The sequence below is a fragment of the Mesorhizobium sp. WSM4850 genome (assembly GCF_055811735.1).
On sequence record NZ_JBVVPV010000047.1, the window covers coordinates 1 to 47925 of the forward strand.

The 47925-nt window shown below is 59.4% G+C and carries 38 protein-coding genes and 5 pseudogenes; 16 read left to right on the forward strand and 27 right to left on the reverse strand.

Annotation, left to right across the window (positions count from 1 at the left end; translation table 11 throughout):
- Window positions 1-1047 precede the first annotated feature (1047 nt).
- Entirely contained in the window at window positions 1048-1533 is a 486-nt protein-coding gene (locus AC0L2Z_RS29445; RefSeq protein ID WP_473630000.1) for a hypothetical protein, read from the forward strand.
- A 48-nt stretch (window positions 1534-1581) separates the two neighbouring features.
- Here AC0L2Z_RS29445 and AC0L2Z_RS29450 read toward each other — a convergent pair whose 3' ends face one another.
- Window positions 1582-1770, reverse strand: coding sequence for a hypothetical protein (locus AC0L2Z_RS29450; protein ID WP_473630001.1), 189 nt, complete (start codon window positions 1768-1770; stop codon window positions 1582-1584).
- Window positions 1771-2033: 263 nt separating this feature from the next.
- Between AC0L2Z_RS29450 and AC0L2Z_RS29455 the strand changes: the two genes are divergently transcribed.
- Together AC0L2Z_RS29455 and AC0L2Z_RS29460 are read left to right on the forward strand one after the other, a co-directional pair.
- Window positions 2034-2276, forward strand: a complete 243-nt coding sequence (locus AC0L2Z_RS29455; protein WP_473630002.1) for a hypothetical protein — start codon at window positions 2034-2036, stop codon at window positions 2274-2276.
- A gap of 214 nt (window positions 2277-2490) precedes the next feature.
- Window positions 2491-2808 (forward strand): hypothetical protein, encoded by a 318-nt coding sequence (locus AC0L2Z_RS29460; RefSeq protein WP_473630003.1) that lies wholly within the window; start codon window positions 2491-2493, stop codon window positions 2806-2808.
- Between the two features lie 16 nt (window positions 2809-2824).
- On the opposite strand, the gene AC0L2Z_RS29465 is transcribed toward AC0L2Z_RS29460, so the two are convergent.
- The gene (locus AC0L2Z_RS29465; RefSeq protein ID WP_473630004.1) at window positions 2825-3058 is read right to left on the reverse strand and encodes a hypothetical protein; all 234 of its coding nucleotides are present in this window, start codon (window positions 3056-3058) and stop codon (window positions 2825-2827) included.
- A gap of 1949 nt (window positions 3059-5007) precedes the next feature.
- Here AC0L2Z_RS29465 and AC0L2Z_RS29470 point away from each other — a divergent pair.
- Window positions 5008-5295, forward strand: a pseudogene (locus AC0L2Z_RS29470) (alcohol dehydrogenase catalytic domain-containing protein); the annotation flags it as partial.
- 44 nt (window positions 5296-5339) lie between these two features.
- Here AC0L2Z_RS29470 and arcC read toward each other — a convergent pair.
- The 14 genes and pseudogenes from arcC to AC0L2Z_RS29540 form a co-directional block, all read right to left on the reverse strand.
- Window positions 5340-6275 carry a carbamate kinase gene (arcC, locus tag AC0L2Z_RS29475; protein WP_128245724.1) on the reverse strand — a complete coding sequence of 312 codons (936 nt, stop codon included), beginning with the start codon at window positions 6273-6275 and terminating at the stop codon, window positions 5340-5342.
- A gap of 3 nt (window positions 6276-6278) precedes the next feature.
- On the reverse strand, window positions 6279-7280 hold the full coding sequence (locus AC0L2Z_RS29480; RefSeq protein WP_128245725.1) for an ornithine carbamoyltransferase: 1002 nt from the start codon (window positions 7278-7280) through the stop codon (window positions 6279-6281).
- Window positions 7281-7312: 32 nt separating this feature from the next.
- Entirely contained in the window at window positions 7313-8539 is a 1227-nt protein-coding gene (gene arcA, locus AC0L2Z_RS29485; RefSeq protein WP_473630030.1) for an arginine deiminase, read from the reverse strand.
- 66 nt (window positions 8540-8605) lie between these two features.
- A complete protein-coding gene (locus AC0L2Z_RS29490) occupies window positions 8606-8914 on the reverse strand; it encodes a hypothetical protein (RefSeq protein WP_473630005.1) in 309 nt (102 codons plus the stop codon).
- Window positions 8915-8974: 60 nt separating this feature from the next.
- On the reverse strand, window positions 8975-10258 hold the full coding sequence (locus AC0L2Z_RS29495; RefSeq protein WP_473522782.1) for an amino acid permease: 1284 nt from the start codon (window positions 10256-10258) through the stop codon (window positions 8975-8977).
- Between the two features lie 302 nt (window positions 10259-10560).
- Window positions 10561-11418 (reverse strand): TorF family putative porin, encoded by an 858-nt coding sequence (locus AC0L2Z_RS29500; RefSeq protein ID WP_473630006.1) that lies wholly within the window; start codon window positions 11416-11418, stop codon window positions 10561-10563.
- Between the two features lie 144 nt (window positions 11419-11562).
- Complete coding sequence (locus AC0L2Z_RS29505) at window positions 11563-12504, reverse strand: amino acid ABC transporter substrate-binding protein (RefSeq protein ID WP_473630007.1); 942 nt, start codon at window positions 12502-12504, stop codon at window positions 11563-11565.
- Between the two features lie 36 nt (window positions 12505-12540).
- Complete coding sequence (gene potE, locus AC0L2Z_RS29510; RefSeq protein ID WP_473630008.1) at window positions 12541-13881, reverse strand: putrescine-ornithine antiporter; 1341 nt, start codon at window positions 13879-13881, stop codon at window positions 12541-12543.
- A 32-nt stretch (window positions 13882-13913) separates the two neighbouring features.
- On the reverse strand, window positions 13914-16277 hold the full coding sequence (speC, locus tag AC0L2Z_RS29515) for an ornithine decarboxylase (RefSeq protein WP_419694552.1): 2364 nt from the start codon (window positions 16275-16277) through the stop codon (window positions 13914-13916).
- A complete protein-coding gene (locus AC0L2Z_RS29520; protein ID WP_473630009.1) occupies window positions 16274-18535 on the reverse strand; it encodes an Orn/Lys/Arg family decarboxylase in 2262 nt (753 codons plus the stop codon). The genes speC and AC0L2Z_RS29520 overlap by 4 nt, the downstream gene beginning before the upstream one ends.
- Window positions 18536-18885: 350 nt before the next feature.
- A complete protein-coding gene (locus AC0L2Z_RS29525; protein WP_473630010.1) occupies window positions 18886-19179 on the reverse strand; it encodes a VIT1/CCC1 transporter family protein in 294 nt (97 codons plus the stop codon).
- Entirely contained in the window at window positions 19176-19550 is a 375-nt protein-coding gene (locus AC0L2Z_RS29530; RefSeq protein ID WP_473630011.1) for a hypothetical protein, read from the reverse strand. Before AC0L2Z_RS29530 ends, AC0L2Z_RS29525 begins: the two co-directional genes overlap by 4 nt.
- Window positions 19551-19839: 289 nt before the next feature.
- Window positions 19840-20379, reverse strand: a pseudogene (locus AC0L2Z_RS29535) (cation transporter); the annotation flags it as partial.
- Window positions 20380-20813: 434 nt separating this feature from the next.
- Window positions 20814-21527, reverse strand: a pseudogene (locus AC0L2Z_RS29540) (recombinase family protein); the annotation flags it as partial.
- 338 nt (window positions 21528-21865) lie between these two features.
- Here AC0L2Z_RS29540 and AC0L2Z_RS29545 point away from each other — a divergent pair.
- On the forward strand, window positions 21866-23125 hold the full coding sequence (locus tag AC0L2Z_RS29545; RefSeq protein ID WP_473630012.1) for an MFS transporter: 1260 nt from the start codon (window positions 21866-21868) through the stop codon (window positions 23123-23125).
- 552 nt (window positions 23126-23677) lie between these two features.
- On the opposite strand, the gene AC0L2Z_RS29550 is transcribed toward AC0L2Z_RS29545, so the two are convergent.
- The gene (locus tag AC0L2Z_RS29550; protein ID WP_473630031.1) at window positions 23678-24031 is read right to left on the reverse strand and encodes a hypothetical protein; all 354 of its coding nucleotides are present in this window, start codon (window positions 24029-24031) and stop codon (window positions 23678-23680) included.
- Between the two features lie 267 nt (window positions 24032-24298).
- On the opposite strand from AC0L2Z_RS29550, the gene AC0L2Z_RS29555 reads away from it, so the two are divergent.
- The 3 genes from AC0L2Z_RS29555 to AC0L2Z_RS29565 all read left to right on the forward strand — a co-directional run bounded on the left by AC0L2Z_RS29555 (window position 24299) and on the right by AC0L2Z_RS29565 (window position 28318).
- A complete protein-coding gene (locus tag AC0L2Z_RS29555; RefSeq protein WP_473630013.1) occupies window positions 24299-25252 on the forward strand; it encodes a polyphosphate kinase 2 family protein in 954 nt (317 codons plus the stop codon).
- A gap of 1493 nt (window positions 25253-26745) precedes the next feature.
- Complete coding sequence (locus AC0L2Z_RS29560; RefSeq protein ID WP_473630014.1) at window positions 26746-27048, forward strand: DUF1236 domain-containing protein; 303 nt, start codon at window positions 26746-26748, stop codon at window positions 27046-27048.
- Window positions 27049-27592: 544 nt separating this feature from the next.
- A complete protein-coding gene (locus AC0L2Z_RS29565; protein ID WP_473630015.1) occupies window positions 27593-28318 on the forward strand; it encodes a glutathione S-transferase family protein in 726 nt (241 codons plus the stop codon).
- A 1153-nt stretch (window positions 28319-29471) separates the two neighbouring features.
- Here the strand turns inward: AC0L2Z_RS29565 and AC0L2Z_RS29570 are convergent.
- The 8 genes from AC0L2Z_RS29570 to AC0L2Z_RS29605 form a co-directional block, all read right to left on the reverse strand.
- Complete coding sequence (locus AC0L2Z_RS29570; RefSeq protein ID WP_473630016.1) at window positions 29472-29999, reverse strand: hypothetical protein; 528 nt, start codon at window positions 29997-29999, stop codon at window positions 29472-29474.
- Window positions 30000-30062: 63 nt separating this feature from the next.
- Window positions 30063-30365 carry a nickel-binding protein gene (locus AC0L2Z_RS29575; protein ID WP_287175809.1) on the reverse strand — a complete coding sequence of 101 codons (303 nt, stop codon included), beginning with the start codon at window positions 30363-30365 and terminating at the stop codon, window positions 30063-30065.
- A 163-nt stretch (window positions 30366-30528) separates the two neighbouring features.
- The gene (locus AC0L2Z_RS29580; protein ID WP_473630017.1) at window positions 30529-32373 is read right to left on the reverse strand and encodes a winged helix-turn-helix domain-containing protein; all 1845 of its coding nucleotides are present in this window, start codon (window positions 32371-32373) and stop codon (window positions 30529-30531) included.
- Window positions 32374-32791: 418 nt separating this feature from the next.
- Window positions 32792-33607, reverse strand: coding sequence for a class I SAM-dependent methyltransferase (locus tag AC0L2Z_RS29585; RefSeq protein WP_473630018.1), 816 nt, complete (start codon window positions 33605-33607; stop codon window positions 32792-32794).
- A 445-nt stretch (window positions 33608-34052) separates the two neighbouring features.
- A complete protein-coding gene (locus AC0L2Z_RS29590; protein WP_287245893.1) occupies window positions 34053-35147 on the reverse strand; it encodes a sensor histidine kinase in 1095 nt (364 codons plus the stop codon).
- An 85-nt stretch (window positions 35148-35232) separates the two neighbouring features.
- Window positions 35233-36273 (reverse strand): sensor histidine kinase, encoded by a 1041-nt coding sequence (locus AC0L2Z_RS29595; protein WP_473630019.1) that lies wholly within the window; start codon window positions 36271-36273, stop codon window positions 35233-35235.
- Window positions 36273-37760 carry an ATPase domain-containing protein gene (locus AC0L2Z_RS29600; protein WP_473630020.1) on the reverse strand — a complete coding sequence of 496 codons (1488 nt, stop codon included), beginning with the start codon at window positions 37758-37760 and terminating at the stop codon, window positions 36273-36275. The genes AC0L2Z_RS29595 and AC0L2Z_RS29600 overlap by 1 nt, the downstream gene beginning before the upstream one ends.
- 457 nt (window positions 37761-38217) lie before the next feature.
- A complete protein-coding gene (locus AC0L2Z_RS29605) occupies window positions 38218-38802 on the reverse strand; it encodes a helix-turn-helix domain-containing protein (protein WP_473630021.1) in 585 nt (194 codons plus the stop codon).
- Between the two features lie 162 nt (window positions 38803-38964).
- On the opposite strand from AC0L2Z_RS29605, the gene AC0L2Z_RS29610 reads away from it, so the two are divergent.
- The 5 genes and pseudogenes from AC0L2Z_RS29610 (at window position 38965) to AC0L2Z_RS29630 (ending at window position 42103) form a co-directional block, all read left to right on the forward strand.
- On the forward strand, window positions 38965-39450 hold the full coding sequence (locus tag AC0L2Z_RS29610) for a fasciclin domain-containing protein (protein ID WP_473630022.1): 486 nt from the start codon (window positions 38965-38967) through the stop codon (window positions 39448-39450).
- A gap of 29 nt (window positions 39451-39479) precedes the next feature.
- On the forward strand, window positions 39480-39704 hold the full coding sequence (locus tag AC0L2Z_RS29615; RefSeq protein ID WP_473630023.1) for a DUF378 domain-containing protein: 225 nt from the start codon (window positions 39480-39482) through the stop codon (window positions 39702-39704).
- A gap of 60 nt (window positions 39705-39764) precedes the next feature.
- A pseudogene (locus AC0L2Z_RS29620) lies at window positions 39765-40190 on the forward strand (TspO/MBR family protein); the annotation flags it as partial.
- Window position 40191: 1 nt separating this feature from the next.
- A pseudogene (locus tag AC0L2Z_RS29625) lies at window positions 40192-40608 on the forward strand (hypothetical protein); the annotation flags it as partial.
- 325 nt (window positions 40609-40933) lie between these two features.
- Window positions 40934-42103: an MFS transporter gene (locus tag AC0L2Z_RS29630; RefSeq protein WP_473630024.1), complete on the forward strand. Its 1170-nt coding sequence runs from the start codon at window positions 40934-40936 to the stop codon at window positions 42101-42103.
- A 249-nt stretch (window positions 42104-42352) separates the two neighbouring features.
- On the opposite strand, the gene AC0L2Z_RS29635 is transcribed toward AC0L2Z_RS29630, so the two are convergent.
- Window positions 42353-44140 (reverse strand): adenylate/guanylate cyclase domain-containing protein, encoded by a 1788-nt coding sequence (locus AC0L2Z_RS29635; protein WP_473630025.1) that lies wholly within the window; start codon window positions 44138-44140, stop codon window positions 42353-42355.
- Window positions 44141-44344: 204 nt separating this feature from the next.
- On the opposite strand from AC0L2Z_RS29635, the gene AC0L2Z_RS29640 reads away from it, so the two are divergent.
- The 3 genes from AC0L2Z_RS29640 (at window position 44345) to AC0L2Z_RS29650 (ending at window position 47039) form a co-directional block, all read left to right on the forward strand.
- On the forward strand, window positions 44345-45103 hold the full coding sequence (locus AC0L2Z_RS29640) for a DUF5131 family protein (RefSeq protein ID WP_473630026.1): 759 nt from the start codon (window positions 44345-44347) through the stop codon (window positions 45101-45103).
- Between the two features lie 12 nt (window positions 45104-45115).
- Window positions 45116-46309 carry a three-Cys-motif partner protein TcmP gene (gene tcmP, locus AC0L2Z_RS29645; protein WP_473630027.1) on the forward strand — a complete coding sequence of 398 codons (1194 nt, stop codon included), beginning with the start codon at window positions 45116-45118 and terminating at the stop codon, window positions 46307-46309.
- 250 nt (window positions 46310-46559) lie between these two features.
- The gene (locus tag AC0L2Z_RS29650) at window positions 46560-47039 is read left to right on the forward strand and encodes a hypothetical protein (RefSeq protein ID WP_473630028.1); all 480 of its coding nucleotides are present in this window, start codon (window positions 46560-46562) and stop codon (window positions 47037-47039) included.
- Window positions 47040-47115: 76 nt separating this feature from the next.
- On the opposite strand, the gene AC0L2Z_RS29655 is transcribed toward AC0L2Z_RS29650, so the two are convergent.
- Window positions 47116-47808, reverse strand: a complete 693-nt coding sequence (locus tag AC0L2Z_RS29655) for a BBE domain-containing protein (protein ID WP_473630029.1) — start codon at window positions 47806-47808, stop codon at window positions 47116-47118.
- Window positions 47809-47925 lie beyond the last annotated feature (117 nt).

A 47925-nucleotide genomic window follows, 5' to 3' on the forward strand; every position in this document is an offset into this window, starting at 1 on the left:
GTCGTTGACCCAGGCACACGCAAGATCATCAAGATCATCGAATGACGTAAGCGACTGGGAGGACAGCCCGCCGTGCCGAAAGGTGCGGCGGGCTTTTTTATTTTTGGAACAAAGCCGCGATGGCGAGGCCTGCCGTAGCAATCAATGTGCTGAAGCTTGTCATGTCATTATGTCGAGAACGGGATCGTATGCCCTTGAGACGAGCGGGGACGACCATCTGCTTTCGACTGCGGTTAATCGGCGGCATCAACAAGCTCGTTGACGAGAACGGGCCGAGACGGAAGGACTGGGGCTATGGAACCCTGAACAGGCGCATGTTGTTGATGGTCATTGCCGGCCCGCCTATCCGGGCCGCAAAATCCAAACATAAGGAGTAACGAGTGTTGGCCAGTCAACGAGGAAGGCGCGTCCGCGCTGAGATTGCTCTTGCCCAGAACCTGATGCTCGCGCCCTGGGTCGTGGGGTTGCGGTTGCCGATCCTGGCTGCCGAGGCAACCAGTTCGCTGGTTTCAGGTCGGCCGGAAACCGTCAAGGCGGTGAGCGAAAAAGTTTCGGCCCTTGCGCAGGGGATTCTTGCGGCACAGGTGGCTTGGACGCGGGGCGCATTGACATTGCCGCTCGTCATAGCCGACGCGTCATCGCCGCTGGCCGATATCGGGCGATCAATGGCCCTTGCTGCTCTTGAGCCTGCGGGGCGGCAGGTTCGCCTAAATCACCGCCGACTTTCCAGGCGCCGCAAACGGTGAAGCCGCAAGAGGCGAAAACACCCGCAGCAAGGCTGCAACTGCCGCAGTCCATCGATGAATGTGCGATGGACGTGTAAAACTTGGCGGAATTTCAATGAAAACCTCTTCCGGGGCGGCGGCGGAGAAAATGATTTCTACCACCGTATACCCGGGCGGTCGCAATCACCTGATAGACGCGAAAAGAACGCGCCGTCGGCGGATTGACACTTCAGTCGGGATACAGCTCTTTGCCGTTAATGGAGGTGTCGGGAACTGAGCTTCGGTTCGGCGGTTGAGAAGAGGGAGAGTTACGGAGGTTAAGGTGAACGGCTTGCTGAAGACTGGACTTTTGACAGGCGTGACCGGCACGGTCGCAAGTGTTGTGACGGCGGCGTTCCTCGTCCTTCTGGCCAAAGCCGAAGGAAAGTCGGCGTTGCAGCCGACCAACGCCACCAGCCACTGGCTCCACGGCGACAAGGCTGGTGCGGTTAGGAAGGCCGACCTCGCGCACACGGCGGTCGGCTTCGGCACCCATCATGCTTCGGCCATATTCTGGGCCGCTCCTTTCGAGGCTTGGCTCGCCAGAAATTCTCCGCGGTCGCCGCTACTGATGCTGCGCGATGCCTCCGCGGTAGCCGCGATCGCTGCGGCTGTGGACTATCTCGTTGTGCCGAAGCGGCTGACCCCGGGCTGGGAGACAGTGCTTTCTAAGCGCTCCATCGCAGCTGCGTATGTAGCGCTCGCTGTGGGTTTGGCTGCCGGTGGACTAGTCGCGCAGGAGATGCGAAAAGGCGAGGTAGGGCCATAGCGCCGGGCATTTCGTGGCCATTGAACTCCTGGTGCAAAAGCTTCTGTACTACGGCACGAAGTGGAGAACCGTACGGCAGCGACCGCGGGTGTATCGATTCAGTTCGTGAACACAAACCCGGACGGCCTCTTGCTCGAACTGCTGAGCCAAGACGGCAATGCTCACGCCGCTTTCGGCAGGAAGATTGCCGACGTTCTCGTGTAGCCAGTTTTCGAAGAACTCTTTTGTAGGGCTCATGCGCATCTCCTTCGGGAGATGAACGCCCTCCGGCCCGAGGTGACGGCTTTACTCCCCTTCAGCACGTCCAGGCACTCCTTAATTTGAAGCACGCTGCTGCACGACCATCTGTCGACGATCGAGGGTGGAGAGAGATTCGCGCCGGCAAAAGTTGGCCGCCTTACAGGGGGCTGCCAGGCGGCCAGACCGCTATCTACTTTGTTTGAGCAGTTCCAAGGGACCAACGGGTTTTCCCGCAGTTTTGTCAGTGAATGGAGGAAATTATGAACAACGAAAACACGGATCGGATTTCCGCGCCCAAGACACCAGATGACAGTGCCAAAGAAGGACGTTGGGGCAACAGTGAGCGGCGCGTTCTCCAGGCATTCGATTTGGCTCAAGAGGCAGCCGATACGGTCAAGCAGTCGGCCGCTGATGGTGCGTCAACAGTCGCCAGCCAAGTAAAGGAAATGCTGGATCGTCAGGTCGGCAGCGGTGCCGAGGTGATGGGTCGGCTATGCGCGTGACCTCTCCGGTAAGCTCGATCTGCTGCCCCTTCTTCACCCTGGTATGATCGATGATCGAATGCGGGAAATTGTAGGAGGGGATTGAGACGCTGACGCGGTCCTCAGTGACCCGCCTGCGGACGGTGGCCGTGTCGCCACCAGGTTTCCAATCCCAATTCCCCGCGCCATTCCATGAGTCTGGAGCGGCCGGCGTCTCAGTCAAGAGATTGCTAATATGGGTGACCGCTTCATCCAAACGATGGACGAAGCCCATCAATGGCCGGTGCTATTTGGATGTATGTCGCGACCTTACTTGCCCCCGAGCCACCTTGCTATCGCTGTGATCGCGATCAGCATCAGCTATGCCGAAGCTGCGGACCGTAAGGTCGAAACCGCGAAGCTCGATACGTACGCCAATTCGAAGAACCTGCCGGTTTGCACCGCGTCAAGCTCCCTCTCCGAAGTCCTCGGTAACAAGTGTTTTCTCGTCAAAGGTTCGATGATCTATGGCGACATCGCCGATCTGTCCCAGATAGTCACTTTTAGTCGGTAGCCGGCGAAGGTCATGGTTATTCTGCCAGATGGTCCTGATCGATCTTGGCAATTACCCCCTCAAGGGCCTGGACTGCACGCCTCGATATCTCAACATGAGCGGCCGTGGTGTCGACTTTTCCCTTGCCCGGCTGAACGCTCCAAATGCCGGTTTTCCCTGCTTCGGCATTGGCGATAAACCGGCGCTCATCTTCAAGCTGCTGGCTAAGTTCTTCTCGGAAAGCCTTCCACTGGTCTTTCGTTGCGGGCATCGGTTTCCGTCCTATCTAACAGCGCACGTTGGGAACTGACATGCGGCCCGATCCGCAAGAGCTTTCGTTACCTCGGATTTGGAGGCGCACGCCCTGGCAAGTTTGACGCCGAATCCTTGGCCCTCCAGGCAGCGAACAATGTAGCGGTCTCGCAGTTCGGAATTCACGTCATAGGTCGTGCTCGAAGCGGGGATGTTTATGGCTCCGACCCGGTTGCAGGTCGTCATAGTGCCATACGTGTTGCATTGGATCGTGCCGGGATTGTTGTAGCCGGGGTTAATGTCGGTCGCCAGCGACTGCGGGATCTCTCTGAACGAGTTGATTTTGCATTTGATCGGTCGCGGTCTGGGTTGAGTTGAGATCAACCCCAGGCTTGAAGACCACATAAGCCGGTGTGGACTGACATCCAGCAACAGCCAGTACCACGAAAGCATAGCGCTTATGCATGTTTGTTCCCCCGCCGGAACTGAACGCTAAAAGGGTCGTCTCCGCAAGGGCTTGCCGCCGTTAGCCTCCGCTGTCTATGCCGCCGCGCCCCTGAGCCTCACGCCAGCGCGGACGCAATCTGACAGGCGGCGGGCATGATCTGACCGGCAGCTTTGCGCCAATCTCGGACGCTTAGATCGGTTTGGCCGCTTCCTGAAAGCCGACGTCCCAGCGACCACAATGACAACCGCGGTGTGCCCAATTGTGGACCTTGGCAAATTCGCCGCCTTGAAGATCAGCCTAACCATCATCGGAGCGTTGTCATGATGAGCCCGGACCAGAAACCAGCGTCAGCCTAGCGAACTGCCCCCTCCATGCGCAATTTCAGGCGCCTTTACGCTTAGTCGGAAGCCGTCTACTATTCAGCCGAAGGCAGGGTCCGGAGACATGGTCCGCAAGCTTGCTGGCCATTCTGGCTGCTGATGTGGTCGGCTATTCCGCTCAAATGGAGCTATGTGACCGTCGAGGGTCAACGCGCCGGGGATCAGCGCCGCCGAGCGCGAGCGCTACTTGGAAACGTTGCTGCCGGCCGGCTTCCCGCCATGCGCCTCCGACGAGCAACTGGCTAAGATGACCAATCCAAAACGTCTTCCCGAGTGCCCCAAGTAGCCTTCCCGCGAGCTTCCGTGATCACGCAAGTAGCCTTTATAGCAGCGCGCGAAAATTCAGATACATCTGCTCAATCGCTACTTCGGTATCCGTCAGGTCAGTCCAAGGTCCGATTCTGAGCCTCCGAGCCTCGAAGTTGCCCGTCCGCTCCGGCCCATTCCAGACATTGAAGTTCGGCACCGGAGCCCCGCTCCTAGGCCGAAGAGGCTGACCAATTTGGTCGCCGGTTGGTTTGCTTTCTGTGTTCTCCGCATAGCGGCCTTTCACCAAACGACCCCCAGCTTTTGAGCCGGAAAACCCTGTGATTTCAATGGGGGAAAGCTAGGGAGTAAAAAGGCGCACTCCCCAGCTTTGGAGAATATGGGCTGACAGAGAGCAAAAAGGCACCTTCACTACCAGCAACAGTCCCCCAGCTTTCGGCCGAAAGCCAGCAGTTCTGCGGGGTTTCTGAGCCGCCAAGTCTACGCAGAGAACGTTCTGGGAGAATTGAGTGGTAGACGGAGAGCACCTGAAATCCAACCTTCTCCACCCCGACTCGCAACCTGCCCCATCACGTTGCCGCCATGCACCACCGCCCACGGCGAAGCCGGGAACGTTGCACGCTTCCTTGACCTTCTCAACGATGTCCGGCAGGGCGCCACCGCCTTCTCGACGCTCCAACACTGCCAACAGCCCCACCTACAAAAGCCGGCCTAAGTTTTTTAACGGAGACGGGGAACATGGATGCTGCCTCGCGGTTGGACCTCAGAAAGCCAATTCCAGTCTGAAGGAAAGCGGCCGAGCTCGCTCTCACGACGCCGCGAACCGGGCCTACGGGGGATTACGCATGCGAGCGCTGGTTTGGAAAAGAAGACATACGTTGCGACGAGGTTACCGACCCCGAAATCGAGGACCCGCGCGATGTCATCGTCAAGGTGACGAGCTGCGCGATCTGCGGCTCGGACCTGCATCTCTATCACAACCTCATTCCGGCAATTCTGCCCGGCGACATTATGGGCCACGAAATGATGGGTGAGGTGGTGGAAGTTGGATCCGGGGTAAACGGCGCGCTTGGGAAGGGAGACCGCATCGTCGTTCCCTTCACCATTTGCGGGGAATGTGACCAGTGCAAGCGCAAGAACTTTTCGGTCTGCGAACGTACATGGTCGTGCCGCCGATGTACCCCGTGGCGGCGGCACTGCCCGCTTCAGCCGAAGACAATGTCTCCAGCATCGACTGAGATGGTAGTACCTTTTTCACCTCGCACCGCGGCGGGCACATCCGGCAGGGCACAGATGATGGCGCGTCCACCGGTTACCCGGGCGAAGTCCTGCGCCGCCTCGACTTTCGGCCCCATCGAGCCCGCAGGAAAGGTGTAGGCGTCGAGCGCGTCGGGCGTAGCCGAGCGAATCGCGCGCTGTCCAGGCTTGCCCCAATCGAGATAAACAGCATCCGTGTCGGTCGCGACGACGAAAAAATCCGCCCCAATTTCCTTAGCGAGCAGGGCCGAGGCACGATCCTTGTCGATCACGCATTCGACGCCGATCAGATGCCTCTCCTTGCCCGGTTCATACATCGTCGGGATGCCGCCCCCGCCGGCGGCGATCACCACCGCGTCCTTTTCAAGCAGCCACTTGATCGGGCGGAGCTGGAAAATGCGCTGTGGCAGCGGAGAGGCCACGACCCGGCGCCAATACTTGCCGTCGGGCTTGACTTGCCAACCTTTCGCCGCCGCCTCCGATTTCGCCTCCTCTTCGGTGTAAACCTTTCCAATGAACTTGGTCGGGTCCTTGAACGCAGGATCATCAGGGTTGACCTCGACCATGGTCAGAATCGTAGCGATCGGCTTTTCGAACGGCAGGATGTTGCCGAGTTCCTGTTCGACCATGTAGCCGATCATGCCCTCGGTCTCTGCCCCGAGCACATCCAACGGAGAGTCTTCGCCCTCGTAAGCGATCTCCTGGAGGGCTAACAGTCCGACCTGCGGGCCGTTTCCGTGAGTGATGACGGTCTCGTGCTCCAGGCATAGCGGCGCCAAGGCTTCGGCTGCGACCTTCGCATTCTTGCGTTGATTCGTGGCGGTCATGTCCTCGCCGCGTTTCAAAAGCGCGTTGCCGCCGAGTGCTACCACCACGCGTCCCATGGCTCAGGCCCCCAGCGTGGCGACAAGGATCGCCTTGATCGTATGCATGCGGTTTTCCGCCTGCTCGAAGGCGATGTTCATCGGGCTCTCGAATACTTCCTCAGTTACCTCCATTTCGGTGATGCCGAACTTCTCGGCCATTTCTTTGCCGACCTTGGTGTCGGTGTTGTGGAAGGCCGGCAGGCAGTGCATGAACTTCGCGTTCGCGTTGCCGGTCGCCTTCATCACCTTCATGTTGACCTGGTAGGGCGTCAGCAGCTCGATCCGACTCTTCCAGACTTCCTTTGCCTCTCCCATCGACACCCAGACGTCGGTGTGCACAAAGTCGACCCCCTTAACGCCTTTCGCCACGTCGTCGGTGATGGTGATGCGTGCGCCGGTCTCGGCGGCGCGCTTGGCCGCCATCTCGCGCACATCCTCATGCGGTTGGTTCTCCTTCGGAGCCACCATGCGCACGTCGCAGCCCATGATCGCGCCCAACATCAGCAGCGAATTGCCCATATTGTTGCGTGCGTCGCCTAGGAAAGCATACGAGATCTGGGTACGCGGCTTGTCGGCATGCTCGACCATGGTCAGCATATCGGCGAGCATCTGGGTGGGGTGCCAGTCGTCGGTCAGGCCGTTATAGACCGGCACGCCGGCGTATTGGGCAAGCTCCTCGACCAATCCCTGACCGGAGCCGCGGTACTCGATGGCATCGAACATGCGCCCGAGGACGCGGGCGGTGTCCTTCATGGATTCTTTGTGGCCAATCTGGCTGCCGCCCGGATCGAGATAGGTGATGTGGGCGCCCTGGTCGTGGGCGGCGACTTCGAACGCGCAGCGGGTGCGCGTCGAGGTTTTCTCGAAAATCAGGCAGATGTTCTTGTCCTTCAGCGCCTGCTGCTCGGAACGGGCGTACTTCGCACGCTTGAGATCGCGCGAAAGGTCGAGCAGGTAGAGCATCTCGCGCTGGGTGAAATCCGCAATCTTGAGGTAGCTGCGGCCCTTGAGATTGAATGCCATGATGTTTCTCCCTGAAATTGGTTGGCGAAGGCTCAGTAGGCAGGGTCGCGCAGGATCGGGCAGGTCATGCAGTGACCACCGCCGCGGCCGCGGCCGAGTTCCTGGCTTCCGATGGTGATGACCTCGACGCCTGCGCGGCGCAGCAGCGTGTTGGTGTGGGTGTTGCGGTCGTAGCCGATGATGACCCCGGGCTCGAGCGCGACGACGTTGTTGCCGTCGTCCCATTGCTCCCGCTCCTGCTCGAACGCGTTGCCTCCGGTGCCGATGACGTGCAGGTCGTCGAGCCCGAGCGCCTCCTTATAGACATCGAACAGGTGCTTGTTCTCCTTATGGATCTCGAGACCGGCATCGCCGCCTGGACGCAGCGAGAAGCAGTTGATCTCATCGACTACCTCGCGGAAGGCGGTTACCTTGTCGTGATCGAGGCAGGTGAACACCGTGTCGAGATGCATCGCCGCCCGCGATTTCGGCATGACGCAGGCGATAACGCGTTCGGCGGCTTGCTTGGCGAACAGCCGTTTGGCGACCTGGTTCACCGCCTGCCGTGTGGTGCGCTCGCCCATGCCGATCAGCACCACCCTCTTGCCGATCGGCATGACGTCGCCGCCCTCCATGCTGGTATTGCCCCAGTCCTCGTCGCTGTCGCCCCACCAGATCTCGAATTCGTTCTTCGTAAAAAGGGGATGGAACTTATAGACGGCCCGCTGATAAAGCGTCTCGGGCTGGCGCGCCGGCCAGAACATCGGATTGCAGGTCACTCCGCCATAGATCCAGCAGGACGGGTCGCGCTGGAACAGCGCGTTCGGGACAGGCCGGACCATAAACTCGCTCGCTGACAGCACCTCTTGCATGATGGGCGTCACCATGTCGGCCGGTAGGTCATCGCGCACAATTCCGCCGAGCAGGTGCCGCGCGAGGGCATGACCGTCCAGTTCGTCGAGCCATGGTCGCAGGATTCGCGAGAGCGTGGGACCGACCTGATTGTCCGTTATTCTCCGGTCCAGAACGAACTTACGACCCTCCGGCACCGTGTCGAAGACTTCCGTCAGCAGGTCCTGGATGTCGTAAACCTCGATGCCGCGGTCCTTCATTTTGAGTACGAAGTCGGCATGATCGGATCGTGCCTTCTGCACCCAGATCACGTCGTCGAACAAGAGATCGTGGCAGTTACCCGGCGTCAGCCTTTCGTGCGCCAGCGACGGGCGCGACACCATCACTTTGCGGAGCTTGCCGATTTCCGAATGAACACCGAGTTGCATAGTCGAACCTCCCTTACTTGAGACCGGCGGCCCCGTGGGCTCCGGCGCGGGCATTGCGCCATTTGATCAGGACGTGAATGGGAATTCCCACGAGAACGAGCAGGAACCGAGAAAGACTGTTTGGGCCCCCCCGCCGTGGATCGCCCAGACCGAATAGGTGAAGCCAACGCCGCCCAGTATCGCGACCTTGGTGACGCCGGCGCCAGCCACTGTCCGGCCAGTCCGAATCAGGATCATAAGCTCGGCGAGCGAGCAGAGCGCGTAGGGCAGGAAGCTCGACATCACCGCAAGCAGGATGATGGTGTTGAACGCGCCCACCAGCCCTTGTGCAAAATTCATCGCGACGAGGATCGAGGCCAGAACGTTCGAAAACACCAGCGCGTTCGCCGTTGAAGAAAAGATGTCTCGCAAGCTCATACATTCTACAATCTGTTCCTACATGGCAATCGCGCCTGTGCGCCGTCGTTGCCAGACAAACACAGGAATGCCCAACAGCAAGAGCACCAGTCCGTAAAGAACGGGCTCTGCCCCGCAGCCGTAGAGCGTGAATATGGCGAATAGGAAGGCTACGATCTCGACGATCGTCACACGGGGAACATGCACGCCGCCGCTGACGCGAGCTGAAACCAGGCTGCCGGCTAGTGCGCAGAACGCGTAAGGGACGACTGCAGCCATCGTGCTCAAGCCGACGACCAGATTGTAGAACGCCGAGAAGCCCTCCGCGCCTATGGCCTGAACGAGAATGAGCAGCGTCGCCAACACGGCCGAGACCACGATTCCGATCGCCGGCACGTTTTGCTGCGAAAGGTTGCCGAACAAGGGTGGGAATAGCCCATCGCGCGCTGCCGCCATCGGCACCTGCCCCATCAGCAAGGTCCAGCCATTAAGGGCGCCGATAGATGACAGGATCACGGCGATGGAGATCGAAATCTCGCCTGCAGGCCCCCACATCGCTCGGGCTGCATCGGAGAACGGCGAGAGCGAATGGACGAGTTCGTGCCGCGGCAACACGCCCATCACCACAATCGTTCCGAACACGTAGAGGGTCGCCGCGATCACAATTCCCAGCACCGTCGAACGAGGAATCGTGCGCTCGGGATTGCGAACGTCGCCAGCCGGGACGGTCGCAGATTCAAGCCCAAGGAAGGCGAACATGGTCAGCGGCGCCAGCGCGGCAGTGGCTTGCAGCAACGGCTGGCCGCTCGGATTGAACTCGCTGAAATGCGACGTGTCTATGTAGAGCAGACCAATAACAGCTACTGCACCGAACGGCACCAGCTTGGCGTAAGTCATTACCTGAGACACGAGGCCGGCAGCTTTGACACCTCGCAGATTGATCAGGACCACAACCCAGATCGCACCGAGGGTAAAGACAACGATCATCGTCCTCCCCCGCAGAATCGGGAACAGGTCGACGACCGAACCGGCAAGGGCAATGGCGATTACTGGCAGTGACGCCCAGATCGATATCCAATAACCCCAAGCAACCAGAAAGCCAGGGAAGTCGCCGTAAGCCAAGCGGGTGTAAGCGTAGGGTCCGCCGGTTGCGGGCGCCAATCGCGCCAGTTTCGCGAAGGTCAGGCCGAGGCAGATCGCTCCTGCACCCATCACGATCCAGATGACAATGGCGAGGTTGCCATAGGGAGCGAGGGCCGCGGGCGACAGATAGAAGCCCGACCCGACCATGTTGCCGACCACGATAGCCGTACACGCCGCCATACCAAGGCTTTTTCCGGTCGTGAGACCGTGCTCCGCCACAGCAACTGCAGGCCCTGCGGCAGGTGCACTTTTGGTCGGATCCGGTGCTTGCGTTGTCAAGGAAGCGCTCAATCCCTGCTAGCAGTGGTCACAGTGCCGGTTCAAAGACCTTGAAATACGATGATCGCCCTTCGCTCGGGCCTGCCTGGAACCTCGAAGTTCCGCTCATCCAACCGCGTTGACTGTTTCGACGTGTTGTCGATTCCGCTTACCCAGATCCCGCCAAAACTGCGACTTGCTAGGCCTCTGTCAAAGCAGACAGGCTACTTGTCAGATAACCAGTCCCTCACCGCCGACCAGCTCGTATCGAAGGAAATGGTCGCCACCACCCTGTCATCGCAACCATCGGAGAAGCCGCTACGAACCGTGCAGCCCTCGTCGGAAAGATCGGTACCCCAGTAACGAACATCGAGGGTCAGCGATTTCCAGCTGTACGAGATGCCGGCCATCCATGCGAGTTGCTCGAATGCGTCGGGATCATCGATGAACTGGTAGCCGATGCCAGCATACGCCGAGAAGTCATGCGGCAAAGGTACCCTCACGCCGCCGGCAACCCAGGTAGCGGTATTTCCACTTTGGTTGAAGTCAGGAGCAAAAAATACGCGGCCGCCAATAGTGAACATGTCTTCGACGTTGTAGTCGGCCTTAGCGAAAATTTCCCCATAATCGGGGCTAACATGCTCCGGTGTATAGAAGTAGTGAACATAACCAAGATCGAGCGACAGCGGACCGAATTCCGGCCTGATACCCGCGGCGACATCGATCTCTGCTCCTTCAAAACCTTCGCCATAGTCGACGTTGGACGACCACACATTCACATATGCCGTGCCTATCGTCGGTAGTTCGATACTCGGCTCGACATAGCCTTGGATTGCAGGTTCGCTGTTGGAGTTGGTTATACCGCGCGAAACATAGTCGGTCGTCAAGGCGATGCCAAACGCAACGTCGAAGGGGACCCCCGGAGTGGCAGCGAGAGGCGGCGGAGGGGGAGCTGTGGGCGCGATTTCCTGCTCAACTGCCTGCGTGTTTGCTGACAGCAGTATGAAAGGAATTGCAACCATTGATGGTGAGAATATTGTGGCATAGACAGTACGGGAAATGTTACGAACAAATGCGGCCATGTCGTTCCCCTGTAATCGTGTTTTCAAGCCACCCCATTCCAGAATACGCCCCTACACGTTGGTGTAAACACGGCAGCCATACCGCATTACCGCATTCGCGTATCCTTGTGTTATTATTGTACCAGATCATGTCTCCGAGCGCCATCAATCCGGCAATGCGCTTTGAAGGAAGAAAGTCAGGACCGCCTCGTCCGGCGCGCCGAACCATTTCGCGTAGGTGTCTTGGAACTCACTGGACCTGAAGTGCCGGCTGAGCGAACGATCGACAGACAGCCGAAAATCGTCATCGTTCCTTGCCAGCGTGAGGGCGACGGGCTCATGGGTGAAGAACCTCTGCAAAATCATCAAGCTGTCCTTCTCTTCAATTTCCGCTGTGGTCTCCACCAGGATCGGCCGGGGCCCGAAGAAGACATCCGTGGCGCCTTCCAGAAGGCCACGCACGCCGGCTTCGAAGCTCTCGACTGGAACGACCTCCGCGGGAATCTGAAAGTGTTTGAGGCGCTCTGAGAGCCAGGTTTCCGCGCTCGTGCCGGCCACGACGGAAAAGGTCTGCTCCTCGAGAATATGAGCCGGCGAGGCGCGCCAGATCGGTCCCGACGGAGGGCGGCCCTCCAGCACATCCCTCAGAGCCGGGGGAGCATCCGCCCTGAGCATCGCGGCTACTCCGGACGGATAGATCGGAATCGAGAACGAGACAGTCTTTCGTCTCTCAAGAGTGACCGCGTCCGGTCCGCACAGCAGATCGACCTTGCCCTGCACGACTGGATCGAAACCCTCCCCGACAGTCACAGGCACCCATTCGATCTCCAGGTCAGAAAGATTGAGCTCGGCTCTGATCTCTTCGGCAATCTTTTGGCACAACGAAACCGAATAGCCGGCGGGACCACCCGATTGCTCCGCGAACGAGAACGGTCGCACGTCCGGCCGGTAGCCGAGCAAGAGCTTGTGCGCCTCGCGGATGCGGTCCAGCGTGGCGGCCGGGGATGGAACCGTATACAAAAGCCCCAACACAAACGCGACTGCCAGGACTAGCAAGGTCTGCCGGTGGCTATGATGCCGCAATGAAAACTGTTGGGCGCATTGCATGTTTAGTCTCCTCTCGAGGGCCTTGCTCCCCGGCAGTCAAGGGGCGGTGGTTGGTTCGACCGCCTCGCGCTGCCTGGTCGCGAAGCGAGGCGCGATAAAGCCCCAAATGATAAAGGTAAGCGCCGTCACCAGCATGCCGCCCATGACAGCCTCGTGCCCTGATGCGTAGAGAGCATAGGTGCTGTAAAGCATGGCCACTAAAGCAACAGCGACATTTGCCCGGTACTTTATCCCGGCAATGTTCGCGGTCTTCATCATCATTATGAGCGCAGACAGAGCGATGATGTAAGGAATCACGTTCGTCACGACCGCGAGATTCACTAGAGCCGAGAACTGCTCGCTCAGCGTAGGCGAGATCGTCATCAGTGCCAGCAGCGATTGCACGACGCCGAGAACGATCATTCCTGTGACCGGCGCACCCATGCTGTTTACTCGGGAAAAGAATGCGGGGAACATGCGTTCGTCGGCAGCCGACTTTCCGGTCTGGGCGATCGTGAACTGCCAGCCGAGCAGCGAGCCGAGGCAGGCAAGAATTGCGAGCGCCATGACAATGTTTCCGATAAACGGATTGAACATCTGCGCATATGCCAGCGCGAACGGGCCGGTTGACTGGGCTAGGTCGGCGTTTGGCACGATGCCCTGGATCACGGTCGTGGATAAAATATAGATCACCGCCGCGCCCAAGGTCCCGAACAGGCATGCCAACGGGACGTCGCGCTTCGGGTTCTCCACCGCAGCCGAATTCTGCGCGGCCGATTCCATGCCCAGAAAGGCCCATAGCGTCAGGGCAATGCTCGATCCCATGCCTTCCGCGAGCGAAAGCCCGTTCGGATTCCATGCCTGCGCGAAGGTCTCTGAGCTGAACCAGAACCAGCCTATGATGGATATTCCGGCAACTGGAATGATCACGCCCCAGACCGTAATCGCGCCAAGCCTTCCTGTGATGCTCGGGCCGCCGAAGTTTGCAACGGTAGTCAACCAAAGCAGTGCGATAAGTCCGATGCAGGTTGCTATCGGGGTCGACGAAAGCACCGGGAAGAAGCCGGCCAGGTAGCCGACGGCGGAGATGCCAATCGCCACGTTTCCAATGGCCAGCGAAAGGAAGTAGAGCAGGAACACCAAAAAGTAGCCTGGCTTCCCGTAAGCATCTTCGGCATAGGCCGACATGCCGCCAGGACGCTGATTAAACAGGCCCGCCTGCGCGAACCCGTACGCGATCGCCATCGATCCCACTGCTGTCACAATCCAGGACAGCAGCGATATCGCACCAACCTTTGCCATGTTCGTCGGCAGCATAATGATGCCGGACCCCATCATATTCACAGCGACGATGAAGGTCAGCTGGACCAAGTTCATTCGTTTCGGCTGTTCAGGCATAGCCAGTCCTCCCCAGTTCCTCGCCCTGGCCGTTATTCACGGACTACGTAAGTGTGAAACTTAATACGGCCGTCGATCTTTTCCTGGAAAACGCCCTGAACCTCGTAGTTGAATCCAGGAAACCGATTGAACGATTCTTCGAAAGCAAGGAAGTAGTCGAGCATCGGACGGGCTCTCTCGTCCCAGCGTTCGCCGGGCACGACGACGCCGATGCCAGGCGGGTAAATCAGCGCAAGCGTGGCCGATATCCGGTCTTTGATGTTGGCCAGAGGTATATAGTCGACATCGTTCGCGACGAGCGCCTCGTAAGCCTTCTTGGAAGGCATCGCGAGTTCAGGGAAGCTGGACGCCCTGAAGCATTGCAGTTGAAGTCCCTTGACGTTGGCCGCACGATAGAAGTCGTGCATCTCATTGCAGATCTTGCGGATCGTATAGCCGGCATAGCGTTGGCTGTTCGCCGCGCACACGGTCGGCAGGACCTCGGGCAACGGCGCATCGCGATCCCATAGGTTCTTGAACTTGACCAGTTTCGCAATCAGCGTGTTGAGCTTGCTCTCGTCCTCCGCCGGTGTCATGAGAAAGAGTATGCTGTTGAGATCGCACTTTTCCGGCACGACACGCTGTTCACGCAGATAGTTGGCCACAACCGTCGCGGGCACGCCGAAGTTCAAATAGTCGCCGGTCCTCCGATCAATCCCAGGCGTCACCAGCGCCAGCTTGTTTGGATCGACCATCGCATAGCCGTCCACATAGCCTGAGTAGCCGTGCCACGTGGCCTCCGGATGGAAATTCCAGCATTGCTGCTCGCGCTTAAGCACGTCCGTGGGAAGGCTCTCCCATGGAGCAGCCTCAACGTCCGGGGTTATGGCGGAGCCGCGGATCGTCACCTTGTCGGGTACGAACGGGTCGAAGAACCATTTCTCTTCGTCGCCCTCGCCGTTATCCTCGTAGAATCGGCAGAATTCGCGCAGCTTTTTGCGGCAGTCGATCCCGAGCGCGATGCAACGATCCCAAAGCATCTCGCCGGCCTTGCCTTCGTGCACCTTCGCGTTTACCTCCAGCGAGGCGAACAGCGGATAGAACGGCGACGTCGACACGTTCATCAGGAAGGATTCGTTGAACCGCTTGTGCTCGATGAATCGGCGCTGGCCGCTGATATGCTGGTCGCGCTTGTGGATTTGCGATGCCTGCGAGAAGCCCGCGCCCTGCTTGTGAACGGATTGCGTGGAGAAAAGGCCCGCCATCTGCGGCCCAAGGTCCTCCAGGCGCATGGGGCTATGGTCTTCGAAAAGGGGGTGGAAGGCATTGTAGCCGATCCACGCTTCGTCCCAGAGGATGTAGTCGCAGAGATGACCGATTTTCTCCATGACTTTGCGGACATTGTAGACGGTGCCATCGTAGGTTGCGAGTTGAATGCACGCGAGCCGGAAGGGGCGTTCCGCCCTGTGCCGGTCAGGATCCTTTACGAGAGGATTGGTGCGGATTTGCTCGCGGAGATAGTCTTCGTCCCAAGCATTCCAGTCGACGGCGCCGATCATGCCGAAGGAATTGCGGGCGGTCGGCAGGAAGATGGGGATCGCGCCGGCCTGGACCAGTGCGCCCTGGTGTAGCGATTTGTGATTGTTGCGATCGAACAAAACAAGATCATCGTGCTTGAGAGCGGCGTTTGCCACGATCTTGTTGGAGGTGCTCGTGCCATTGAGGACGAAGTAGGTCTTGTCGGCGCCGAATACCCGTGCGGCGTAGCGCTGTGCTTCTACGGCCGGGCCCTCGTGAATGAGGAGATCTCCGAGATCAACATCAGCGTTGCACAAGTCGTTGCGAAAGATGTTCTCGCCGAAATGCTTGAAGAACAGCTGGCCGGTTGGGGACTTCTGGTAGAACTGACCGCCCTGATGTCCCGGGCAGTCGAAGGCTATGTTGGCCTCGCCGTCATAAGCCATCAACCCCCCGAAGAATGGGGGCAACAGCGTCTTTCCGTACATCAGCAGGCTGGCGACCACCTGCTTGGCGTAGAAGGCCGGGGTCTGCTGACCGAGGTAGATATAGCCGTCAACCTCGCCCGTCTGGATGAGTACCGCCATGTCAGCGAGCTGGTGCGCATCGGCCAGCGCCCACAGCGGCGTACGGAACCCAATTGCCCTCACCGCCCTCGCCAGGCTGCGCGCACCTTCGAGTCGATCGCCGTCGATGGATGCAATGTAGGCCCCGACGGAGGCATCCTCGGAAACGTCGCGGTTGGGACTGTCAGCGATCTCGATCTCGAAGCCATCGGCCGCGATCTGCTCGAGCAAATTCTTCGTCAGGGGATTGCTGTCGTCAACGATCGCGACGATCTTGAGTAGTTTGTGGAATGGGATCGCGGCAGTCGGGGATCTGACGTCACGAGGGATCATTTGGCTACCCCTTTCGCAATGCAGTCAATCAGGTAGCGTCTTCCCTCCGTAGTAGGCTCGAAGCGCAGCCCGTGAATGTCGGTTTCAAAGCCTGGAAACTTCTTGTCGAAGTCCCGAGCGTAGAGCAGATAGTCGTAGATCGACTTGGTTGCCTCGGTGATACGTTCACCAGGCATGATCAAAGGTATGCCTGGCGGGTACGGCACCACCATTACGCCAAGCGTTCGTCCCATCAGCGCGTCGATCTCAACGCTTTCCACACGGCCGCGCACGAGGCTTTCATAGGCATCGCAGGGCCGCATCGCCATCTCGGGCAACGTCGTGTACATCTCGCGCTGCGCCTTGGGTAGATTGTCTTCGCGATAGATCTTGTGAACCTGATCGCACAGGTCCTTGAGGCCCATTTTTCCATAAGCCCCCGGATGCGCGTCGACGAGCGCCGGTAGCACACCCTTCAGAGGCGCATTGGCATCGTATAGTTCCTTGAAATTGAGCAGCTCCGTCACCAGCGTGCTCCACTTGCCCTTGGTGATTCCCATCGAGAACAGCACCAGGAAAGAATAGAGTCCTGTCTTTTCGATCTCGATGCGTCGCGCCGACAAGAACTTGACGACCACGGCAGCAGGGATGCCATGTTCCTGCATGTAGCCATTCGCCGACAGGCCCGGGCTGAGGATGGTGACCTTGATCGGGTCCACGAGTACATGATTGTCAGCCAGACCCTCGAAGCCGTGCCAAGGATCACCTGGTTTCAGGACCCACTCGAACCTTGTCCCGGCAGGCAGCTCAGCGATGGCATCAGGCTGCCAGACGTCGAACCACCATGAACCGTGGACCTGCTTTCTGACGGCCGCCATTGCGCGGCGGAAGCTGAGCGCCTCCTCAATGGTTTCCTGCACGAGAGCCCGGCCTGCAGGTTGTTCCATCATCGCCGCGGCGACATCGCAGGAAGCAATGATGCCGTATTGCGGCGAGGTCGAGGTGTGCATCATGAACGCGTCGTTGAAGCGGGCCATGTCCAGCCGCTTCTTCTCGGCATGCTGTACGTGGATCATGGACGCCTGCGACCAGGCAGCCAGCAGCTTGTGTGTCGAGTGGGTTGCGAAGGTGATCGCGTTGGCCGAACGCGCAGGACTGGCCGACGAGATGCCGTGATAACCATCGTAAAATTCGTGGAAATTGGCGTAAGCGTACCAAGCCTCGTCGAAATGAAGTATCTCGACAGAATTGCCGATGGTCTGCTTTACCGCATCGATATTGTAGCAAAGACCGTCATAGGTTGAGTTGGTCATCACCATCAGGCGGACCTTGCCGTCGGTCTCCTTGGCAAACTCACTCGCCGCGATCTTCTTCTTGATCGACTGTGGCGTGAACTGGTCCCTGGATATCGGACCAATGATGCCCAAGCCGTTACGGGACGGCACAAGATAGATCGGCGTTGCACCCGTCATGATCAATGAGTGCAGTATCGACTTGTGACAGTTACGGTCGCACAAAACCAGATCGCCACGGCTAACGGTTCCGTGCCAGACGATTTTGTTGGCCGTGGATGTACCGCCCACGACGAACAATGTCTCGTCCGCTCCGAAGATTCGCGCAGCGTTACGCTCGCCCTCCGCGATGGGACCGGTGTGGTCCAGGAGCGATCCAAGCTTGCCGACCGATACGGAGATATCGGACCGCAAGGTGTTTTCGCCGAAGAACTCGTAGAAGAGCAGACCGACCGGACTCTTGCGGAAAGCCACACCACCGCCGTGACCGGGCGTGTGCCAGGAGTAGCTGGCCTGCAAAGTGTATTCCATGAGCGCCTTGAACATCGGCGGTGGAAGGCGCTCGAGGTAGAGCTGCGCCGCGCGCACGATGACCCGCGCAATGAACTCAGGCGAGTCCTCGAACAGCCGCATGAAGGCATTGGCGTGCTTCAGGACCCTGGTCGGAACCATCTCGGCGGTGAGTTCGTCGCCGAAGAGGAAGATTGGCAGTCGATCGTTGCGACTGCGCTTGGACGCCAACACCTCCTCGAGGACCTGCCACCGCGTCTCGCCGTTCTCCGAGCCGTCTACGGAGATCAACCAGCACGATTCGTTATTGAAGATTTTGACGAGCCGCCGGGCATCCTCGTACGATACGCCAGCGACCACGCGGAATCCCTCTTTCTCGATCGCGGCAGCAAGCTGTTGCATCCCGCGACCGGCAGCGTTCTTGCCTTCATAGTCTTCATCGATGATGGCAATGGGGAATGCCTGGACCTCATGCATGGCTTACTCTCATTGCTTTGAGTTTCGCGGCGCGTCATAAGACGCGACCCAGGTAGCCCTACGTCTTCCAGATCAAACGAGAGTTGTGGCGGCGGCGGCGTTCGCTGCTGACGATCCGTCAACGCTATGTGGCGAATGGCAGCTTTGGTCGCGGGTCGCCCAGTATCTGCGCCCTCATGCCGCTAAGTTTCGCACGAATTGGTTGACCTGACAAGGAACGAGGCGAAAGTTACTGCAATCGAGGAAACAGGCCATGGCACGGTGTTGATGCCGCAGGTTGGAGCGTCGGGTTAGCCCGCTGCGATCTGTCCGACAGAACAGCACGTGTGCAGCCGACCAGCCGGGGTCCCTCAACCGCCTAACGCGATGGTCAGCGCAACCAACAGGCAACCGAGCAAAACCATGGAACCGGCCGTCCACCACGGCCGGTATTCTACCAGGTGTCCGAACGCGTAACCAGCGATCAGCATTATCGCAATGGCGATTGAGTTTGAGATCCGAAGCGCAGTTCGGGCATCCTGCACAAGCAGGAACGGAACAAGGATGGGCATCGTAGAGCCGAACACCAGAACAAAAACAGCCGCGGCGCCTAGCCAGTCCTCTCTCTTGAGTCCTGCTCGCGTTTTCGCCGTCGTGACCTTCAACAGCGTGGAATGCACCCTCTGTCGAGATCGGCAGGCGTCAATACCGACGCCACCAGCAAAGGCAGCCTGTCAGCTATTGCCGCCCGTGTCTCTTCGGGTGTGGCAGCCTGGTGCACCTTGGCAATGGTGCGCTGGTCTGCTGCCTGATCGGCAAGACACCCCATGAGATACATGATTGCATCGATGAGAGCCCAAGCCAGATTGCAGCCGATCGCGCCGACCAGCATTGTACGCACTTCCAGTCGGCCCACCCCTGCAACGCTCATCGAGCCGGTAAAGGTAAGCGCCATTATAAGGCCGAAAAGCACTTCGGAAATCCGCTCGATAGGTTCGAGCACTCGCATCGATGCACCCAGATGCCCAGCGCCCATTGTCTACCCCGAAGAACAAGTCGTGGCCCGCGATGTGCGTCATCACTGTGCCATGGGACGGATTTTACGATGCCGGCTGCGTCATTATCCATCTGGAACGCAAGGCGACACCATGAGGATAGCGACACCATGAGGATAGCATTGTGATCTTCTCCTCGCCAGCGTGACTTCCTCGTCATCAGACACTCTTCTTGAAACGCGTCTCCCGCAAGATCGACCTCGGTCGCGCGATGCGGGTCTGCGTAAATTGCGCTAGCGGATTGAGAACGGATACCTCATGACGGTATCGCTATTCGGCCCAGCCGACGTCCGCAGTAAAGGCTATTGTTAACCAGCGATTGTGTCCTTCATCGCCAATTGCTGTATCTATCTGGTCGCGGATGCGATCCCACTCCTCGATGCTCTTTGGAGGCAGGTTCGCCGGCACGATAAAGTAGAGTTCTATTTGCGTGGCCCGTCCAACTTTTGCGGCGTAAGCTCTATGGGACAGAAATCCTTCCCGCTGTACTGTCTCGGTGGCAATTCGGTCAACGTGAGCTTTGACATCGACAGGTGTTATGAGCAAGATCTCGGACAGAGCTCGGCGCACCGTGCCGATGGGCAACGGGATAATCACTACGCAAACCAACGCCAGAACGACAGGATCGACGTATGGCGAAATCCAGGCAAGTGGTGTTCCGCCTACCGCCTGACCGATTAGGAAAGCGATCAAGAGGGCCGACGTAATGCCGGCGGACATTATCCATGCCTTGACCGCGAGGGTGACAACGGCATAGACAATCGCGATGCCAAAGCGCAGTTCGTTGCCCCCGTGTAAAATGGTGGTTACCCGGCGGCGGCGCGCCCTCGTTGAAGCGGATACGCGCAATCTGAGTGGCCTGACGGTCGCGCCCGAACTGCGGCTGCCGGCCAGCGCAGAGACCTTGCCGCCCGCAAAACTGTGCTCGACGGCATCCACAGAACAAATTCGAGTCGGAGAGTGATTGCACTATTTCGAACATGCTAGCACCGCGATGCAGGAGTCAGCTAAGCACAAATATGAAGAAGCCACGAGGTGGCGGCGCTTTCAATTCACTCAGCGTGCTTAACGGATGAGCAATCGCAAGAGCCCGGCCACATTGCGAACCTGCCCGCTCAGCCCGAATGACGCCGGTCGTTGGCAGAACTGTGGGCGCGTCGATCAGTCATTACCGGCACCGCATAGTGTTATTGACGTACCGCAATGCCAATCAGCCGAGTTTCTCTTGTCGAGGATATTAGTAGTTAACCGGCGTCGATCCCGTTTGTTCCGGCCGCGCCGGTGGCTATTTCCCGCTTATAAAGAGTAGGGGATTGCCGCGCGAGACCGTTGCGCAAGTTCGACACCTGCCATTGGCAATTGCGCGCTGTGGGAACGCCGCGGTTGTTTAGAGCGATTGCCAGTCCACGGAGGCTGGTGATGCCCGACCGCTGAATGGAAGCGATGATTGGCAGTACGGTCTGGGCAAACCGGTCGGCTTCTTCGATCGACATCTTCCGACCCTTCGCCGCAGCTTCCGCTGTGTTAGTCGGATTACCGAGTTTTATGCCAGTGGTCTTGCGCGAGGCGAGGGCCATTTTGGTCCGTTCCGAGATTAACCGCCGTTCTTTCTCTGCCGACGCGGCGTAAAGGTGCAACATGAACGGATCGGCATCGGCGCCAAGTTCGGCGACGATAAACGGGACCCGCTGGACCATCAGGCCGGCTATGAAGGCGACATCTCGCGACAGGCGGTCGAGCTTGGCCACGATCACCGGGCATTTGAACTGCCGGGCAAGGGCGAGGGCAGCTGTCAGTTGCGGACGTCGATCAAAAGCATCCACGCCCTTTCCGGTTACGATCTCGGTGAACTCCTGGAGGATGATCATTCCCTCCGCCTCGGCAAAGCGGGCGACCGCGGCACGTTGGGCCTCGATGCCCAAGCCTGAACGTCCTTGCCTCTGAGTGGAGACTTGATAGTAGGCGACCGCGCGCGCATGTTGCTAATCCCTGGGGTGTGCTCACAGGAGAATGAGAAGCTACTTCTAAGTGGTTGTTTATGAAATCTTCCGGTCACCGACGAGCGTAGCAGGGCGCACCAGCCGGTTTCCTCCATCAGACGCACTCCCGAGCGATCGGGATGAGAAGCCATCACAAGCGTTCTACGACGTAAATTGACCCCAAGTGGACCTTCTTATCGCGAGGCGGCAGTGACCGCTCAAGGGGGAAAGCGGACCGATGTAGGCATCATGCGTTGACATTAGGCGGGCGCGGCCAGTTTAGTGGGGGCACCAAAGCTGTTGTGCCCTATCGGAAGATGCTAGGTTACCTCTTACCTCTCGGCTACCGCCCCATCCTGTCGCTTCTTCGCGGCACGGGTTTCCTGCTTGCAGCAACAGGGTTGCATGGCTTGCTCTTGCCGCTGCGCGGGCAGGCGGAGGGGTTCTCGACTGCGTCCCTTGGGTTACTCGGAACCGCCTGGGCGGGCGGTTTCGTCGCCGGCTGCATCTTGGCACCTCGGCTTGTCCGCCAGATCGGGCACGTCCGCGCATTCGGCACCTTTGCGGCTTCTGGCGCAATCGTCGCGCTGCTCACCGGCCTGATGGTTGACCAGTACGTATGGATTGTTCTGCGCGCCTTCACTGGCTTCGTGATGGCCGGCGCTTACATGATCGTCGAGAGCTGGTTAAACGAGAAGGCGACCAATGAGAGCCGGGGCACCGTCTTCGGCCTTTACATGATTGTCTCATATGCCTCGCTCGTGGCCGGCCAGATGATCGTCGTCTTGGGAGACGTGAGGAACGCGTCGCTGTTCATGGTCGCCGGGATCTTCTTCTGCCTCGCCCTAATCCCGACGGCAGTGTCATCGGCAGCGACGCCAAAACCGCTAGAGGATGTCGCCCTCGATCTGAAAGGTATCTATGCCACTTCACCGCTCGCCCTGATCGGCTGTTTCCTGACCGGCGTTGCCAACGGAGCCTGGGGAACGCTCGGAGCCGTCTATGGTGCCCGCATCGGTATCAGCAACACGGGTATTGCAGTGATGGCAAGCGCAGTTGTTCTCGCCGGTGCCGCTCTCCAGTTTCCGGTGGGCCGGCTGTCCGATATCACCGACCGCCGCCATGTGCTGGCCGGTGCGGCGGTCGGAGCGGCCGTCTTCGCGCTCCTCGTCTTCGTCCTCCAGCCGCGGTCGGCCGCATTGGTCATAGTTACCACCGCGGCCTACGGTGCCCTGGCCTACACCCTCTATTCGGTCGCAGTGGCACATGCCAACGACCGCGCCCGTCCAGAGGAGTTCGTCAAGGTGTCGAGCGGTCTGCTGCTGTTCTATGGCTTCGGCACGATGGTCGGGCCGGTGCTGGGGGCCGTGCTGATGGCCGGGATGCGGCCCGAGAGCTTGTTCCTCGCTACCGCTCTCGCGCACACTCTGCTCGCCGTATACGCGCTGGTCAGCATCAGGAGCCGCGCTCCGGTATCGCAGGCTGCCAAGGAGGCGTTCAGGACACTGCCGGTCGAGCAGGCTGGGACGCCTGAATCGCTGCGGCTGGATCCACGAACCGGCCCGGCCGCAGAGTGAAACCAGGCGGCAAGTCTGACAATCCCGTCGGGAATGCGTCGCTGTGTCGCTTGCCGCCGTCTGTAGATTGTGCGCTTTGCACAGCCGCTCCCTACAGTGGAGTGTCCTATCTCGGCCGATATTGTTGAAAGGTCCGGCGCCCCGAACGCTTCCAGGCGTTCGATAATCGTGGTCTGAGTCAACCCGTCCTTGTGGAGGCGATTCCCTTGCTTCGTCCTTCCAGAAGAGATCGCTGTGCGGCGGCCGCTTCGCGTTCAGATCCCTGACTGTCCGGACGGCCTTCTTGGCCCATTTCTGAAAATCATCGACAGACCAGTAAAGCACCTTCTCTTCAGTGCGGGCTTCGCACCAATCCCAGCCTTAACGCACGGCGTGATGAGAACAGCGGTCATGCTCAATTCATCCGCTCCCGCCACGTTTTTCCTTGATCCAGTCGGGGTGCATCGCAGCCTGTTTCGCCTTTTCGGTCCCAAACACCGACGTGGCGCTGCATTTAGGATGATCCTCGAACACGATGCCTTTGGTTTGTCGAATACATTGTCGGCAGTGTTTTCAATCGCCATTGTCATACCCATCGGGATCGTCGTCGTGATCATTTTCGTCATCATCGAACTTGGAAGGATCGACGACCGGGACCAGGAAGACGCGCCAGTCAATGCCATCACTAGGACTGTCCGCGTCCCCAGCCATCACGCGGCTAGCCTTCCAGGTTTCGGCCTCATTGGGGCGCGCCCTGCGCAAATGGATTTCGGAGACGCCATCCCAGAGCGAACGACCTTCATTCTGGAATACATGCAGGTCCCGCTGGAATGCCCTGTCCGCCAGCCGCGCCCTTGCCTCATCATCGCCTGTCGCGTCAAAAGCGAAGATAGCTCGTCCCGATATCTCGGCCACATATATGGTCATCTTCGATCCCTTTCCCGGAGCTGTTTGAGCGGCTCTCGAAAGCTGAGATCGTGCCTCGACGAGCGGCATGTTCACTCGCTCGGGTTTCGACCCGACCACAGCGTCTTGGCCGAGGCTCCATTGCATTCGACATCCGTCCAGTCCTTGTCAATATACCGCAAGTTTGGCTTAGTTCGCCGCTCGCTCCGCGGCCTGGTTGATCGTCTTCATGGTTTGCGGCGCGGCACAACAGAACGTCGACTGCGGTCGCCCAAATAGGAGCATGTCATGGCGGAGGATAAGATGAAACTGGATGTGGATTTTGACAAGAAGCGTGAGATCCCCGTGGGGGACAGCGGCCGGGTACGCTTCCGTTTCCGGGATATTGCAGTGGAGCCCGGAAAGGCGGTTTCGCTAAAGAAGGATTTCGACCCGGATTTCACCGGCGGCTATGACGACAAGGCCGGGGCGCTCGAGAAAGTGGCGGCAAACGTCGAGCGACTGTCGGCGATGCAGGAAGTCCTCTATGCCCAGGATAACTACGCTTTGTTGATCATCTTTCAAGCCATGGATGCGGCGGGCAAGGATGGCGCGATCCGCCATGTCATGTCCGGGATCAATCCGCAGGGCTGCCAGGTTACCAGCTTCAAGGCGCCATCGGCGGAAGATCTAGATTATGGCTACCTTTGGCGCGCATCAAAAGCGCTGCCGGGGCGCGGCATGATCGGCATTTTTAACCGATCCTACTACGAGGATGTTCTGGTCGTCAGGGTTCACCCGGAACTGCTTGAAAAGCAAAAGCTTCCGCCGAGCGCTCGCAAAGGAGAAATATGGCAACGCCGGTTCAAGGAAATAAACAATTTTGAAAAATATTTGCGGCAAAACGGCACAATCGTTTTGAAGTTTTTTCTTAATGTCTCCAAGGAGGAGCAAAAGAAGCGCTTCTTGGCGCGGATAGACGAGCCCGAAAAGAACTGGAAGTTTTCACCGGCGGATTATGCAGAACGAAAATACTGGGACGACTACCAAAAGGCATTCGAGGATATGCTGGAAAATACTAGCACGGAGTGGGCTCCCTGGTTCGTCATTCCTGCCGACAACAAATGGTTCGCCCGGCTTGCTGTCTCGCTGGTGATCGCGGGGGCTTTTGAGAGGCTCGATCTACAGATGCCGGCGGTCAGCGAAGCGCGAAAAAAAGAGCTGATGCACATACGAAGCCAGCTTCTCGATGAGAAGGACTGATGGCGCGCGATGGCGGACGGCGCCCCCTTGGCCTTCAGGTGTCGCCTTCCGTGCGGGCAGCTCTTCTTGGACAGCAGGTGTGGTTTTTCGAGCGGCAATTCGCGGGACCCAAACAGCCGAGCTGCGATTAGCGAGGGTCCCATTGGCTTTACCTAGCCGCTGAGGTCGCGGACCAGCCGCTTTGGGCGGCACGATCGCTGGGGCGCTTTGATAGGTCAGCTGTGCGGGCCACTCCAGACCTTTGAGCTGGACGCGCTGATGGTCGCGATTGGGTCAGGTCACGACCATGCCCACACCAACCTGAATGGCCGCTCTTGAATATTCGCAGCCCGAAGCTGCCGGTCTGCTATCGGCCCCTTTCGGTCTTTTAATGCCACTCGCTCTGACGGCCGCTACTGGCGGTCAGTTCGCGTCATGCGACGCTTACGACATACAGGTTGGAACTCAATTGCATTCGCCTAGCGAGCGATCCGCTCAACTTCGCACGATCACGAAACCGGTAACCTGTTGAGACTATTGGTATCGAAATCTGTGAGCCAAAAGAGCGAGGTTGCCAGGTTCGGAGAATATCGGCCGAGAGAGCGCTCATTCAACGTGGAATAGCCGGCGGTGCGGCTGCCAGCTTTTCTTCGAAAAACCCGCAGTTCTGCGGGATCCGTGCACCGGCAAATGTAAGCAGAGAATGTCGGGCAGGGTGCATTGGCGGAGGGAGAGGACCTGAAATCCAACCTTCTCCACGGATCTGCGATCACCCTTCGTGGGTGGGGTGTTCGGCTGATGCTGTTCAGTCGACCTGTTCAATCTGCGGACCTGGTTCGACCGGCGGAGCCGGCGTGCAATCTTGCCCCTTGCATTCCTCGACAGGGTTATCGGCTGGTGGAAGGCAGTTTTGGCCCTCGCAATGAACTGCCGGCTCTGGCGCTTCTACATGGTCAGGCGGAACAAGCTGATCCTCAGCGCGAATGGCCGGCATTGCTACGCTGATCATGCCCGCGCACAAGATCGCAATCCCAAGGAATTTCATTTTCGCCTCCGTGCCTGGCAGCGAGCTGACCCTACACTTTCAAGCTGCGGCCGCATCCTCTCACCCGCGAACGACGTTAACACGGGGTTTCAGTGCTGGCCGGAAGGGCGGGCCGAATGATCAGCGTTTCGCACGTTGGACGCAGGCCGGATAGGCGGCCGCGGTCGATGCGGTGGGTTGGGCGCCTCGATGGCACATCGGCGAGCTACGCTTGGATTGCCTGATTGGCACCGGTAACGATCATGGATGATCTAGTCCGTGCGAAAGACGGTCCACCTATCCATCGAGTTTCAACGGCTCATGGTCGCGGGGATAATGGTTCAGCACCTCGCGGGCTTGAGCGAGCGCGCGTTTGTGTAAGGGGATTCGCGCACTGTAAGTGGAACAACAATTGCTCCGCACCGTTCAAGCTAAGCAAACCCGTCGCGGGAGCAATGAAGCGCCGGAGCGGAGTTTACTTGGAGGCAATATGAGAAAGCAACTTTCCTCGGCCACGGCAGGACTCCTTCTGCTCGTTGGTGTCAGCGCCGCCCCCGCTCAGGACGTCGTGGTCATTCAACCCGAGCAGGATACTGTGATCCGGGAATACGTGAAAAAGAAACCGATGGCATCCGTCAGCCTTCTCGGCGTGGAGCTCAACATCGGCACAGCACTGCCCGATACAGTCGAGCTTTACGAGGTGCCGGACGTTCAGTACCGCTACGTAGTCGTCGATGGCCGAACCGTCCTGGTCGACCCATCTACCCGCAAGATTGTGAAGGTCTACGACTGACACGAACTCTTCCGACTGACGCCCGCCGTGCCGAAAGGTGCGGCGGGCTTTTTTGCTGTCCGGGTGGAACCCGATCTGGCCACAATGTTCGGTGCGGCAACAAAGCGCCGTGCGTCAAAGTGGGAGGAACAATGCGGGAAAGGCAAGGCTTCACCGATAAAGAAGACACGACAGGCAGGAGCGCGCGTCGGATGCTGCAAGGGCATTCACAGACTTCGAGCGTGTGGCAGGAGAAGCAAAGAGGGCTCGGCTGCGGCAGCAACGACTAAAGGCCGAAACCGCTCTTCCTGCTGAATTGGCAGCGAAACCGAAGAGGTACCGAAAAGACAAAAAGGTCTAGTAGGCAAGCGGGTTAGGCTTCTGCAGCATGTTCTCGCAGTTCGTGTGCAATGAGCGCCTTGCCGAGACTTCCGTCCCGCCCCCCTTCAACCCAAGCGCCCCGCCGGCCCGGCAGCCTAGGCGTTGACCCAAGTGGTCGGCGAGCGCATGAATGAGCTCGTGACGTGCGCATACGTGCGTAGCGTCCCGATCCGGGGACCACCCCATGTACATTCTCTACGGAGGCGACTTTACCCGCGCGGCGCTGGTGCAATGGGTGCTGGACGAAGGCGAGCTCGACTACGAATTCAGAAGAATAGACATATTGAAAGGCGAGCACCGGGCCGCCGAGTTCCTAGCCACAAACCCCGCCGGACCGGTGCCGGTACTGATCACCCCCGAAGCCGACGCGCTGTATGAGGTCGCCGCTTTGATGGTGTACCTGGCTGATCGGCACAATATCACGGAGCTGGCTCCCGCCGTGACCGATCCGCTCAGGGGGCTGTTTCTCTCGACGATCTTCCACATCGCCAGCGACATACAGGCGGAGATGAAACGCTTCCACTTTCCGCATCGCTTCTCACTGAGAAAAGAAGACAACACAGCAGTTCAGGATTCAGCGAAAGATCTTGTTCTCAGCCGCCTGGCAGTCATGAACACGAGGCTGTCAAAAGGCGGACCTTACATCCTGGGCAGCCGCTTCTCTCTCGCCGACTTCTATCTGAGTTTCTGGATCGCCTATCTCGACCGTGAGACCGTGTGCAGGCAGTTTCCCTCCGTCGCCAGGCTGTACGAGCTGGTCCCGGTCTCGTCCGGGCGTCACGCCCTACCTCGAAGAGACCGAACAGATGACGGGCGCCTATACGGCAATGATGAAGGAGAATCCCGCGGGCGTAATCAGCTAGAGCCAAGCATCGTCCGCGGCCCCCTTCACTACGCCGTGTCGCAATAAGCCTCCAGCCGATAGCTGGCCGAATCCGGTATTGATCTTACGGATGTGGCCGTCAGGCCCGACGCCCGAACAGGTCGGCGTACCGCTGCAGGTAGAGCGGCCAGCCTTGATCGGCGGAATTCCACAGCAGCGACCGGGATCGCCCCGGACGGCTATACCTCGGCCGGCAGCGTTTGACGTGCAGTGGGAACGACAGTGGGAAATCGAGAGGTTTTTGCGCCAGAAACGGCTGTGGACGCCTTGCCGGTCGGGTCCGACAAAAAGAACGGGCGTTCAAACGCTTGCTTCCCTGCGAAGCTGCGATCTCCGTAAGTGCGCCAAGAAGGCGCCACAACGGAAGCCACAGGAGATCAGATCATGTCTCGTTCATTTGGGATGGATACCCGCCCGTCTTCAACCGACTGGGCAGTCATAGTTCGCGGGCCAAGCAAGGCCGAGGTGCTTGCCCATACAGCGAAGATTAACACATACGCGAGCACACTGAAGCGGCCCGGCCGCGAGAAAAGGATGTGAGGTTGCGGCGGCGGTGCCGATCAGCCCCGTCTGAAATCTTGCCGGAACGATGTTTCTCGGTTGACTTCCAACCGGGCAAAACAGGCAGCGGTCGAAGAACGTCCGACGAAGTCGGAGATTTTCGGTCTCGCCCAACGCCCGCTTCGAGGAGCTTATTCCGCACTCGGGAATGCCCGCCTTGGGGTCAACTTGCGTCGTCCCGGGTCCCGCCCAAAATCCCTGGAGATGCTCGGCGCCCAGCCTGAGCTTCCCGCCTCTGTCCGGCTTTAACTCCACCACCCGGGTGGAGGCGGCTGCCCCAAACGCCGAGGTCGTTGACCGACAGTCTTCCCCAAGACTCGATGTTGCCGCTCAGGATGACGCCGAATACATGGCGGCGGAGCTGTCTGGTAAGCCGCTGCCAACCTGAGCAGCAGCTGCGACTAGCCTAGTCGACGAGGTGAATGCTCTTCAGAGAGGAGCGGATGATGGGAGTGCTGATTGTTCTGTTACGGCGTGACATATACGGCGGTCCACTCAAGGGTTTGCCTCGCCCGTCGAGAAAATCTAACCAAGAGCGGTGAAAGGGCGTCTGCCTCTGCCGATAGCTTGTTCAGGCAAGGTATGCATCGGCCCGCACTTGCGGGCCGATACCAGCGCATCAGCCGCTGTGAGCGCAGCTAACACTGCGGTTGTTGTCCGCCATCATGCCGCTGGGATTGGAGCGCCAGTGCCAGACGTGGAGCTCATAGTATGGGTCCACCGGGTGAACACCGACCTTGGATTTGAGCTTCATCTCCTGACCTAAGAAACTCGGTGCCTTCGCACCCTGCCACTGTGCCTTGAACACGATGTACTCGAGCGCTACCAGATGCATCGATCCGTCGGCCTGCGGCTCGTACATAATCACATCCGGCTGATCCAGAACCAGCTTTCCGTCCATGGCGTAGCCCTTATTGATGTAATGCTGGCCCATGGCCCCCTCGGCGCCCGCGTCGGTGCAGTCGAAGAGCGGCTCGTAGCCGGCTGCAGTCGCGTCGGCGAGGTCATAGTAGGCTTCTGCGGCGGCACGCGATTGGGCAATAGCCGTGGGGTCGCCACGTGAACCCAGTTCGTGAGCCTTAACGGGCTGGCAAACGCAACCGGCCGCGAGGGTGGCGACCAGCAAGGTCGTCTGTAGGAAACTCATTATGTTTCTCCATCTGAGGGGTTGAGGAGCACCCGCGGAGCTATGGCCCCGCGGGCTAATGGGTCACGCTGCCGCGGCTTCTACAGCCGGGTCAGCCCGCACGATCACGGTAGTGGCGACCGGATAGAATTCCTCGCCGGGCATGCCCACGCGACGGGCATGTTCGCGGATCGCCGCACCGTCCTGCGCCTGGTAGATGCAGAAGGTGCCGATGCGACCGTCGGGCTCATGCACGACGTAGCTGCGGATCCACCTGACCCTGTCAGGCATTTCTTCGTTTCCGATCCGTGCTGACTTGGCGCCGGCGGTTTCCAGTTCGGCGAGCGACGCCCAGGCGCTCGGCCGACGAATAACGTAAAGTTGCATTTTCAATTTCTCCTGATTTCGGGCGCCCAGGTTCGACGCCCCGATTGCAATGGCCATGCGGGTTGCATGACTGGGCCAGAGATAGCGCCGGCTGCCGCAGACCGTCCTTACCGTCGACCTATCCTGCGCTTATCTTTTGCCGATCAAGGGATAGCGAAAGCTGTTAAGTGGCGCTTGAAGCGATCATGAGGTGTTCGCTCTCGCCACGCTGCTTGCCGTGAGCCGGGATCGATGATGGAGCCAGACTTGCAGCCATGCTCATGAGCCGAGGCGATCCGATACGCGCGGCGGTGCGCTCGGCAGCTGCCAGTTCCGAGGTGCCGCCGCTAACGTCACCCATGTCGAAGAAGCGACGGGCCAAGTCGATCCGGAGACGTGCCGCGTGATACTCTACGCCGGCACTTGTCCAAAGCTGACGGGCGAGGAGACGAAGCTGCATCGCCTGGGGGTCATCGGCGGGGAGGAGAGCGGCGCGGGTTTCGGCGATCATCGCCCGCACCGCGGGCTGAGGCCAGCGCTCCGGGGAGGCGTCGATTTCCGCGAGGAAACCGGCAGCCAATTCCGGCCGACCGCCCAGGGCGGCTAGGCGAGCGGCGTTGACCAAGAGCAGTCCGCGACGCTGCAGGTGAAACCATGAGAGCCCCTGTAAAGCACGGTTAAGCGCAGCGAGCGCAGCCTCCACGTCGCCTGTCTCAAAGAGCAGAACGGCATTGCCCGGTTCAGCGTCCCATCCAATCGAATACGCCATTGCATAGTCCGACTTCGCCTGGGAGAGGTCGCCAATCATTGCGTGAATGTCCCCTCGGACGCGGTAGCCCTCGCCCAGAGACCAGGCCTCTTCGTCCGCCAGCTTCGGAATCGCAGCCTCAATGTTAGCCAGGGCCTCGCCGAGCGTTCGCTGCGCTCCAACTATTTCCGCCCGATGCAAACCGCAGGCGCCAGGGCTCTCGGCGAAACTGGCTTCACACCAGCTCTCGAAGCCTTCACTCCATTGCCTTGCACGGGGCCAATCGGCGAAAGTGCGACAGCTCCAAAGGATATTGCAGTAGACCAAGCTGCCGGTGATCGGGTCGACCTGACTGGAGAGTGCGATGGCGGCGGCGTGGTTCTGCTGCTCACTGCCCTCGTTCACCCTGCCGAGAGAGAGGTTGTAGAAGCCTTTGTAAACCAGCGTCAGTGCCCGAAGTCCCTGATCGTCGGTCTGCTCGGCCAGCTCGAATGCCTTCGATGCGAGCTCAAGAGCTTCCTTCGGTCGGCCTCCGAAAGTGGCAAGGCGCGACTTCATCCACAAAAGATAACCCATCGCGCCGCTGTCGCTCAAGCCGGTCAGCAGCTGGCCGCCCCGTTCCAGCCAGCCGATGGCTGCGTCCACCGCCCCGCGTTCGAGATGGATTTTTGCCAATGTGATGGCTGCTCGTGCGGCCCGCACCGACTGACCTATCCGCATATGAGCCGCGACCGCACGAGAAAGTATTGGGATCGCCGCGACGGGACGGCCGCAACACTCGACCGCCAGAGCCCAGAGATCAAGATCGCCTGGGTCCAGTTCCCGCGTCCGGGAGATGGCATCGAACTGCTCTGCCGCGCCCGCCCAGTCCCGCTGGATCGCCAAGTCTCGTGCGGAAGAAATCTCCAGATCGTCGCCAGCCTCAGTCGGCGCAATCTGGCCGAGACCGGGATCGTCGACCCCAAAGCGATAGCCATGCTTGACGAAGCTGCGGATGGAATTCGCCAACCCGCCGGCCGCAAGCGCGCGACGGGCCAAGCTCACAGCGCGCTGCAGGGAAGCTTCGGTGACCGTCAGGTCCGGCCAAAGAGCATCCATGAGCTCGTCCTTCGGCACCACCCGACCTGCATTCCTTACCAAGTAGGCCAAAAGGTCAAAGACGCGCGGCTGAATCTTCTGTGCCGCTCCACGCAGCCTCAGCGAGCGCGCCTCCTCATCGAGCTGGAATGGTCCAAAGTTTTGCAACATCGCGGCTCTGGGGGAAATCGAAACGGCGACCATAAGCGAAAGATCAGCAGATGGTAAGGACCAGCCTAGTGCAGGGCCATATTACGAAGCGATCCCGGCTACAGCCGCGGGGACAGCGCGGCACCCTAAGGGCTGCACTCACAGCTATAGCAGAAGGACCAGTGCCTGCCATGCCCGCCACAAACAAGGCAAGCTCAACGCCCTGACCCGCGTGCTCGCGGCAGAGCGCATCGTCTGAGCCGAGACCTTGCCGAACTATGGCCCGACCGGCGGCTTCTTCCGCGACGGCCAACGGCTTGCGTGGTGACAACGGCTGCTCGACTCTGCATTTCTGGCCGCTTCGCGCCTAATCTCGGTCGTTCCGCCCGAGGGCAGAGGCAACCGAAAGCGGACGCGCTGTTCAGAAATCTATCTCTTGGTTACGGCAAAACGAACCACAAGAGCCCATCGACTAGACCGGTCGAACGGCTTCAGCCCAAGACATTCCAAACCAGACGGCCGAGTCCGGCTCCTTGCTCCAATCAATCAGGGCGTCGAGCGTCGCAGTGACGGATTGGGGAGGCAATCCGATAGCGACGATATCGTCCATCGCTTCATCGATGATGCTCGCAATGTTCCGGACAACTGCCTCAAAGTCAGGCTCGCCGGCGCATCCGCCAAAAAAGACAAATGTGATACGTCGCGGACGCAGGTCGGCCTGATGCAACAATTGGACAAGGCGACGTCCGATGATTGGATCATTGCCGTGTCGGTCGTAGGTTCGCTGATAGGCATGCCATAGTGAGGCAAATCCCGGTGGCTCGGGCCAGAGCCGCAGCCCATCATAGTCGTCATCTGACAATATCACCCGTCCGCCCGGTCGCACTGCGCCGGCCATGTTGCGAACAAGCAGCAACGGGTCAGGTAGGTGCTCTAGAACGAACCGCGCATGAGCAACGTCGAACTGTCCAATCTCGTTATCGGTAAGAAGTGGAGCAAGCACGTCACCTTGCCCCATCTCCAGAAATCCCAAATCCCCATCGGCGTCAGCCTGTCGTAGCGCCTCCGCTATCTGCTCCGGGCTTCGCTCCAAAGCCAAGACCGGAACACCGGTGGCCCGCGCCATCATTCTCGAAAACTGCCCTAACCCAGCACCGAAATCGACGACCCGCTCGCCAACAACCAGCTGTGCAGCGTCGAGACATCGTTGATTAAGACGCTTGTTTAAAGCCGTCAGCCGTTGCTGCTCGGCTTCACTTGATCCATGCGTATAATGCGATGACGACATTCACTGCCCCCAGATCGAATGACCCTATCAGCTTCGCATAAGGCCGGACGGCGTCAAGATCAGCGGCTGTGAATTGAACCGTGGCGACCCCTGCGCCCGGCACATCAATTACCGCTTCGCGCCTAATCTCGAACTGTTGAGATGAACCTTGCTTTTCCTGAAAGCCGACGTCTCAAGCGTCCATGTGTTCATGTCACTGGTTTTTTTTGGCCCTTTCCGTCATTGAGATCGTAGAAATAACGGAGGAGACAGGCGTTAATTGGCCGCTATATAATCCGCATGAAGTTAGAATGAATTGATAAATGAGAAACGCGATTTCAGCGATGTCGCAGCCTTCATTGCCGTCGCAGAGGCAGGAAGCTTCACGCGCGCTGCGGCTAAGCGCCTTGATCCCGTAGGTCGAGCCGAACTAGCCCTGCAGCGTACACTGTCGAGCAGCAGCACTTCAGATGGATTTCAGAGCGGAGCTTTCTGCCTCGGATCGCCTAAAGATGATAGTGACCGCAGTCCCTTCGCCAGCACTCGACTTTACGTCGAACTGCGCCTTGGCATTCTCGGCTAACGAGCGGGCGATCAGCGCGCCAAGCTTGCCGGTCTTGGGCCATGACTCGCCCTCCGGCAGGCCGATACCATCGTCAGCAACGATGACCCGGCAGCCGTCGCCATCGACGATGCTGTGCAGCGTTATCGTGCCGCCTTCGCGCCCCTGGAAAGCATGTTTTAGTGAGTTGGTCAGCAGTTCGTTCACGACCAGTCCCGCCGGCATAGCAACGTTGATCGACACCGGATATGTGTCCACTTTCATGTCGAGGCGAATACCCTCTACGGCATGCGAAGTCATCACCGCGGACGCGATCTGGCTGAGATAGACGCCAAGGTCGACTTCATCCTTCTGTTCGTCGGCCGATAGCGTCTGGTAGAGGATCGCCAGAGCGTCGACACGCCCGGCGAGCCTCTCAAACCGCTTCTGATCGGGCTCCGTGGCGTTGCGGGTTTCGAGACGGATCAACGCCGTGATCATCTGGAGGTTGTTTTTCACCCGATGCTGGAGTTCGCGCAGCAGCGTGTCCTTCTCGCGAACGAGCTCCTCCACCGGGCGCCCGTCGTCATTTTCACCATGGGCTGACACGTCGACCAGAGCCACCAACCGGAAGCACCGCATGCCATTGTCGTCCACGATGATGTTTGAATAAACGTCAGCTATTACGGCCCTGTCCGCTTCGCGCTCCAGCCGGAAGGTGCCGACGAAATCGGTCTCCTCAACCACGGCTTCGCCAAGTGGCCGGTCCTTGTGCTGATGGAGGCCAATACCAGGGAGTGCTGCCCAATTCTGCCGGGTAAGCGCGGCCGCCTTTAGACCGGACAGTTTTTCGAATTCCGGATTGGCATAGACCACGCGCTCTTTCGCGCTCAAGTCCGAAACAGCAATCGCGATTGGCACCTGGTCGAGGAATTTTTTGAACTGATCGCTTTCCAGCGCGGTGGCAAGATCGGGTGTATCGAGCAACTGCTCAACGGCCTTCTCTGAATCCGATGTCATCTCGGGGCCCGTTCTTTTCCCTGAAAAGCACAGTACCAGTCATGGGCTCAACCGACCATCGCCAAATTTGAAGCCGCGGTGAGGTTCACGAGTAGGAAGGTACGAGCCTTGTCTCGCGCAGCGGTAGGACCAAGGTGAAGCGCAGGCCGTCATGTTGATAGTCGAGTTCAACCTTGGCATCACACTGCACGGGGACCACCTTTTCTAGAAGCGCGGTGCCAAAACCCCGCCGCTTCGGCGTTTGAACCGGGGGTCCGTTGCGCTCCTGCCAGGCGAGGCTGAGCGTCTGCCCAGCACCAGAACTGCCGACTGACCAACAGACGGCAAGCTGACCTTCAGGCCGAGACAACGCCCCGAATTTCGCCGAATTGGAGGCAAGCTCATGGAGGGCCATGCCGACCGGTACGGCAATGTCGGCGATGAGCGCGACGTTCGGTCCTTCAAGCCGTATACGTGGGCTGTCGTCTGTCTCGTAATGTCGGAGTTCCCCCTCAAGAAGTTTGCTCAAAGAGGCGGTCTGCCAGTAGTCGTCCGTCAAAATCGAATGCGTTTCAGCCAGTGAGACGATCCTGGCCGAGAAATTACGCACGAACTCCTCAACGCTATCGGTTGATATGGCTGTTGCGCCCATCACGGCCCTAACATTGGCCAGCGTGTTCTTAACGCGATGATGCAGTTCCCGGATCAGCAGGTTCTGCCGCTGGGTCACTTCCTGCTTCTGTTCGATATAGGACTTGACCTCGATCTGGCGGGCGCGGGCGCGCAGAGCAGATCGCACAGAGTTGGCGAAACTCGAGGCCAGAAACGGCCGTTCAAGCACGATCAGATGACGATCGAGAAACGCAAGACGCTTGTCGAACTCGGTGCCACGCATTGTCAGAAGCACGATTGGAAAATCTGACCACGCCGGCTGATTCTCGAGCCAAGCTGCAAACCGACTGCGATCGGCGTTGATCAGTGCCTCCTCGGCAACAACAAGACAATGTGCGCGGTCCAGAAGCGGCATTGCTTCGTCGAGACTCGAGCAGATGCATGAACTGATCCGACTGGCAGCTAGGATCGAACTTGCAACCTTGGCATCACGCCCTATCGGCGCAAGCACAAGAACTTCCAGGTCCAGTGTCATCAGGACGGCTCACCTTCGAGAAGGTCGGCCTTCTTGCCCTCGAATGAAGGCACGCCCGTAAGGATGCCTCGGAAATCCTCCAGTGGCTCACTTACAGCCAATCCAGCGGCGGTGATTTTGAACTCACGAATGGTGTCTTCGTGCGGGCCTACGCGCCTTTTTACAACCGAAATAGCGCGCCTCAAGCGACCGCCACTCTCGAAGAAGCGCAAAAGCATGACGGAATCGCAGAGATACGTCATTTCCACAGGAGCTGCCACTTGGCCAATCAATCCATGATTGGCCAAAACCAGAATTGTAACCACTCCCTTGTGATTGAGATAGGTAAGGATCTCGTGCATTTGAAGCACGAGATGCTGCTCTCCAGACATCGTGTTAAGGTAGCCGGTGAGGCTATCGACGACGACGATCCTTGCATTTGACCGTTCGACGGCGGACTGAATGCGCGACGACAGCTCACCAGGCGAAAGCTCCGCCGGGTCGATCTGTTCCAGCAACAATCTGCCCTCTTCGGCAAACGCCCCCAGATTCATGCCGAGGCCTGAAGCGCGCGCCATGAAGATTCGTTTTGTCTCGTCGAACAAGAGCACCAGGACGCTCTCGCCTCGGAGGAGCGCAGCATGGCAATAAGCGCTGGCAATGGTTGATTTTCCCACCCCGGAGGGACCCATAAGTAGGGTGCTGGTGCCGCGTTCCAAGCCTCCGCCAGCCAAGTTGTCAATTGAAGTTTCGCTTGAGGCAGGCGGACCATACTCGACCATCTCATGCTCGGAAGCGACAAGCCTGGGAAACACGGTCAGGCCGCCCGGCCGAATGACGAAATCGTGGTAGCCACCGCGGATTTGTACCCCACGCATCTTGATGACGCGCAGCCGCCGTCGCTCTCCGCCGTACACCGGCGACAGCTGTTCCAACCTAATGACGCCGTGACTGATCGAGTGCAAATTTAGATCGTCATGTTCTGCGGTCAGGTCATCGAGCAATAGGACAGTTGCGTTGCTGAGCAGGAAGAAGCTCTTAAGTGCCAGTACTTGCCGCCGATAGCGCAACGAGCCTTGTGACAAGAGACGGATTTCGGATAGCGAATCGAACACGACACGGTCTGGCTTGAGGCGCTCGATTTCAGCCAGCGCTGATTGCACGGTCTCACCAAGCTCGAGTTCGGAAGAATGAACCAATGTCTGGAGCTGGGATGGATCGAGGCTAAGCTCTGGAGGGACAAGCTCTAGGATCTCTATGCCATCGAGACTCAAGCCATGTCGGCTCGCGACCGAAAGCAGCTCGCGCTTACTTTCGGATAGTGTGATGTAGAGGCATCTCTCCTTGTTCTGCGCGCCATTGAGCAAAAACTGCAGCCCGAGTGTGGTCTTTCCCGAGCCGGGTCTGCCTTCGACGAGATGAGATCGGAACTTGGCGTACCCACCTCGAAGGACATAATCGAGGCCTTCAACTCCTGTGACTATCGGTGAAGCGTCGTCAGTTTCCACGTTGGCCCCTTCGCATTGGTGAACACCCTAACGGCCAGCATTTTCAATAGTTCCGTACGCCCGATATGCCGTTCTCACGCCGTTATATCGTCGACGGACTATTGCGGCGGACGAAGTCGCAGTTCGCCTCCACGCGGTCCAGCCGCTCGTAGCGGCACCAAAGATGTTCAACACGTGACGCGGCAGCCGTACGGAGCCGCATTGTGATTCTGGCTACCGGAATCCGGCCGCCGACAGAGTGTACGAGTCGCTGAGCGGCCCGCTCGCCTTGAACGGCTACTTTTCATACTTGAATTCAAGAGCGGACTGTCCGTTGGCGGCCCCACTATGCTCTCGAGCAGCAATGCGCCCATCTCGGCCGTTGACTACCCGCGGCTCCCCACCTGAAAGCCGACTTCCTCCACCAACGCTGGCAATGCATAGGGATGAGTTTCAGGAGTGTTCAGTTAACGGCGGCCTATGAAGAAGTCACAACGATAGCGGTTGAAATTTCCGTGCCTTCACGGCGGTAATTGTGCGGAACGCTAGAGTCGAAATATACAGCGTCCCCCGTATCCAGCGCGGCCTCCTTGCCATCCACATTGACTATAAGCCGACCGCTGAGCACGTAGATGAACTCAGCGCTGCCATGTTGATGGGGCTCAGAGGGCGGCGAATCAACCGGGAACTCGGCGTAGAACGCCTCCATGCGGCGGTCAGAAGCGGGATAGTCCAGGCTTTCGAATAGATAGGCCGGGTGCTTTTCGCCCGGAGGGCTGGGAAGTTTGAGACGCTGCTTCTTTCGGACGACCACGATGAGCGGCTCCTCCTTGTCTGCATTAAAGAAGTGATCGAGGCCGACGCCGAAAACCATGGCGATCCGAAGCAGCGTGGGGAGCGTTGGAAACATCTGCCCGCGCTCGATCTTCGACAGCATCGCAGGCGAGAGCCCTGTATGCCCGGCCAACTGCACCAGCCCTAGCTTCTTTCTCAGACGCAGTGCCTTGATACGAGGGCCGATCGAGTAGCGCTGGAGCTCGTTAGAAAGCGTGTCGGAGAGCACGTGGCAAAACTCCTTTTCGTTTCGGGAAACTATGCCAACGATATTATCTTCACAAGAGAATTCTCTTTCTGGTCACGAAAATTTGAGTGGTAAGAAAACGAATTTGCTCCAAATGAAAGCCATGACGGGCATCCCGCACCGGTCATAAAGAGGAGATATGCCATGAAGTTGAAAAGCATTCTGTTTGCTGCGGCGGTCACGCTCGGCAGCAGCGTCAGCACGTTCGCCGCGGAGAAGGATGTCGTCGACACCGCCATGGAAGCGGGTCAATTCAAGACGCTGGGTGCCGCGCTCGAAGCGGCAGGCCTGGTCGCCACTCTCAAAGGGACGGGTCCGTTCACGGTCTTTGCTCCGACCGATGAAGCCTTCGCCCAGTTGCCGGCCGGTACCGTCGAAAACCTGCTGAAGGCGGAGAATAAGCAAAAGCTCACTGAGATCCTCACCTACCATGTGGTCGCGGGTAAGGTGATGGCTGCGGACGTGGCGGGTATCGATGAAGCGAAGTCGGTAAATGGCAAAATGATCGACATCGAAGTCGAGGGCTCCACCGTCAAGGTCAACGATGCCGCCGTCACTGCTGCCGATCTTGCTGCCTCGAACGGGGTCATCCATGTCATCGACAAGGTGATCATGCCGCCGGAAGGCTGACCCCTCATCCCTCGACCTGGAGAAGAACCATGAAGTTCATCAACATTTTTACGCTCATCCTCGTAATCGTAGGCGGGCTGAACTGGGGGCTGGTCGGGCTATTTAGCTTTGACCTCGTGGCCGCCATCTTCGGGGCTGGCTCGGGGTTCGCCCGGATCGTTTACATCCTGGTAGGGCTATCGGCGGCCTGGCAGATCACCCCCCTGTTTTCTGCAAAGAGTTCCGGCGAGTTCGCTGCTGGCCAGAACCGATAGGGCCTTCGGAGGGACCCGCTTGCCTCGTCGGCGGTTCCCTCCATCTTTTGCCGGATGGACATGCATTCCCTCCTCGTGCTGGTCGCCTTCGAGGTCGCGAGCTTCGCTGCGGCGGCTACCGGCGTGATCTTTAGGCCAGGCGACTGGTACAAGCAGCTCGACAAGCCAAGATGGCGCCCGCCCGATTGGCTATTCGCCCCGGTCTGGACGGTTCTCTATGCATCGATCGGACTGTCGGGCTGGCTCGTATGGCTAGAAGCAGGCATTGCCGGCGCAGCACTGCCTCTCAGTGTCTATGCAGTCCAACTTCTGCTGAATGCTGCGTGGACGCCGATCTTTTTTGGACTTCACCGACCCGGGCTGGCCCTGGTGGAGATCATGGTGCTTTGGGCTGCGATCCTGGCGACGATTATAATGTTTCACCCCGTTAATGCGGCTGCTGCCTTGCTGCTTTTTCCTTACCTGGCGTGGGTGAGTTTCGCGGCGCTTCCGGCCAGACTTGACACCCGCCGAGATGCTCTCGCTCGGCGTGTTCGGCGGCAAGTACATGACCGATTGTCGCGACGAATTCCCCAACAGCTGGTTTGCAGAGGCCCGGCTGTCGTCGCTGCGAAAAGATCCGTCACTTAACTTCTTCGGTGTCGACGCCAGCCAACCGCTCATCGTCTGGCGAGCCAAGGGATGGATACACCCCGACGATCCGCGTGGCTGGTTCCAGTGGTACTGCCGCTACCAGCAAGGTCGTCGCATGCCCGGCGAGGACGAGCGACAGATCGCCCGTTGGAAAGCTATTCGCCGCCATATCGCGCAGCTTCGCCGAGCCTGCGAGCCTGGGGACTGCTGGTGCCGGCCGCGTCAGCGCCAGGCTCTGCTGCATTGGGCATATGACAGCCGTTCGATTTAACCCTTATGCCGCTGCTGTGCTGAAAAACGTCCGGTATCTTGCTTGCGAGGCTAGAAGCTGCCAGTCCGCTTGCGGCCCCAGGCTGCCGAGCAGCAACGCGCCTCATCTCGATCATTCCGCCGGCCGTCGCCGCATCGCTTTGATCATATCGCGGTTCGCTCCCGCAAGGCGCGAGAGCAGCAAATGGTGACAAGCCGCCGCCGTGGCGTTCTTCCCCGCGGGCGGCCGCGAAGGACTGGCTGGCAAACCGCCGGCGACCTGTCACTGCTGCCGTGCGGCACAGCGTGCTAGGAACCATTCCAAACGTCATGACGAGGATTCCGCCTTGCCCGCCGTTCCTGCCCGCATCCTGCCGACGATCGTCATCTCGCAGTTCGCCGCGACTTCGCTGTGGTTCGCCGGCAATGCGGTGATGCCCGACCTGCAGCGCAGCGCCGGCCTGCCGGCGTCCGCCGTCGGCGACATCACGATCGCCGTGCAGCTCGGCTTCATCGCCGGTACGCTGGTCTTCGCCTGGCTAGCGATCGCCGACCGCTACTCGCCGCGCATCATCTTCTTCCTTTCCACGCTCGCCGGCGCGGCGGCCAATGCGGCGACGCTGGCGAGCGGCGGCGAGTTTCTGCCCCTGCTCGCGGCTCGGTTCGCAACCGGCTTCTTTCTCGCCGGCATGTATCCCGTAGGCATGAAGATCGCGTCGGGCTGGTACGACCGCGACCTCGGGCTCGCGCTCGGCTGGTTGGTCGGGGCGTTGGTGCTCGGAACGGCATTTCCCCATCTCATCCGCGGCCTAGGCGGCGATCTGCCTTGGCAGGGCGTGATCCTGTCGGTCTCGGCGGTATCGATCGCCGGCGGTCTGGCGATGCTCTTTCTCGTGCCGGACGGGCCGCAGCTCAGAGCGGGCGCGAAGTTTGACCCGGCCGCATTCGCGACGATCTTCCGCTCGGTCGATTTCCGGGCGTCGGCCTTCGGCTATTTCGGCCACATGTGGGAGCTCTACGCCTTCTACGCGTTCCTGCCGGTGCTGCTGGCGGCGCGACTTGGCAGCGACGGCGCGACGGTTTCGATGTGGAGCTTCGCGGCGATCGCCACCGGCTTTCTCGGCTGCATGGTCGGCGGCTACCTTTCGCGGGGGATCGGCAGCGCGCGCATTGCCTATATGCAGTTGTCGGCGTCCGGCCTGTGCTGCCTCGTCTCACCGCTGGCGTTCCTGGCGCCCTTGCCGGTGTTCCTCGCCTTCCTGTTGTTCTGGGGCGTGGTCGTTGTCGGCGACTCGCCCCAATTCTCCACGCTCAACGCCCGTTTCGCCCCGCCGAGGCTCGTCGGCTCGGCGCTGACGATCGCGAATTGCATCGGCTTCTCGATCACGATCGTTTCCATCGCGCTGCTTGACTGGCTGATTGAAACCGCCGGACCGCAGTATGTTTTCGTGATGCTGGTGCCCGGGCCGGTGCTTGGGCTGGCGGCGTTAAGACGGCTGGCCGCGAAGCCGGCGTAAGGAACAGCCGTGGCGGCACTGTGCCGCCGCGGCCGGGGATGGTGATGAAGGGGACGCCGAGACCGAGTAGAGTTCATCGCCTGTTGCTGCGGAGTCAGTCCAGCGAACCAGCAGTCGCTGACCTTCATCCTATCTCCACTGCCGGCGAGCCGGGAGGTCTGCTGAGAGGTCGTGAACGGAACGGCTGCTCTTCGCAAATGGTTCCCGAAAGCAGACTTTCCGTTTCCGGCCCCAGGCCGGATGTTAACCTCACTCGGGAAGACCCGCCTTCAGTAAGCCTTCGCGCAGGTGCTCGGCGTCGGCAGGATATCTGTAGTGAGGCATCTCGGCCCGTACGCTAAATCCCGGCTTGCACCGGAGCACGTCGGTTGCTTGGGACCGGGCTTCATCGAGGCGCCCGAGTTGCGCCAGACAGGCTGCTTCTCGCGCCATTGCCCATAGCGACTTCTCGGGCCCGAGTTTCCGGTTGGCGGCCAAGGCTTCTTCGTAGCGCCTCACAGCATACAAGCAGAAGGCGAGAGTGCCCCAGGCGAACTTTACATGAGGGTCAAGCCTGAGGGCTCGACGGGCAAATTCAACGCCCTCTTCGGCACGGCCAGAGACGCCAAGCACTGAACTCAGATGAACAACGCCAACGGCGTCATTCGGATTGAGCGCCACACCATTTTCCAGGTGCAATATTGCCAAATCGTACTCGTCGCGGAATCGGTGGATCTGTCCGAGGAAGGTGTGACATCGACTTTCGAGCGGATCCAATCGGACCGCAGTCGTGGCTACGGCCAGCGCCTGCTGTTTGATCAAATCTGGCGCAGCGCCGTAGTTGTTTTCGACCAGAAGCGACAGAGCAAGATATGCGTGCGCGAGTGCGTATTTGGGATCAAGGGACACCGCCTGCTCGAACAGCTCGCGAGCACGACGGTTGTTTTCTGGGCCGATGCCGCGCAAATGCTGGATGCCACGCAGAAGGCAGTCATAGGCCTGCAGGCTGTCAGTTTGCCTGGAGGCGATCTGGATCTCAGCGTCCTCCACCCGGCCCGCCACGGTTCCAACGATCGTGCGGGTTACCTCGTCCTGGACCTCGAATAGTTCTTCGATGTTTCGGTCGAACCGCTCGCTCCAAACGTGATTGCCTGAACCCCCGTCAATTAACTGCGCCGTGATGCGGATCCGGCTGCCCATCTTTCGGACGCTCCCCTCGACCACATAGCGCACTCCGAGTTCACGCGCGATCCGACGCACATCGAAGCTCTTGTCGCGATACTGGAACGAAGAGTTCCGCGCGGTTACGGAAAGCGCGCGGGCGCGTGACAGGTCGGTGATAATATCTTCAGTGATGCCGTCGGAAAAATATTGCTGTTCGGGATCGCCACTCATGTTGGTGAAAGGCAGGACGGCAATTGACGGTTTCTCGGGAAGGGGAAGCACTGGCCCCACGGATTCGGGCGCCGAGTGTTGTGAGACCCGGAACACGCGCACCGGATGGGCGATGTTCTTGAGCTCGATCTCTCCCATATCCGTTAGGACATGAGAGCTCTTGCCACGCAATTCATCGCGCACTTTGGCCGAGACGCAGATGCCGCCTGGTTCCGCCAACGCTTCCAGCCGCGCGGCTATGTTGACGCCGTCGCCGTAGACGTCCGAACCCTCGCCAACGATCTCACCGAGATTGATGCCGATACGCACAAGGACGCGTTTATCCTCGCTGAGATGCGCGTTGGCTTTGTTCATTTCTTCCTGCAACGCCAGCGCCGCTTCCACCGCATTCACGGCGCTGGCGAATTCCATAAGCACTCCGTCTCCCATAAGCTTCACAATCCGACCCTCGTGCCTGCGTACTATCGGCTCCCAAATTGTCTGCTGCCGCTCCTTCAATACCGCAAGCGTGGTTGTTTGGTCGGCTTCCATAAGCCGCGAGAAGCCGACGACGTCTGCAACGACGATGCAAGCAAGGCGGCGTTTGGTGCGTTCATCTGACATTGGATGATGCTTTAGAGGCGGGTTCAGCCGATGGTATTTACGCCGCGCGGCGATGTCCATTGGCAGGCATCTTGCTTACCAACCGACGTGTCCGCTGTCACGTTTCCAGCGCAGCAAGCTGCCGATCGGCTACCGGCCCCGCTTCGGACAGGGTTTAGTTTGTCGTCGGCCTGCGAGGCACTGCTGGAAGGATTCGTTAGCATTAACACTTCCCTAACCGGCCGTGCCGCATTATGTGTTCTCACTATGTTCCAAGGCGCTCGCATGGCCGGCACCACGGCAATCGAATGGACGGACGCGACGTGGAACCCGGTAACGGGCTGCACGAAGATCAGCGCCGGCTGCGACAACTGCTACGCCGAGCGGTTCTCCGAGCGCTTCCGCGGCACGCCGGACCATCCCTTCGAGCAGGGTTTCGACCTCATGCTGCGTCCGGAACGGCTGCTGGCGCCGCTCTCCTGGAAGACCTCGAAGATGATCTTCGTGAACTCCATGAGCGACCTCTTCCACAAGAAGGTTCCGTTCCCGTTCGTGGACCGCGTCTTCGAGACCATGGAAAAGGCGCACTGGCACACCTTCCAGATTCTGACGAAGCGCAGCTCCCGCATGCGCGACTACGTGAACAGGCGCTACGCGGACGACGCCGCGCCCTCACACATCTGGCTTGGAACGTCAGTGGAGGACGGCAGCCGCAAGTCTCGCATCCGGCACATGCGGCAGATGAATGCCTCGATCCGGTTCCTATCAGTCGAGCCGCTGATAGGGCCTATGGGCCGCATGGATTTGGACGGCATCGACTGGGTCATCGTGGGCGGAGAGAGCGGACCGCGCGCGCGGGCCATGGACCCGAACTGGGTAAGGGAGGTCCGCGACCAATGCAACGAGGCCGGGATCGCGTTCTTCTTTAAGCAGTGGGGTGGGATAAGGCCGAAAAGCGGTGGAAGGACGCTGGACGGCAAGGAATGGAGCCAGTTACCTTGCGTCAGTCCGATTCGGGGAGGAGTATCGGTCGCCGCTGAATAGGGTGGGAGGCAGATGAAACCCGAATACGCAGGCCGCGCGCAGACGCTCGCCAAGCACTTCATCCTCGAGAAATACCTTCAGTCCCTGGCCTTCAAGCTCCTCCTCGGAGGATATCCGACGCTGACCTACGTCGACGGCTTCTCCGGACCTTGGGAATCAAGGACCGACGACTACTCCGACACTTCCTTCATGATCGCGATACGGGTCCTGAAGGACGCGCAGGCCCAGCTCAGGGCGCAGGGGAAGAGCAAGACCATCCGCTGCTTCTTCGTAGAGGAAAAGGCGAAGGCGTACTCCCAGCTCCACGCGGCCGTGATGGACCATCACGACCCGGCCAGCGGCTTCTACGTCCACGCCTTCCACGGCAAGTTCGAAGACGCCGTCGACGACATCATGAAGGTGGTCGGCGCGTCGTTCGCGCTCACCTTCATCGATCCGACGGGATGGACCGGATACGAGTTCGACCGCATCCGGCGCATCATGCAGCACCAGCCCGGCGAGGTGCTGCTGAACTACATGTTCGACTTCATCAACAGGTTCACCGCCTGGGACGACCTCCGGATCACGGCGTCGTTCGACGGCATCCTCGGGAAGGACTGGCGGAGCAGGCTCAACCCAACCTTGCCCAGGCACGAGGCGGTGCAGATCCTGTTCGCGGAAGAGTTCCGGAAGGCGGGCGAGTTCGGATACGTGCTCTCCACGCCCATCGACAAGCTCTCGGACCGGCAGCACTTCTCGATCGTGTACGGGAGCCGGAGCCCCGAAGGACTCGCCACCTACCGGGAGATCGAGTTCGCCGCCATGAAGGCCCACGGTTTGCGCCGGCACGAGGCGAAGCAGGCCATCAGGGAGGCCGTCACGGGGCAGACGGACATCTTCGCCATGGCGGGCCTAATACCCCCGCTGCCGATCGAGGCGCAGGTGAAGGCCTTCCGGATCGCAGCCAAGGACTGGCTGCTCGACGAGCTGCGCAGGGAGCGCCGCGCGTTCCCGTTCAAGGCCGTCTGGCAGGCCATGATCGAGACCTTCATGCTGCGGAAGACGGACGCCAAGCAGGTCTGCGCGGAGCTGGCGAAGGAAGGCCTGATCGAGAACACGTGGCGCGTGGGCGCGTCGCGGAAGACCACGCCGGGAGAGGACGACATTATCGGGCTGACGCCACCGTCCGTTACGCCCAGACCTGACACAGCCGCCGTCGCAGGTTGATCGAATCATCTCGTGCTGCCGATGCACCGTTGCAGCCCGCCCGCCCTCCGTCCGCATTGGGGAGACTTCGGTCGAATGCCGACTGACCGCTTACGGCCCCGGAACTGTAGCTCACACTCGAGCGTCTTGCCGCTCTTTGATATTCGGAACAACGGTAGTTGGCTTGTCGAGAAACATCGAGATGGTTTCGTAGGCGGGCGTTATGCTCTTGAGCGTTGCCTACTCAAGGTCTTTTCGATCCTCATAACCCGTGCCTGACTTCATCTGTGCGACTTTAGGCGCTACAACTCCCGTTCCTGATCCGTCACGCAGTTTCTCGGGGGAGAACCATGGCTGGAGACAAGGGCTGACCGCCCTTGAGAAGCGTATCGTCAAGGCATTGCTGGCCAAAGGGGAACGCAACCAGGATATCCATGCCCTTATCAACTATGAACGGACGCCAACCGTCAATTTCGGTCGCATCATCACCGTCAAGAAGGATGGGACGATCCAGTCGGCATCTGATGAGGAAATCGAATTCTTCAAGAAGCGGAAGCAAAGCTTCGATCCCGTTACCGGACTGAATATCTACGACGACGAGCGGCTGATACGCGCCCGCGAGGCGATGATCCTTGCTGGTACTGTCGCGCTGGGAGTCTTCGCAAGACACTCCGATGCAGAATGGTTTGCGATTGCAGCGCCGCTCGTACGCTTCCATTTGATGGCCGCAAGATTGCGACGGTCCGGCTGAAGCCGTTTGTTTAGGGTTCAGCCTATAGCGCGCAGCCGGTGCTCGGCAGGCCGAGCCCGCCTATGCGGTGCCCAGATCACTCCGGCGTGGCCGCGAACGGCAAGATATTCTGATTGAGGCGGAACAGGTTGGAGGGATCGAACCGAGTTTTCAAGTGTCTGAGCCGATCATACTTGATGGCTCCATAGGCACCCGAAGCAATGGCAGTATCGGATTGCTCGTTGACATAGTTGGCGGCTATGGACCGATCGGCCAAGCGCCCTGCTGCGAACCTGCCCCATTCGATGCAACGCTCGTCGTCTGCCGGAACGTCCCATACGGGCTCCGCAATCCAGTAATAACCAGCCTGCCTTCCGGAATAAGCGGTGTCTCCTTCCGGCACGTCCGCAACGGCGCCTCCAAGCTGCGTTATGTAGAACTCGCAATCCTTGGTTGGTGCCGAGGCAATCTGCTGCAGCATGGCATCCACTACGTCCCCGGTGATATCCGACCAGAAACCACCTTTCGCGTAATACCGGCGTGACCAGGCGAAATGAGCGTCGTTACGACTTTGCAGGTGAAGAAACGGCATGGCGCCCATCTCTCCTTCACCCATACCTGCAAGGTCGCCGAAGGGCGAGAGCATCTGATCCGCCCGCCTGCTGTCGCCCACCCACACCGCAGTCACGCTCAAGCCTCCTCGCGTGAGAGTAAAAGCGACGGAGAATTCTCGCGGGCGTCGTCGAGCCAAATCGCCGAGGCCGGTGATTGCGCGTTGCGCGTCGGCCATCGGGTACGTCCAATGGCCGACAGCCACCGGGCCAAGCTGGTGCAGCCGGAACCTGAAGCGGGTTATGACACCGAAATTCCCACCGCCACCGCGAATGCCCCAAAAAAGCTCCGGATC

Coding starts and splice junctions, on each gene's coding strand:
- AC0L2Z_RS29450 (WP_473630001.1), bottom strand. CDS start 1,770: ATGAGCCCTACAAAAGAGTTCTTCGAAAACTGGCTACACGAGAACGTC.
- AC0L2Z_RS29455 (WP_473630002.1), top strand. CDS start 2,034: ATGAACAACGAAAACACGGATCGGATTTCCGCGCCCAAGACACCAGAT.
- AC0L2Z_RS29460 (WP_473630003.1), top strand. CDS start 2,491: ATGGGTGACCGCTTCATCCAAACGATGGACGAAGCCCATCAATGGCCG.
- AC0L2Z_RS29465 (WP_473630004.1), bottom strand. CDS start 3,058: ATGCCCGCAACGAAAGACCAGTGGAAGGCTTTCCGAGAAGAACTTAGC.
- arcC (WP_128245724.1), bottom strand. CDS start 6,275: ATGGGACGCGTGGTGGTAGCACTCGGCGGCAACGCGCTTTTGAAACGC.
- AC0L2Z_RS29480 (WP_128245725.1), bottom strand. CDS start 7,280: ATGGCATTCAATCTCAAGGGCCGCAGCTACCTCAAGATTGCGGATTTC.
- arcA (WP_473630030.1), bottom strand. CDS start 8,539: ATGCAACTCGGTGTTCATTCGGAAATCGGCAAGCTCCGCAAAGTGATG.
- AC0L2Z_RS29495 (WP_473522782.1), bottom strand. CDS start 10,258: ATGGCGGCGTGTACGGCTATCGTGGTCGGCAACATGGTCGGGTCGGGC.
- AC0L2Z_RS29500 (WP_473630006.1), bottom strand. CDS start 11,418: ATGGCCGCATTTGTTCGTAACATTTCCCGTACTGTCTATGCCACAATA.
- AC0L2Z_RS29505 (WP_473630007.1), bottom strand. CDS start 12,504: ATGCAATGCGCCCAACAGTTTTCATTGCGGCATCATAGCCACCGGCAG.
- potE (WP_473630008.1), bottom strand. CDS start 13,881: ATGCCTGAACAGCCGAAACGAATGAACTTGGTCCAGCTGACCTTCATC.
- speC (WP_419694552.1), bottom strand. CDS start 16,277: ATGATCCCTCGTGACGTCAGATCCCCGACTGCCGCGATCCCATTCCAC.
- AC0L2Z_RS29520 (WP_473630009.1), bottom strand. CDS start 18,535: ATGCATGAGGTCCAGGCATTCCCCATTGCCATCATCGATGAAGACTAT.
- AC0L2Z_RS29530 (WP_473630011.1), bottom strand. CDS start 19,550: ATGGGCGCTGGGCATCTGGGTGCATCGATGCGAGTGCTCGAACCTATC.
- AC0L2Z_RS29545 (WP_473630012.1), top strand. CDS start 21,866: ATGCTAGGTTACCTCTTACCTCTCGGCTACCGCCCCATCCTGTCGCTT.
- AC0L2Z_RS29550 (WP_473630031.1), bottom strand. CDS start 24,031: ATGACCATATATGTGGCCGAGATATCGGGACGAGCTATCTTCGCTTTT.
- AC0L2Z_RS29555 (WP_473630013.1), top strand. CDS start 24,299: ATGGCGGAGGATAAGATGAAACTGGATGTGGATTTTGACAAGAAGCGT.
- AC0L2Z_RS29560 (WP_473630014.1), top strand. CDS start 26,746: ATGAGAAAGCAACTTTCCTCGGCCACGGCAGGACTCCTTCTGCTCGTT.
- AC0L2Z_RS29565 (WP_473630015.1), top strand. CDS start 27,593: ATGTACATTCTCTACGGAGGCGACTTTACCCGCGCGGCGCTGGTGCAA.
- AC0L2Z_RS29570 (WP_473630016.1), bottom strand. CDS start 29,999: ATGAGTTTCCTACAGACGACCTTGCTGGTCGCCACCCTCGCGGCCGGT.
- AC0L2Z_RS29575 (WP_287175809.1), bottom strand. CDS start 30,365: ATGCAACTTTACGTTATTCGTCGGCCGAGCGCCTGGGCGTCGCTCGCC.
- AC0L2Z_RS29580 (WP_473630017.1), bottom strand. CDS start 32,373: ATGGTCGCCGTTTCGATTTCCCCCAGAGCCGCGATGTTGCAAAACTTT.
- AC0L2Z_RS29585 (WP_473630018.1), bottom strand. CDS start 33,607: ATGTCGTCATCGCATTATACGCATGGATCAAGTGAAGCCGAGCAGCAA.
- AC0L2Z_RS29590 (WP_287245893.1), bottom strand. CDS start 35,147: ATGACATCGGATTCAGAGAAGGCCGTTGAGCAGTTGCTCGATACACCC.
- AC0L2Z_RS29595 (WP_473630019.1), bottom strand. CDS start 36,273: ATGACACTGGACCTGGAAGTTCTTGTGCTTGCGCCGATAGGGCGTGAT.
- AC0L2Z_RS29610 (WP_473630022.1), top strand. CDS start 38,965: ATGAAGTTGAAAAGCATTCTGTTTGCTGCGGCGGTCACGCTCGGCAGC.
- AC0L2Z_RS29615 (WP_473630023.1), top strand. CDS start 39,480: ATGAAGTTCATCAACATTTTTACGCTCATCCTCGTAATCGTAGGCGGG.
- AC0L2Z_RS29635 (WP_473630025.1), bottom strand. CDS start 44,140: ATGGACATCGCCGCGCGGCGTAAATACCATCGGCTGAACCCGCCTCTA.
- AC0L2Z_RS29640 (WP_473630026.1), top strand. CDS start 44,345: ATGGCCGGCACCACGGCAATCGAATGGACGGACGCGACGTGGAACCCG.
- tcmP (WP_473630027.1), top strand. CDS start 45,116: ATGAAACCCGAATACGCAGGCCGCGCGCAGACGCTCGCCAAGCACTTC.
- AC0L2Z_RS29655 (WP_473630029.1), bottom strand. CDS start 47,808: ATGGCCGACGCGCAACGCGCAATCACCGGCCTCGGCGATTTGGCTCGA.